52 protein-coding genes and 1 riboswitch are annotated in these 56,929 nt (G+C 72.3%); of the genes, 24 read left to right on the top strand and 28 right to left on the bottom strand.

Annotation, left to right across the window (positions count from 1 at the left end; all coding sequences use genetic code 11):
- Positions 1–201 precede the first annotated feature (201 nt).
- Both Pme01_RS13025 and Pme01_RS13020 read left to right on the top strand, forming a co-directional pair.
- Positions 202–2,727 (top strand): hypothetical protein, encoded by a 2,526-nt coding sequence (locus tag Pme01_RS13025; protein ID WP_168117586.1) that lies wholly within the window; start codon positions 202–204, stop codon positions 2,725–2,727.
- A 15-nt stretch (positions 2,728–2,742) separates the two neighbouring features.
- The gene (locus Pme01_RS13020; protein ID WP_168117587.1) at positions 2,743–3,024 is read left to right on the top strand and encodes an acylphosphatase; all 282 of its coding nucleotides are present in this window, start codon (positions 2,743–2,745) and stop codon (positions 3,022–3,024) included.
- Positions 3,025–3,034: 10 nt separating this feature from the next.
- Here the strand turns inward: Pme01_RS13020 and Pme01_RS13015 are convergent, their stop codons facing one another.
- Together Pme01_RS13015 and Pme01_RS13010 are read right to left on the bottom strand one after the other, a co-directional pair.
- The gene (locus tag Pme01_RS13015; RefSeq protein ID WP_168117588.1) at positions 3,035–3,673 is read right to left on the bottom strand and encodes an ATP-dependent Clp protease proteolytic subunit; all 639 of its coding nucleotides are present in this window, start codon (positions 3,671–3,673) and stop codon (positions 3,035–3,037) included.
- Complete coding sequence (locus Pme01_RS13010) at positions 3,670–3,972, bottom strand: helix-turn-helix domain-containing protein (protein WP_203935593.1); 303 nt, start codon at positions 3,970–3,972, stop codon at positions 3,670–3,672. Before Pme01_RS13010 ends, Pme01_RS13015 begins: the two co-directional genes overlap by 4 nt.
- A 186-nt stretch (positions 3,973–4,158) precedes the next feature.
- On the opposite strand from Pme01_RS13010, the gene Pme01_RS13005 reads away from it, so the two are divergent.
- Both Pme01_RS13005 and Pme01_RS13000 read left to right on the top strand, forming a co-directional pair.
- Positions 4,159–5,637, top strand: coding sequence for a glutamate-cysteine ligase family protein (locus tag Pme01_RS13005; protein WP_168117589.1), 1,479 nt, complete (start codon positions 4,159–4,161; stop codon positions 5,635–5,637).
- A 143-nt stretch (positions 5,638–5,780) separates the two neighbouring features.
- Positions 5,781–6,959 carry an acyltransferase family protein gene (locus tag Pme01_RS13000; protein WP_168117590.1) on the top strand — a complete coding sequence of 393 codons (1,179 nt, stop codon included), beginning with the start codon at positions 5,781–5,783 and terminating at the stop codon, positions 6,957–6,959.
- On the opposite strand, the gene Pme01_RS12995 is transcribed toward Pme01_RS13000, so the two are convergent.
- Positions 6,946–9,129, bottom strand: a complete 2,184-nt coding sequence (locus tag Pme01_RS12995) for a putative bifunctional diguanylate cyclase/phosphodiesterase (RefSeq protein ID WP_239088200.1) — start codon at positions 9,127–9,129, stop codon at positions 6,946–6,948. The genes Pme01_RS13000 and Pme01_RS12995 overlap by 14 nt on opposite strands.
- A 340-nt stretch (positions 9,130–9,469) precedes the next feature.
- On the opposite strand from Pme01_RS12995, the gene Pme01_RS12990 reads away from it, so the two are divergent.
- Both Pme01_RS12990 and ligD read left to right on the top strand, forming a co-directional pair.
- A complete protein-coding gene (locus Pme01_RS12990; protein ID WP_168117591.1) occupies positions 9,470–10,861 on the top strand; it encodes an alpha,alpha-trehalose-phosphate synthase (UDP-forming) in 1,392 nt (463 codons plus the stop codon).
- 91 nt (positions 10,862–10,952) lie between these two features.
- The gene (ligD, locus tag Pme01_RS12985) at positions 10,953–11,882 is read left to right on the top strand and encodes a non-homologous end-joining DNA ligase (protein ID WP_168117630.1); all 930 of its coding nucleotides are present in this window, start codon (positions 10,953–10,955) and stop codon (positions 11,880–11,882) included.
- Positions 11,883–11,895: 13 nt separating this feature from the next.
- On the opposite strand, the gene Pme01_RS12980 is transcribed toward ligD, so the two are convergent.
- Positions 11,896–12,159 carry a UBP-type zinc finger domain-containing protein gene (locus Pme01_RS12980; RefSeq protein ID WP_168117592.1) on the bottom strand — a complete coding sequence of 88 codons (264 nt, stop codon included), beginning with the start codon at positions 12,157–12,159 and terminating at the stop codon, positions 11,896–11,898.
- Positions 12,160–13,749 carry a Na+/H+ antiporter gene (locus Pme01_RS12975; RefSeq protein ID WP_168117593.1) on the bottom strand — a complete coding sequence of 530 codons (1,590 nt, stop codon included), beginning with the start codon at positions 13,747–13,749 and terminating at the stop codon, positions 12,160–12,162.
- Between the two features lie 52 nt (positions 13,750–13,801).
- On the opposite strand from Pme01_RS12975, the gene Pme01_RS12970 reads away from it, so the two are divergent.
- The 3 genes from Pme01_RS12970 to Pme01_RS12960 all read left to right on the top strand — a co-directional run bounded on the left by Pme01_RS12970 (position 13,802) and on the right by Pme01_RS12960 (position 17,240).
- Positions 13,802–14,653, top strand: coding sequence for a polyphosphate kinase 2 family protein (locus Pme01_RS12970; protein WP_168117594.1), 852 nt, complete (start codon positions 13,802–13,804; stop codon positions 14,651–14,653).
- Between the two features lie 20 nt (positions 14,654–14,673).
- Positions 14,674–15,693, top strand: a complete 1,020-nt coding sequence (locus tag Pme01_RS12965) for a lactonase family protein (RefSeq protein ID WP_168117595.1) — start codon at positions 14,674–14,676, stop codon at positions 15,691–15,693.
- 74 nt (positions 15,694–15,767) lie between these two features.
- Complete coding sequence (locus Pme01_RS12960) at positions 15,768–17,240, top strand: amino acid permease (protein WP_168117596.1); 1,473 nt, start codon at positions 15,768–15,770, stop codon at positions 17,238–17,240.
- Here Pme01_RS12960 and Pme01_RS12955 read toward each other — a convergent pair.
- The gene (locus Pme01_RS12955) at positions 17,237–18,721 is read right to left on the bottom strand and encodes an amidase (RefSeq protein ID WP_203935592.1); all 1,485 of its coding nucleotides are present in this window, start codon (positions 18,719–18,721) and stop codon (positions 17,237–17,239) included. The two genes, Pme01_RS12960 and Pme01_RS12955, sit on opposite strands and share 4 nt — an antisense overlap.
- A gap of 285 nt (positions 18,722–19,006) precedes the next feature.
- On the opposite strand from Pme01_RS12955, the gene Pme01_RS12950 reads away from it, so the two are divergent.
- Both Pme01_RS12950 and Pme01_RS12945 read left to right on the top strand, forming a co-directional pair.
- Positions 19,007–19,684: a hypothetical protein gene (locus Pme01_RS12950; protein ID WP_168117597.1), complete on the top strand. Its 678-nt coding sequence runs from the start codon at positions 19,007–19,009 to the stop codon at positions 19,682–19,684.
- Between the two features lie 140 nt (positions 19,685–19,824).
- Positions 19,825–20,679, top strand: a complete 855-nt coding sequence (locus Pme01_RS12945) for an NAD(P)-dependent oxidoreductase (protein ID WP_168117598.1) — start codon at positions 19,825–19,827, stop codon at positions 20,677–20,679.
- Between the two features lie 73 nt (positions 20,680–20,752).
- On the opposite strand, the gene Pme01_RS12940 is transcribed toward Pme01_RS12945, so the two are convergent.
- The gene (locus tag Pme01_RS12940) at positions 20,753–21,829 is read right to left on the bottom strand and encodes a hypothetical protein (RefSeq protein WP_168117599.1); all 1,077 of its coding nucleotides are present in this window, start codon (positions 21,827–21,829) and stop codon (positions 20,753–20,755) included.
- A 333-nt stretch (positions 21,830–22,162) separates the two neighbouring features.
- Between Pme01_RS12940 and Pme01_RS12935 the strand changes: the two genes are divergently transcribed.
- The 4 genes from Pme01_RS12935 to Pme01_RS12920 all read left to right on the top strand — a co-directional run bounded on the left by Pme01_RS12935 (position 22,163) and on the right by Pme01_RS12920 (position 26,578).
- Positions 22,163–23,557, top strand: coding sequence for a ferredoxin reductase family protein (locus tag Pme01_RS12935; RefSeq protein ID WP_239088199.1), 1,395 nt, complete (start codon positions 22,163–22,165; stop codon positions 23,555–23,557).
- 25 nt (positions 23,558–23,582) lie between these two features.
- Positions 23,583–24,116, top strand: coding sequence for an FMN-binding protein (locus tag Pme01_RS12930; RefSeq protein WP_168117601.1), 534 nt, complete (start codon positions 23,583–23,585; stop codon positions 24,114–24,116).
- 4 nt (positions 24,117–24,120) lie between these two features.
- On the top strand, positions 24,121–24,855 hold the full coding sequence (locus Pme01_RS12925) for an FAD:protein FMN transferase (protein ID WP_203935591.1): 735 nt from the start codon (positions 24,121–24,123) through the stop codon (positions 24,853–24,855).
- A gap of 79 nt (positions 24,856–24,934) precedes the next feature.
- On the top strand, positions 24,935–26,578 hold the full coding sequence (locus Pme01_RS12920) for a sensor histidine kinase (protein ID WP_373315487.1): 1,644 nt from the start codon (positions 24,935–24,937) through the stop codon (positions 26,576–26,578).
- Here the strand turns inward: Pme01_RS12920 and Pme01_RS12915 are convergent.
- Together Pme01_RS12915 and Pme01_RS12910 are read right to left on the bottom strand one after the other, a co-directional pair.
- Positions 26,562–26,960: a response regulator gene (locus tag Pme01_RS12915; RefSeq protein WP_239088198.1), complete on the bottom strand. Its 399-nt coding sequence runs from the start codon at positions 26,958–26,960 to the stop codon at positions 26,562–26,564. The two genes, Pme01_RS12920 and Pme01_RS12915, sit on opposite strands and share 17 nt — an antisense overlap.
- A gap of 159 nt (positions 26,961–27,119) precedes the next feature.
- Positions 27,120–27,503: a hypothetical protein gene (locus Pme01_RS12910; RefSeq protein ID WP_168117603.1), complete on the bottom strand. Its 384-nt coding sequence runs from the start codon at positions 27,501–27,503 to the stop codon at positions 27,120–27,122.
- Positions 27,504–28,066: 563 nt separating this feature from the next.
- Here Pme01_RS12910 and Pme01_RS12905 point away from each other — a divergent pair.
- The gene (locus Pme01_RS12905) at positions 28,067–28,483 is read left to right on the top strand and encodes an Imm1 family immunity protein (RefSeq protein WP_168117604.1); all 417 of its coding nucleotides are present in this window, start codon (positions 28,067–28,069) and stop codon (positions 28,481–28,483) included.
- A gap of 63 nt (positions 28,484–28,546) precedes the next feature.
- On the opposite strand, the gene Pme01_RS12900 is transcribed toward Pme01_RS12905, so the two are convergent.
- Both Pme01_RS12900 and Pme01_RS12895 read right to left on the bottom strand, forming a co-directional pair.
- Positions 28,547–30,181, bottom strand: coding sequence for a methyl-accepting chemotaxis protein (locus Pme01_RS12900; RefSeq protein ID WP_239088197.1), 1,635 nt, complete (start codon positions 30,179–30,181; stop codon positions 28,547–28,549).
- Between the two features lie 185 nt (positions 30,182–30,366).
- Positions 30,367–31,650, bottom strand: a complete 1,284-nt coding sequence (locus Pme01_RS12895; RefSeq protein ID WP_168117605.1) for a citrate synthase — start codon at positions 31,648–31,650, stop codon at positions 30,367–30,369.
- Positions 31,651–31,942: 292 nt separating this feature from the next.
- On the opposite strand from Pme01_RS12895, the gene Pme01_RS12890 reads away from it, so the two are divergent.
- Positions 31,943–33,160 (top strand): carboxylate-amine ligase, encoded by a 1,218-nt coding sequence (locus Pme01_RS12890; RefSeq protein WP_168117606.1) that lies wholly within the window; start codon positions 31,943–31,945, stop codon positions 33,158–33,160.
- 92 nt (positions 33,161–33,252) lie between these two features.
- Positions 33,253–33,741 carry a hypothetical protein gene (locus Pme01_RS12885; RefSeq protein ID WP_168117607.1) on the top strand — a complete coding sequence of 163 codons (489 nt, stop codon included), beginning with the start codon at positions 33,253–33,255 and terminating at the stop codon, positions 33,739–33,741.
- 56 nt (positions 33,742–33,797) lie between these two features.
- Here Pme01_RS12885 and Pme01_RS12880 read toward each other — a convergent pair whose 3' ends face one another.
- Positions 33,798–34,040: a hypothetical protein gene (locus Pme01_RS12880; RefSeq protein ID WP_168117608.1), complete on the bottom strand. Its 243-nt coding sequence runs from the start codon at positions 34,038–34,040 to the stop codon at positions 33,798–33,800.
- Between the two features lie 149 nt (positions 34,041–34,189).
- Here Pme01_RS12880 and Pme01_RS12875 point away from each other — a divergent pair, with 149 nt between their 5' ends.
- Entirely contained in the window at positions 34,190–35,299 is a 1,110-nt protein-coding gene (locus tag Pme01_RS12875; protein WP_168117609.1) for a mechanosensitive ion channel family protein, read from the top strand.
- A gap of 6 nt (positions 35,300–35,305) precedes the next feature.
- On the opposite strand, the gene Pme01_RS12870 is transcribed toward Pme01_RS12875, so the two are convergent.
- Both Pme01_RS12870 and Pme01_RS12865 read right to left on the bottom strand, forming a co-directional pair.
- Positions 35,306–35,713 (bottom strand): response regulator, encoded by a 408-nt coding sequence (locus tag Pme01_RS12870; protein ID WP_239088196.1) that lies wholly within the window; start codon positions 35,711–35,713, stop codon positions 35,306–35,308.
- A complete protein-coding gene (locus Pme01_RS12865; RefSeq protein ID WP_168117610.1) occupies positions 35,710–38,544 on the bottom strand; it encodes a response regulator in 2,835 nt (944 codons plus the stop codon). The genes Pme01_RS12870 and Pme01_RS12865 overlap by 4 nt, the downstream gene beginning before the upstream one ends.
- Before the next feature lie 256 nt (positions 38,545–38,800).
- On the opposite strand from Pme01_RS12865, the gene Pme01_RS12860 reads away from it, so the two are divergent.
- A complete protein-coding gene (locus Pme01_RS12860; protein ID WP_168117611.1) occupies positions 38,801–39,709 on the top strand; it encodes a cation diffusion facilitator family transporter in 909 nt (302 codons plus the stop codon).
- A 14-nt stretch (positions 39,710–39,723) separates the two neighbouring features.
- Here Pme01_RS12860 and Pme01_RS12855 read toward each other — a convergent pair whose 3' ends face one another.
- Positions 39,724–40,890, bottom strand: a complete 1,167-nt coding sequence (locus tag Pme01_RS12855; protein WP_168117612.1) for a chorismate-binding protein — start codon at positions 40,888–40,890, stop codon at positions 39,724–39,726.
- A 183-nt stretch (positions 40,891–41,073) separates the two neighbouring features.
- Here Pme01_RS12855 and Pme01_RS12850 point away from each other — a divergent pair, with 183 nt between their 5' ends.
- The gene (locus tag Pme01_RS12850) at positions 41,074–41,286 is read left to right on the top strand and encodes a DUF5999 family protein (protein ID WP_168117613.1); all 213 of its coding nucleotides are present in this window, start codon (positions 41,074–41,076) and stop codon (positions 41,284–41,286) included.
- Positions 41,287–41,372: 86 nt separating this feature from the next.
- Here Pme01_RS12850 and gcvP read toward each other — a convergent pair whose 3' ends face one another.
- The 11 genes from gcvP to Pme01_RS12795 form a co-directional block, all read right to left on the bottom strand.
- Positions 41,373–44,207 (bottom strand): aminomethyl-transferring glycine dehydrogenase, encoded by a 2,835-nt coding sequence (gcvP, locus tag Pme01_RS12845; RefSeq protein WP_168117614.1) that lies wholly within the window; start codon positions 44,205–44,207, stop codon positions 41,373–41,375.
- An 86-nt stretch (positions 44,208–44,293) separates the two neighbouring features.
- Positions 44,294–44,389, bottom strand: a riboswitch (glycine riboswitch).
- Between the two features lie 97 nt (positions 44,390–44,486).
- Positions 44,487–45,050 carry a MerR family transcriptional regulator gene (locus Pme01_RS12840; protein ID WP_168117615.1) on the bottom strand — a complete coding sequence of 188 codons (564 nt, stop codon included), beginning with the start codon at positions 45,048–45,050 and terminating at the stop codon, positions 44,487–44,489.
- A gap of 132 nt (positions 45,051–45,182) precedes the next feature.
- Positions 45,183–45,647: a bifunctional nuclease family protein gene (locus tag Pme01_RS12835; protein WP_168117616.1), complete on the bottom strand. Its 465-nt coding sequence runs from the start codon at positions 45,645–45,647 to the stop codon at positions 45,183–45,185.
- A 114-nt stretch (positions 45,648–45,761) separates the two neighbouring features.
- Positions 45,762–46,505 carry a transcriptional regulator FtsR gene (gene ftsR / locus Pme01_RS12830; protein ID WP_168117636.1) on the bottom strand — a complete coding sequence of 248 codons (744 nt, stop codon included), beginning with the start codon at positions 46,503–46,505 and terminating at the stop codon, positions 45,762–45,764.
- A 138-nt stretch (positions 46,506–46,643) separates the two neighbouring features.
- A complete protein-coding gene (gene odhI / locus Pme01_RS12825) occupies positions 46,644–47,084 on the bottom strand; it encodes an oxoglutarate dehydrogenase inhibitor Odhl (protein WP_168117617.1) in 441 nt (146 codons plus the stop codon).
- Positions 47,085–47,294: 210 nt separating this feature from the next.
- Positions 47,295–47,672, bottom strand: a complete 378-nt coding sequence (gcvH, locus tag Pme01_RS12820) for a glycine cleavage system protein GcvH (RefSeq protein WP_168117618.1) — start codon at positions 47,670–47,672, stop codon at positions 47,295–47,297.
- Between the two features lie 50 nt (positions 47,673–47,722).
- A complete protein-coding gene (locus tag Pme01_RS12815; RefSeq protein ID WP_168117637.1) occupies positions 47,723–48,553 on the bottom strand; it encodes a DUF881 domain-containing protein in 831 nt (276 codons plus the stop codon).
- A 2-nt stretch (positions 48,554–48,555) separates the two neighbouring features.
- Positions 48,556–48,888 carry a small basic family protein gene (locus Pme01_RS12810; protein ID WP_168117619.1) on the bottom strand — a complete coding sequence of 111 codons (333 nt, stop codon included), beginning with the start codon at positions 48,886–48,888 and terminating at the stop codon, positions 48,556–48,558.
- Positions 48,885–49,841, bottom strand: coding sequence for a DUF881 domain-containing protein (locus tag Pme01_RS12805; protein WP_168117620.1), 957 nt, complete (start codon positions 49,839–49,841; stop codon positions 48,885–48,887). Before Pme01_RS12805 ends, Pme01_RS12810 begins: the two co-directional genes overlap by 4 nt.
- On the bottom strand, positions 49,838–50,461 hold the full coding sequence (clsA, locus tag Pme01_RS12800) for a cardiolipin synthase ClsA (protein WP_168117621.1): 624 nt from the start codon (positions 50,459–50,461) through the stop codon (positions 49,838–49,840). The genes Pme01_RS12805 and clsA overlap by 4 nt, the downstream gene beginning before the upstream one ends.
- A gap of 134 nt (positions 50,462–50,595) precedes the next feature.
- On the bottom strand, positions 50,596–51,558 hold the full coding sequence (locus Pme01_RS12795) for a patatin-like phospholipase family protein (protein ID WP_168117622.1): 963 nt from the start codon (positions 51,556–51,558) through the stop codon (positions 50,596–50,598).
- Between the two features lie 217 nt (positions 51,559–51,775).
- Between Pme01_RS12795 and Pme01_RS12790 the strand changes: the two genes are divergently transcribed.
- Together Pme01_RS12790 and Pme01_RS12785 are read left to right on the top strand one after the other, a co-directional pair.
- On the top strand, positions 51,776–53,149 hold the full coding sequence (locus Pme01_RS12790; RefSeq protein WP_168117623.1) for a cation:dicarboxylate symporter family transporter: 1,374 nt from the start codon (positions 51,776–51,778) through the stop codon (positions 53,147–53,149).
- A 93-nt stretch (positions 53,150–53,242) separates the two neighbouring features.
- A complete protein-coding gene (locus tag Pme01_RS12785) occupies positions 53,243–54,073 on the top strand; it encodes a patatin-like phospholipase family protein (RefSeq protein WP_168117624.1) in 831 nt (276 codons plus the stop codon).
- Positions 54,074–54,109: 36 nt separating this feature from the next.
- Here Pme01_RS12785 and Pme01_RS12780 read toward each other — a convergent pair whose 3' ends face one another.
- Positions 54,110–55,777, bottom strand: coding sequence for an FAD-dependent oxidoreductase (locus Pme01_RS12780; RefSeq protein ID WP_168117625.1), 1,668 nt, complete (start codon positions 55,775–55,777; stop codon positions 54,110–54,112).
- 63 nt (positions 55,778–55,840) lie between these two features.
- On the bottom strand, positions 55,841–56,194 hold the full coding sequence (locus Pme01_RS12775; RefSeq protein WP_168117626.1) for a winged helix-turn-helix transcriptional regulator: 354 nt from the start codon (positions 56,192–56,194) through the stop codon (positions 55,841–55,843).
- Positions 56,195–56,295: 101 nt separating this feature from the next.
- On the opposite strand from Pme01_RS12775, the gene Pme01_RS12770 reads away from it, so the two are divergent.
- The gene (locus tag Pme01_RS12770; RefSeq protein ID WP_239088195.1) at positions 56,296–56,925 is read left to right on the top strand and encodes a malonic semialdehyde reductase; all 630 of its coding nucleotides are present in this window, start codon (positions 56,296–56,298) and stop codon (positions 56,923–56,925) included.
- The last annotated feature ends 4 nt before the right edge of the window (positions 56,926–56,929 follow it).

Below are 56,929 nucleotides of genomic sequence, written 5' to 3'. Positions count from 1 at the left end.
CGAGAGGCGAATTGTGCTTGGCGGCAGTTAAACGTTCGGTCTCGGAATTTGAGGTACGATCACCGACGCGCCACCGCCGGAATATCCTCACGGAGGGTGACCTTTTCAGTGCAGCTCAGTCTCAGGCACTGGCCTGACATGCGCCTCACATGGGTGTCCGGATGTGCCATGGTGCACTCCGGGCCCGAGCCGGGCGCAGGCATGACGTCGCTGGTCGCGAAGGCATCCGGCTCCACCGAATTCCCCGTGGTTGTCACCTCGCACACCCTTCGCCTTCTTCCGGCGATGATGAACGAACTCGCCGACGCGCTGGCCGACCAGTTCCCGGCGCGCTGCAACCGGGTTCGGCTCGTCGCCTGGAACAGCGGATGCCTGCACGACGACCGGCCCGCCCCGGCCTACCAGCTCGCCACCCGCCTCGGGGTCGAGGTCATCGCACCGGCCGGCCCCTTGCTCGGCGTCCCCGGTGGCTCGCTCTTCGCGGCCGCCGGGCGCGGCGCGCAGCGCCCCGGTGGCTGGTGGCGGTTCGCCCCCGGCAGCGCCCCGTCGCGGGTCGGCTGGCGCTACCCTGCGCCGCACTGGGACCCCGACCTCGGTGAGGTCGGCGACCTGGGCAACGACCTGGTGGTCGAGCAGGTGCCGGCCGGCCTGTGGCTGCACCGCTCCGGGTACCGCAGCATGACCGACCTGGTCTACTCGGTGCCGGTCGATCCGGACGATCCGGCCCTCATCGTGTCGCACCCCGACGAGAAGCCGTTGCAGCGCGACGAACTCGCCCGCGCGCTGGCCATCCTGCCCCGCCGGACGGCGGAGCGCCTCATCTTCACGCCGTACGGGCCGGAGCCGGTGGCCGACGGCCGGCTCGGCGAGGTCGCGGCGTCCCTGCTCGGGGCTCCCACCCGCGCCCGCACGGGCCTGCCGCTGTACGGGTCCGGCGGTCAGCGCGCGCTCGTCACCATCGACGCCGACGGACGTCCGCGGTGGCGGCCGTTCGTCCATGAGCAGCGCTTCGATCCACGGGCGTCGTCGGTCGAGCCGACCGACTGGGTCAACCCCGTGACCGACCTGCTGTCCCAGCCCGTCGCGCCGGCCACCTTCGCGCTCGGCGGCGGCTGGGTCGCCGAGATGATCGAGGCGGGTATCTGGATCCGCCCGGCCCAGGCGACGGAGTCCGCCGACTGGGCGCGCACGCTGCCGCTCGACGTCGACGAGTGCACCGTCGTCGTGGGGGCGCCGACCGGCGGGTACCTGCCGCCACCGGCCGACCTGGTCACCACGCTGCTGGAGCACCTGCCCGCCGACGCGCGACCCCGCGTCCGGTTCGCGGTCCCGCGCGGTGCCGGCGACGACGTGATGCGGCTCGCCACCGTGCTGACCGAGCAACTCCCCGCTGTGGCCGAGATCCGGGTCATCCCCTCCGGCGGTCGCCGCCGGGCTCACGCGGCCCCCGAGGCGCCGTCCCGCGCGTCGCACGCCCTCCGGGAGCCGACGCCGTACCCGCCGCAGCCGGTCTACCAGCCGACCCCGACTCCGGCGCCGTCGCACGCCGCGCGCCAGCTCACCCCGCCGGTGCAGCAGCCGACGCCGTACCCGCCGCAGCCGCTCTACCAGCCAACGCCCACGCCGCCGCCGTCCCACGCAGCGCGTGAGTTGACCCCGCCGTCCCGCGCCGCCCGCGAGCTGACGACACCGTCCCACGCCGCCCGCGAGCTCACGCCGTCGGCGTCCGCCGTTCGCGAGCTGACGCCGCCGCCGTCGCACGCGGCGCGGGAGCTGACCCCACCGCCGTCGCATGCGGCGCGGGAGCTGACCCCACCGCCGTCGCACGCGGCGCGGGAGCTGACCCCACCGCCGTCGCACGCGGTCCGCGAGGTGCCGTCGCCGGCGCTCCGGCAGCCGACGCCGTACCCGCCGCAGCCGGTGTACCAGCCGACTCCGACGCCGCCGTCGGGTCCGCCCGCGCCGTCGGGCCGCCAGCTCACTCCCCCGGTTCCCGCACCCGCGTCCTACCCGGCGCCGCAGCCGGCACCCGCGGCCAACGGATACCCGGTGCAGCCAGCCGACGAGCCGGCCCGGCAGGCGTCGTACGCCGTCCGCGAGCCGCTCTCGGCACCGACGCGGCCCCGCCGCAAGCCCGGCCCGCCGATGGGGCCGCCGTCGATGGGTCCTCCCTCGCCGCCGATGGCGCCGCCGCGTGGCGGCCGCCAGCCGGGGTACGGCGCGTACCAGCCGGCCGGCCCGCAGGCGACCCGGCCGCCGCTCCAGCAGCCCTCGGCACCGTCGGGCCGCCCGGCCCGCCAGCCGAACGGACAGCCGGTACCCGGTGCCCACCAGCCCAACGGGCAGCCGCGTGGTGCGCGGCAGCCCAACCCTGCACCGATATCGCCGATGCCGACGTCGCCGATGCCGCACCCGGTCCACCAGCCGATGGCGCAACCGGTCCACCAGCCGACCCCGCCACCCATGCCGGCCGTCCACCAGCCGACCCCGCCGCCGATGCCCGCCCTCCGCGAGCCGGCCCGGGAGCAGGCGGAGGACCCGCAGGAGCTGCTGCAGCGCACCGAGATCCGCTCCCACCGCACCTCGGGGACCAAGAGCGCGAAGGCGGCACGCGAGGAGGGCAAGGCCGACACGTCGGAGCTCAACCGACTGCTGGGCTTCTTCGACGAGATCCGCAAGGCCCGCGCCTGGGACGAGCAGCCGGCCGGCACGCGACCCGGCGCGTAAACGCCCGAGCTGGCCGTGGTCCGCAAGCGGGTGGTCGTCTCGGGTCGCGTCCAGGGCGTGTACTTCCGCGACACCTGCCGACGCGTCGCGGCCACGCACGGGGTCGCCGGCTGGGTGCGCAACCTGCCGGACCGTCGGGTGGAGGCGGTCTTCGAGGGCGCGGCGGACCCGGTACAGCGGCTCGTGGACTGGGCGCGGCGCGGACCGCAGGGCGCGACGGTGACGCGGGTCGACGTCCATGACGAGCTGCCGGAGGGGCTGTCCGGATTCACGATCCGGGAGACCCCCCTGGCGTGACGCGGGCGCTCTACCGGGGCGTCGGAGGCACGATCTCGTCGACCAGCCCGTACTCGCGGGCCTCCGCCGCGCTCAGCACGAGGCCGGCGCCGAAGTCGTCCTCCACCCGGTTGCGGGGCCGGCCGGTCACCTCGACCACCCGTACCACCAGGTCCTCGAGCGCCCGCAGGTAGCGGCCCGCGGCGGCGGTCACCTCGTCGGCGGTCCCCTTCACGCCTTCGGCGCCGGGCTCGGCGAGCCTGAACCGGGCGTGCGAGTAGGCCAGACGCCGGCGCGCGGCGGCGTACACCCCGATGACCGCTCCGCCCACCTCGCCGATCGCCGTGGCGTGGACCGGTGCCCGCATCACCTCGAGCGCGTCGACCAGCGCGAAGACGGCGGAGAGCTCACCCTGCGGGGCGTTGACGTGCAGCCGGACCGGCTCGGTGCCGAGCGCGTCCAGCGTGAGCAGCGTGGCGGCCACCCGGTTGGCCGTCTGCGGCCCGACCGGGCCCTGAAGCAGCACGATGCGCTGGGCGAACATCCGCTCCTCCAACCAGGGGGCCACGCCGGCGTCGGCCGCGGCCGCCGGTGGGGACAGCGGTACGTCCCAGCGGCCCGGCGGCACGCTCCGGCGGCCCGGCGGATCGTCGTGCATCCGTACGTTCATGCCTCACGCTCCTGGTCTCGGGAGGCACCGACCTCGCCTGGCGCGAGCCGGACCTCGAGTTGACGACCGACCGCCGCCGCGTACCGCTGGAGGGTGGAGAGCCGGACGTCCACGGCACCCGCCTCAACCCGCGCGACCGCCGGCTGCGACGTACCCATCCGCACAGCCACCTCGGCCTGCGACAGCCCCTGCGCCCGGCGCTCCGCCACCAGGCCCGCCAGCAGGTCCCGGTGGCCGCGGGCGGACCGGGCCATCTCGCGGAATCCGGGGAGGACCGGAAGGTCGTCGTCATCGGACATATCAAGAACGATATACCCGCGGGCGGACGGTTCGGCCGACGCATCGGTACACGATGGTCAACCTGGCTGGCGACGGCTGCCTAGCAAGGCCGCCGCGGCCGGGGCAGCGACCATCGGGCGCGCTGCGTTTGTGGCTCCCACCTGCGCGGGTATGACTCTGTCGCCAATTGCGAAGGGTGGTGCTCGGTGGGCCAGGAGGTCGAGCAGCGGGAATTCACCCGCCAGGACAGGCAGCGGCACCGTCAGAAGGTGCGGCGCTGCCTGGACGTGTTCGCCCGGATGCTGCGAGAGGCGCGCTTCGAGGCGGAGCGGCCGATGTCCGGGCTGGAGATCGAGCTGAATCTGGTCGACGACCGGCGCGAACCGGCGATGCGCAACGCCGAGGTACTGCGGGCGATCGCCGACCCCGACTTCCAGACCGAGCTGGCGCAGTTCAACGTCGAGGTCAACGTGGAGCCGCGCCCGCTCGCCGGCGACGGCCTGCGCGGGTTCGAGCAGCAGGTACGGGCGAGCCTCAACGCCGCCGAGGACCGGGCCCAGCGGGTCGGCGCGCACATGGTCATGGTCGGCATCCTGCCCACGCTGCGGCCCGCGCATGTGACCCGCGAGTCGCTGTCGAACAACCCGCGGTACGCGCTGCTCAACGACCAGATCTTCGCCGCCCGTGGCGAGGACCTGTACATCTCGATCGAGGGCGTCGAGCGGCTGCAGACCTCGGCGGACACCGTCGCGCCGGAGGCGGCCTGCACCAGCGCGCAGTTCCACCTCCAGGTCAGCCCGGAGCAGTTCCCGGCGTACTGGAACGCCGCGCAGGCGATCGCCGGCGCGCAGGTGGCCGTCGGGGCCAACTCCCCGTTCCTGTTCGGCAAGGAGCTGTGGCGCGAGACCCGGATACCCCTGTTCGAGCAGGCCACCGACACCCGGTCCGAGGAGCTCAAGGAGCAGGGCGTACGCCCGCGGGTGTGGTTCGGCGAGCGCTGGATCACCTCGATCTTCGACCTGTTCGAGGAGAACGTGCGCTACTTCCCCGCCCTGCTGCCGGTCTGCGAGGACGAGGACCCGGTCGAGGTGCTCGACCGCGGCGACACGCCGAGCCTCGCCGAACTGCGGCTGCACAACGGCACGGTGTACCGCTGGAACCGCCCCGTGTACGACGTGGTGCGGGGCCGGCCGCACGTACGGGTGGAGAACCGTGTCCTGCCCGCCGGCCCCACCGTGGTGGACACCCTGGCCAACGCCGCCTTCTACTTCGGGCTGGTCCGGGCGCTCGCCGAGGCGGAGCGGCCGGTCTGGACCCAGATGTCGTTCGCGTCCGCGTCCGAGGACTTCCACTCGGCCGCCCGCCACGGCCTGGACGCCAACCTGTACTGGCCGGGCATGGGCACGGTACCCGCCACCGAACTGGTGGTTCGCCGGCTGCTGCCGCTGGCGTACGAGGGGCTCGACAAGTGGGGCGTCGACCCGGTCGAGCGCGACCGGCTGCTCGGCGTCATCGAGCGGCGCTGCGTCACCGGCCGTAACGGGGCCCGCTGGCAGGTGGACACCGCGCGCCACCTGGAACGGGAGCGCAACCTCGACCGCCATGAGGCGCTGCGCGGCATGCTGGACCGCTACGTGGAGTGCATGCACAGCAACACGCCGGTCCATGAGTGGCGCGTGCCGTAACCGCTCCGCCCCCTCCCAGCGTCTTCACAGGTTCTGCTGAGGCTGTACGCAGAACCGTCGGAGACAGTGGGAGCACGACTGAAAGCCGCGAAACGCTCTTTCGCGGCGTGCCCGGCTAACGACGAACGAGGGGACGTGGGCCTGTGTCGCCCTCCCGCGATGGAGGCCTGATCTCATCCGGTACGTCGGGTACCGCCACCCTCGGCGTACCGGATGCGCCCGAGCCCTCACGCGGCGAGCCGTCACCGGCCCGCGCACCGGCCCGCAGCGTGTACTTCGACGTGCTGCGGGTCCTCGCGATCCTGCGCGTGGTCGCGTACCACAGTCTCGGCCTCGCCTGGTTGACGATCGTCTTCCCGGCCGTCGGGGTGATGTTCGCGCTGGCCGGCTCGTTGATGGCGGCGTCGCTGGACCGCGCCGGCCCGGTCGCGGTCGGCCGGCGGCTGCGCCGCCTGCTCCCCCCGCTCTGGATGCTCGCCGCGGTCTGCGTACCGGTCATGGTCGTCGGTGGCATGCGGCTGGACTGGTCAGCCCTGCTGTGGCTGTTCCCGGTGGACAACCCGCCCGCCAACTCCTGGGGTGCGGCGACGCTCGGCATGATCTGGTACCTCCGGCAGTACCTGTGGTTCGTGCTGCTCTCGCCGCTCGCCCTGGTGGCGTTCCGCCGCTGGCCGGCGATCACCCTGGCGGTGCCGCTGGCGCTGCTGGTCGGCCTCACCCTGACCGGCGTCAAGGCGCCGGCCCCGATCGCCGACCTGGCCCTGTACGGCGACTGCTGGCTGCTCGGCTTCGCCCAGCACGACGGGCTGCTGCGCCGGCTGCGCCGCTCCACGCTGCTGCTCACGGTCGGCGGCCTGGCCACCGCCGGCGCCGCCTGGTTCCTGACCCACCCGGGCGGCCGCGGCTACGACCTCAACGACATCCCGCTCGGCAACGCGCTCTGGTCGACGGCGTTCCTGCTGGTCCTGCTCGGCCTCGCGCCGACGAACGGGTGGCGGGTGCGCCCCCGGGCGGCCGGGCTGCTGGCTGCGTTCAACAGCCGGGTGATGACGGTGTACCTGTGGCACCAGACGGCGATCGGGGTCGTCGTGCTCGTCGCGGGCCGCTGGCGGTTCGACCTGACCGGCGTCAGCGGCCGGCTGCTCCTGCTCAGTGGCGTGGTCACGCTGGTCGTGGTGGCCGTCGGGTGCTTCGGCTGGGTGGAGGACGTGGCCGCCCGGCGCCGCCCGGCCCTGCTGCCCGACGGACTCCGGCGCCCGGTCCGCCGGTGCGCCGGACCTGCCCCGGCGATGGCCGAGGCCTCGTACGCTACCCGCGGGTGATCATCGCGGTTATCTGCTCCGGCGGCCCGGGGTGGGCGTAGAAGAAGCCCTGCCCGGAGTCGCAGTCCACCGCCCGCAGCCGGTCCGCCTGCATCCTGGTCTCCACGCCTTCGGCGGTCACCGTCAGATCGAGCGCGTGCGCGAGCTGTACCAGCGTCGCGACCATCCGCTCGCCGGCCCGGTCGACCCGACCGGGGTCGCGGCCGGAGGTGCGCAGCCCGTCGACGAACGAGCCGGCGAGCTTGATCGCCTGTACCGGCAGGGTACGCAGGTAGGTCAGGTTGGAGTAGCCGGTACCGAAGTCGTCGATCGCGATCCGCACGCCCATCTCGGCCAGCTTGGTCAACGCGGCGAGCGGCTCGTGGCCGGGCCCGATCAGCGCGCTCTCGGTCAGCTCGAGCTGGAGGCACTCCGGTTCGAGGCGGGTGCGCGCCAGGATGGCGGCGACGTCGTCGACCAGGCTCGGCTCCTGCGCCTGCCGTACGGCGAGGTTGACGCTGATCAGCGGTGCCGCGTCGCCGGCGAGGTCGAGCCAGCGGCGGCCCTGCCGGCAGGCCTCCTCCAGGACCCACAGGCCGAGCGGGACGATCATCCCCGTCTCCTCGGCCAGGCTCACGAACCGGTCCGGCCCGAGCAGGCCGAGCCGGGGATGCCGCCACCGCACCAGCGCCTCGGCGCCGACGACCGTCTCGCCGCCGCACAGCACCAGCGGCTGGTACTCCAGCAGGAACTCGCCGCGCTCCAGCGCGCCGGGCATCGACGCGGAGAGCTCGTACCTGGCCACCTCGCGGTCGGTACGGTCGGCGTCGAACAGCGCCCACTTACCCTTGCCGTCGGCCTTGGCCCAGTACAGCGTGATGTCGGCGGCCCGCATCAACTCGGACGGCGTGGTGGAGGCGCAGGCCCGGTCGACGATGCCGATGCTCGCCGAGATCGCCAGCCGGTGCCCGCCGGCGCCGACCGGCTCGGTCAGCGCCGCCAGCACCGCCTCGGCGAGCGCGACGACGTCCTGGGTCGACGGGTGGTCGTGCACCAGGATCACGAACTCGTCGCCGCCCATCCGGGCGACGAGGTGGCCGGCCCGGGACACGCACTCGTGCAGCCGGTGCGCCACGGCCACCAGCAGCTCGTCGCCGATGTCGTGGCCGAAGCTGTCGTTGACCGCCTTGAACCCGTCGAGGTCGATGTAGCACACCGCGACCCGCTGCCGGCTGTCCGCCGAGGCGAACAGCTCGTAGAGGCGGTCGAAGAGCAGGGTGCGGTTGGGCAGCCCGGTGAGCGGGTCGTGGGTGGCCTGGTGGCGGAGCCGGGTCTGCAGGTGGTGCCGGTCCGTCACGTCCTCGACCATGATCGTCTGGAACCGCGGCTCGCCGCGCTCGTCGCGGATGAGGGAGGCCGCCAGGTGCGCCCAGAGCACCTGACCGTCCCGGCGGTACAGCCGCTGGTCGGTGCGGACACGATCGTGCTCGGAGCGGCCGAGCTGCGCGAACAGGTCGGCGACGCCGGCCACGTCGGTACCGGGCACGAAGTCAACGATCGCCCGACCGCACAGCTCGTCCCGGCTGTATCCGATCATCTCGGCCAGGGTCGCGTTGGCGTCGACCAGGCGGCCGTCCAGGTCGGCGATGCCGATACCGAAGGCGGAGCCGGCGAACACCGCCCGGAAGCGCGCCTCGGCGGCCCGCAGCGCCGCCTCGGTGTCGGACCGGGCGACCGCCGCCGCGGCCCTGATCTCCTCCTGCGCGTCGAGTGTGCGCTCGCACAGCGCCTCGGTGAACCCCTCGGCGAGCGCGCCGAGCAGTCGCAGATGCCGGCCGTCGGCCGGCTGTGCCAGCCCACTGCCCAGCACCTCGACGGTGCAGCCGAGCGCTCCGCCCCCGGTGATGCCGGCCAGCACCAGGTCGGCCCCGACGCGTCGGCCCGGCCCGGGGTCGAACGGCTCCGCCGCCAGCGCGCCTGCCATCCGCTTGACGAGATCGTGCAGTACCTCGCGCAGCCGCACCGGGCTCATGGGCACGTAGCCGGCATCATTGATCGCCTGCGCCCAGCGATGGGTGACGGCGTCGAGATCCACCCGCTCCCCGGCGACCGCGACCGCCCCGTCCGACCGTTCCAGCCATACGCCGTCACGCGACCCACCCGGGCGCCCCATAGACCGACGGCTCGTCACGCGAGAAGCGTAGGGGGTGCGTGGTCGTCGGCGGTACCCGCTAGTTCGTCCAATCCCGCCGACGGGTCAGGCGTAGCGGTGCGAAGTGGACGTTACCCCGGAGTTGTGCACGGCGGAACCCGCTCCCCCGCCGGATTGCGCCAATGTGAGATTCTCTCACGCGTACTCCACGTAAGCGTTTGCTCGCCGTATGGTGTCCAGGTACCCGCACTCAGCGACGCCCGCGATCGTTTCATGATCGCGACCCGACCGCGCCTACGGTCAACGCCGACCGGCGATCCAGATCACGTTTGGTGAACACCGGTCGCGGAAATAGACCGGGGAAAACGGAGAGGCAGCCGTGAGCGAGCAGTACCGGTTCGTCGTCGTAGCCAATCGCCTGCCGGTCGATGAGATCGTCGACGACGACGGTAAGCGGGCGTGGACCCGGAGTCCAGGGGGTCTGGTCAGCGCCCTCCAGCCGACCGTACGGGCCCGGCGGGGCGCGTGGATCGGCTGGGCGGGCGGGACCGGCGAGGCGCCGGAGCCGTTCGCGCTCGACGGCATGTGGCTGCACCCGATCGCCCTGACCCAGCAGGAGCTGGACCACTACTACGAGGGCGAGTCCAACGCCACGATCTGGCCGCTCTACCACGACGCGGTCGAGACGCCCGCGTTCCACCGGCACTGGCGCGAGGCGTACCGGCGGGTGAACCAGCGCTTCGCCGAGGCCGCCGCCGAGCTGGCCGCGCCCGGCGCGGTGGTCTGGGTACACGACTACCAGCTGCAGCTCGTACCGGCGATGCTCCGCGAGCTACGCCCCGACCTGCGGATCGGCTTCTTCCTGCACATCCCGTTCCCGCCGGTCGAGCTCTTCATGCAGCTGCCGTGGCGGACCCAGATCCTCAAGGGACTGCTCGGCGCCGATCTCGTCGGCTTCCAGCGCCCCGGCGGCGCCGAGAACTTCCTGCGGCTGACCCACAACCTCGGGCTGGAGCCCGAGGGCGACCGCGTCGTCGTCGACGGGCGCACGGTCACCGCCCGGGCCTTCCCGATCTCGATCGACGTGGACGAGATGGAGAAGCTCGCGGCCGACCCGCACATCCGGCAGCGGGCCAAGCAGCTCAGCGAGGAGCTGGGCGGCCACCGGCGGCTGCTGCTCGGCGTGGACCGGCTCGACTACACCAAGGGCATCGAGCACCGGCTCAAGGCGTACCGCGAACTGCTGGCGGAGGGGCGACTGTCCAATCAGGACGTCGCGCTGGTACAGGTGGCGACGCCGAGCCGGCTGCGGGTCGCCCAGTACCGCCAGCTGCGCGAGCGCGTCGAGCGCGAGGTGGGCCGCATCAACGGCGAGTTCGGCGAGGTGGGCCTGGCGCCGGTGCACTACCTCTTCCGCTCCTACGACCGGGAAGAACTGCTCGCGCTGTACCTGGCCGCCGACGTGATGGTGGTGACCCCGCTGCGGGACGGCATGAACCTGGTGGCCAAGGAGTACGTCGCCGCGCGTACCGACAACTCGGGCGCGCTGGTGCTCAGCGAGTTCACCGGGGCCGCCGCCGAGCTGCCCGAGGCGTTCGGAGTGAACCCGCACGACGTGGACGGGCTCAAGGAGGCGTTCGTGGCGGCGCTCGAGACCCCGGCGGAGGAGCTGGGTGAGCGGATGCGGCGGATGCGCGAGCACGTGTGCGCCCACGACGTCGGCCGGTGGGCCAGGGAGTTCCTGGACGCGCTGGGCGAGCCGCCGGGCTAGCGAGGCGCCGGACGACCCCGCGAACTAGCGTGATTTGACCGTTTCAACCTCATAGTCCCGGTTTCTTGTTCATGATCGGGACGTGCAGCCGATGCTGGCCACCGCCGGACCGGTACCGACCGGGCCGGAGTGGGCCTTCGAGTTCAAGTGGGACGGCGTCCGCGCCCTGGTGGAGGCGCGCGGCACGGGCGTCCGCGCGTACAGCCGCAACGGGCGCGACATCACCGCCGGCTACCCGGAGCTCGCCGCGGTGGCCGACGCCCTCGCGGGCCGCGACGCGGTGATCGACGGGGAGCTCGTCGCCGCCGGCCCGACCGGCGTACCCGACTTCTCCACCCTGCAGCAGCGCATGCACGTCCGGAACCCGTCGGCCCGCCTGGTCACGGGCGTACCGGTCGGACTGTACGTGTTCGACGTGCTGGCCCTCGACGGCGAGCCGACCGTCGACCTGCCGTACCGGCAGCGCCGCGACCTGCTGGCCGACCTGAACCTCGCCGGGCCGGTGGTCCACGCCCCGCCGCACTTCACCGGCGACGGCGAGGACGTGCTGGCCGCCGCCCGCGAGACCGGGCTGGAGGGCGTCGTCGCCAAACGGCTGGAGTCGCCGTACCGGCCGGGTGCGCGATCCCGCGACTGGATCAAGACGCCGATCACGCCGACCATGGAGGTCGTCGTGGTGGGCTGGAAACCGGGCGCGGGACGGCGTGCCGGCACGATCGGCTCGCTGCTGATGGGCGCCCACGACGGCGACGGGCGGCTGGTCTACCTCGGGCACGTCGGCACCGGCCTCACCCAGGCCGCCCTCGGCCTGCTGCTCGAGCGGCTCCGCCCACTGGCCCGCGACACCTCCCCGGTGGACGGCGCGGTGCCGCGCGAGTACACCCGCGAAGCCCGGTGGGTGTGGCCGGTGCTGGTCGGCGAGGTCGCCTACCGCACCGTCACACCCGACGGCCGGCTGCGCCACCCATCCTGGCGCGGGCTGCGTCCGGACCGCGACCCCGGCGAGGTCCGCCGGAACTGACCGCCGGGACTGATCAACCGGCCACCTCGTCCACGAAACACCAGCGCCAGTACTCCCCCGGCTCGAACGAGCGCACCACGGGGTGCCCGGTCGCGTCGAAGTGCCCGCCGGCGTGCTTGCGCGGCGACGAGTCGCAGCAGCCCACATACCCGCAGTCCAGGCAGAGCCGCAGGTGGACCCAGTCGGTGCGGCCCTCGGACAGGCAGCCGGCGCAGCCCTCGGCGGTGACGGGCGTCGGCTCGGAGGTGCCGAGCGCCTCGATGTGCGTACAGGTCATTCAGTCCTCCCGTTGCAGCAACGACTCCTCGAGGTCCATGTCGCGCTGCGCCCGGCGCAGCACCTCCTCGGGGATTCTCCCCTCGTCGCGGGCCAGCCGGAACACGTCGCGCTCCGCGTCGATCATGGCGAGCCGCAACCGGCTGTACGCCTCGGACGGCGTCTCCCGGCGCCGGCCGCCCAGCCGTTCCCAGGCCAGGTTGGAGCGGTCGGTGAGCATCGTCCGCAGCCGGTCGAGCACGGCCTCGGGTACCTCACCGTCCCGGTCGGCCTCCTTGTCCAGCCGCTCGTGGGCCGCCCGGGTCGCCGCCTGCTGCACCGTCGCCTCGGCGAGCGCGTCCCGCTTCGGGTCGTCGCGCGGGATGCGCAGCCACCGGACAATGGCCGGCAGGGTCACGCCCTGGAGCACGAGGGTGCCGACGATCACCGAGAAGGCCAGCCAGACGAACAGGTCACGAGGGTACGGCCTGCCGCCGGCGAGGGTCGGCGGCAGCGCGAGCGCCGCCGCGAGGGTGACCACCCCGCGCATCCCGGTCCAGGCGAGGATCGTCGGGTACTCCATCGGCGGCGCCGGGTCGCGCCGGCGGACCCGCGGCACGAGCCGGGTCAGGTAGGTCGCGGGGTACATCCAGACGAAGCGGGCCGCCACGACGACCGCGAGCACCGCCAGGGTGGCGTTGACGACCAGGCCGAGCCGGATGTCCGGGTTGGTCGCCAGGTCGTGCACGATGAACCGCAACTGCAGGCCGACCAGCAGGAAGACGATGCCTTCCAGCAGGAACTTGAGCATCCGCCAGAACGCCTCCATCTGCAGCCGGGAGGCGGCCGACATCAGCGTCGGGTACCGGTGGCCGAGGTACAGCCCGGTGACCACCACCGCGACGACGCCGGAGGCGTGCACCTGCTCGGCCGGCAGGTAGACCAGCCACGGCGCGAGCAGCGACACCGCGTTGTCGATCAGCGGCTCGTGGACCCGGCGGTGGACCCAGGCGAGGACGACCGCGCCGGTCCCACCGATCGCGACGCCACCGACGGCGGCGATCAGCGCGTCGCCCGTGACGCCGAGCGGCGTGAGGATGTGGCCGGTGGCGGCGGCGACCGCGACGCGGAACAGCACCAGCGCGGTCGCGTCGTTGACCAGGCTCTCGCCCTCGAGGATCGCGACGACGCGCCGGGGCAGGCCGATGCGGCGGGCCACCGCGGTCGCGGCGACCGCGTCGGGCGGGGCCACGATCGCGCCCAGTGCCATCGTGGCCGCGAGCGGGACGTCCGGCAGCAGCAGGTGGAGGGAGTACCCGACGGCCGCGGTGGTGAAGATCACGAGCCCGACCGCCAGCAGCAGGATGGGCCGCAGGTTGTACCGGAACGCCGGCACCGACGTCTCGACGGCCGCCACGTACAGCAGCGGCGGCAGCACGCCGATCAGCACGATCTCCGGATCGAGGCGCACCTGCGGGACGGCCGCGACGAACGAGAAGGCCAGGCCCACGACGACCAGCAGGATCGGCGCGAGCGCCCCGAGCCGGCGAGCCACGACCGAGACAGCCACGACGGTGGTTACCAGACCGACGATGACCAGCAGCAATGTCACCCGTTGAATCTACGTCCCGGACGGTGGCCGCACACTACGGCATGATCGGGGCATGGCGACCATCCGGGAACTTCTGCGGGTGCCGCACGGCGACACCGTCGACCTCGCGTCGGTGGACCCCCGGTCCACCCCGGGCCTGCCCGACATCCGCCGCCCGAAGGCGAAGGCGCGCGAGCAGCTCAGCCGCGTCGGCGACGAGCTTGCCGGGTACCAGGAGCGGCTGTACGCCCAGGCCAAGGCCGGTGGCACCGGCCGGCGGCTGCTGCTGGTCCTGCAGGCCATGGACTGCGGTGGCAAGGACGGCACGATCCGCAAGGTCATCGGCCGGCTCAACCCGCAGGGCGTCCACATCGTCAGCTTCGGGCCGCCGACGCCCGCCGAGCGCCGCCACCACTTCCTGTGGCGGGTGCGCCGGGAGGTGCCGCGGCCGGGGTACGTCGGGGTGTTCAACCGCTCGCACTACGAAGACGTCCTGGTCGCGCGGGTACGCGGGGCGGTGCCGGAGCGGATCTGGTCACGCCGCTACGACGAGATCAACTCGTTCGAGCGGGAGCTCGTCGACGAGCAGGTCACGATCATCAAGGTGATGCTGCACATCTCCCCCGATGAGCAGCGCAGGCGGCTGCGCGCCCGGTTGGAGGATCCGACGAAGTACTGGAAGTACGACCCGGCCGATCTGGAGGAGCGGCGGCACTGGGCGGACTACCAGGCCGCCTACGGCGACGCGCTCGGCCGTTGCTCGACCGACGAGGCACCCTGGTACGTCGTGCCGGCCGACCGCAAGTGGTACCGCGACTGGGCCGTGGCGCACCTGCTGCGCGAGACCCTCGCCGAGCTGGACCCGCACTACCCACCGCCCTCGGTCGACCTCGCGCGTGAGAAGGCGCGGCTCGCGGGCACCTGACTGCCGGGAGGTTGTCGCTCATGCTGATCTACGTCGGGTCGTACACGCCGGAGGCCGACGGCAAGGGCACCGGGATCTCGGTGTGGGACGCCCAGCTACGGCCGGCCGCGCCGACGGTCGCCCTGGCGGCCCCGTCCTGGCTGGTCGCGCACCCGACCGCGGCGGTGCTGTACGCGGTGAGTGAGCTCGAGATCGGCACGGTGACGGCGCTGTCGATCGCCCCCGACGGGACGCTGACGCCCCAGGCGCGGCAGCCCACCGACGGCGCCGCCCCGTGCCACCTCGACATCACCCCGGACGGGCGGTACCTGCTGTGCGCCAACTACGGCAGCGGCAGTGTCACCGTCCTCGCCGTCGACGACGACGGTACGCTCGCCGCCCCCACCGACCTGGTGCACCACCACGGCTGCGGGCCGGACCCGGAGCGGCAGGACGGCCCGCACGCCCACCAGGTGGTCACCTCCGGCGCCCCCGGCACCGACGTGACCGCCGTCGACCTCGGTACCGACACGCTGTACGGGTACCGGCTGGGCGCCGACGGGCGGCTGGCGCCGTCCTGGGAGACCGGCGCCGGCGCCGGGATCGGGCCCCGCCACCTCGTCACCGCCCCGACCGGTCGCCTGTACGTCACCGACGAGCTCTCCTCGACGGTCTCCGTCTACGACCCGGACCCGGCCACCGGAGGACTGCGACTGGTACAGCGCCGGCCGGCGACGCTGACGCCGCCCACCGAGCGCAACTACCCGGCGGAGATCGCGCTGTCGGCCGACGGACGATTCGTCTACGTCGGCAACCGCGGCAACGACACCGTGACCACGTTCGCGGTCGACGGCGAGGGGCTGACCGGCGTCGACGAGACGCCCTGCGGCGGGCGCTGGCCGCGCCATCTCGTGCTCGACGGCGACCTGATGTACGTGGCCAACCAGAACTCGCACACCGTGGCCGTGCTGCGCATCGACCCCGGTACCGGCGTGCCGAGCCTGACCGGTGCACGGATCGACGTACCCAGTCCGGCCTGCATCCTCATCCATCGGCCGTAATCTTTACGATCCGCGTTTCAACCCCCCTACCGCCCGGGCATGAACGGTGGCAATCGAGACAGGGTAGGTGGGCGGTGTCCATTTTCCGTACGAAACCGGTAGAGCAGTCGATCCGGGAGACCGACGATCCCGAGCGCAAGCTACGCCGCGATCTGTCCGCGGTGGATCTCGCCGCGTTCGGCATCGGGGTCATCGTCGGTACCGGCATCTTCGTACTGACCGGTCAGCAGGCGGCGATCAACGCCGGCCCGGCCATCGTCATCTCGTTCGTGATCGCCGGCATCGTCTGCGCCCTGGCCGCGATGTGCTACGCCGAGTTCGCCTCCACCGTGCCGGTGGCGGGGTCGGCGTACACGTTCGCGTACGCCACCCTCGGCGAGTTCATCGCCTGGATCATCGGCTGGGACCTGTGCCTGGAGCTGGCGCTCGGCGCCTCGGTCGTGTCGCGCGGCTGGTCGGCGTACCTCCAGCGACTGTTCGACCTGCCGACCTGGCTGGCCGGGGACAAGGCCATACCGGACTGGGGCGCGATCGGCATCGTCGCGCTCCTCGGCATCGTCATGATCGTCGGCGTGAAGGTGTCGAGCCGGCTCACCAACATCCTGGTCGCGGTCAAGCTCGCGGTGGTCCTGTTCGTGATCGGCCTGGGCGTGTTCTTCATCAAGGCCGCCAACTACCACCCGTTCATCCCGCCGGCCAGGCCGGCCGAGAAGGTCAGTGGCGGCGAAGAACCGCTGCTCCAGGTGATCGCCGGGGTGACGCCGCAGCACTTCGGCTGGTTCGGCATCCTGGCCGCGGCGGCGATCGTCTTCTTCGCCTACATCGGCTTCGACGTGGTCGCCACGACGGCCGAGGAGACCCGCAACCCGCAGCGGGACATGCCGCGCGGCATCATCGGCTCGCTCGCCGTCTGCGCCCTGCTGTACGTCGCCGTGTCGGCGGTCGTCACCGGCATGACCAAGTACACCAACCTGAACACCGGCGCGCCGCTGGCCAGAGCGTTCGACGAGGTGGGCCAGGGCTGGGCGGCCAATCTGATCTCGCTGGGCGCCATCTGCGGCATCACGACCGTGATCCTGGTGCTGATGCTGGGTCAGACCCGGGTGTTCTTCGCGATGTCGCGGGACGGCCTGCTGCCGCCCGTCGTGGGCAAGGTGCACCCCCGGTTCGGGACGCCCTGGGTCATCACGATCATCACCTGCGCGGTGGTCGCGGCCCTCGCCGGGTTCATCCCGCTGTCCGAGCTCTCCGAACTGACCAGCATCGGCACGCTCTTCGCGTTCGTGGTGGTCTCGATCGGAGTGGTCGTCCTGCGCCGTACCCGGCCGGACCTGCCGCGGGCGTTCCGGGCCCCCGGGGTGCCGTGGCTGCCCGCGCTGAGCGTCGCCGCGAGCGTCTGGCTGATGCTGAACCTGCCGGTGCAGACCTGGATCCGGTTCGTGGTCTGGATGGCCGTCGGGCTGGTGATCTACTTCCTGTACAGCCGCCGCAGCAGCCGGCTGCGCCACACCCGGGAGACGCCGGAGCCGGTCACCAGCTCCTCCTAGATCCTGGAAAGTTCGGCAGGTTCTCCGAGATCGGCAAGGTAGCGGGTCTTCGGCGGCGTCCAGCCGCCGAAGACCCGCTCCAGTTCCAGGGCGACCGCGATCGACACGTGGTCACGGCCGTGCCCGGCCACCACCTGTACGCCCAGTGGAAGCCCGTCGCGGTCCAGCCCCAGCGGGGTCTGGGTGACCGGCAGCCCGGCCAGGTTGAACGGCACCACATGGGCCAGCCACCACGGCCGCCCCACCGTACGGCCGTGACGGGGGGCGGCCGTCGCCAGCGGCGGCTCGAGCAGTACGCCGTCGCCGATCGCCTCCCTGAGCTCGACGGCGATCGTCTCGCCGGCCCTGATCAACTGCTCCGCCAGCCGGCGCGGTACCCGGGCCTGCGCCCGCTCGGCGACCAGCAGCAGCCGGGTCGCGACGGTGTGCGGACCACCCCGGCGCAGCAGCGCGCTCAGGCCGACCTCGCCGGCGCCGGCCGCGAACAGGAAGTCGCGGGCCCCGATGCCGGAACTGCGGGCCAGGGTCGTCAGGTACGCGTCGACGGCGCGGCGCAGCGCGGGCATCCGCCGGCGGCGTACCCGGGCCCCGGCGGCGGCGAGCGCACCGGCGGCCCGTTCCCGGGCCCACAGCATGTCGTCGCTGGCGACCAGCGGCCAGGACTCGTCGATGAGCAGGACCGGCAGGTCGCGCAGGGAGACGTCGGCGGGGTCGCCGAGGGCTGCCACGCCGGCGATCGGGTCCACCCCGTCGGGGCCGGCGATGACGCGCAGCAGCGGCATCAGGTCCTCGGCGCGGCGCGCGAGCGGCCCGTGCGCGAACAGCGGGCGGTTGCCGTCGTCACACGGCGGCCACGAGCCGGTGGCCGGCGACAGGCCGCGCGACGGCTTGTGGCCGAACACCCCGCAGCAGAACGACGGGATCCGGATGGAGCCGCCGATGTCCGAGCCGAGGCCGAACGGGGACGCGCCGCTGCCGACCACCGCGCCCTCTCCCCCGGACGAGCCGCCGGCGGTCCTCGACGGGTCGTACGGGTTGCGGGTACGCCCGTAGAGCCGGTTCTCGGTCTCCACCCATAAGCACAGCTCGGACGTGTTGGTCACGCCGAGCACGATCGCCCCGGCGTCGATGAGGCGCTGCGCGACCGGAGCGGAGGTCGCGGCCGGTACCCCGGCGCGCGCGACGACCCCGGCGGTGTTGGGCAGGCCGGCGACCGCCACCGACTCCTTGATCGTGCACGGCACGCCCAGCAGGGGCGGCAGCGGCTCGTCGGGCGCGGCCGCGGCGACCCGCGCGTCGGCGGCCGTCGCGGCCGCCCGGGCGGCGTCGAAGCGGTCCGCGACCAGGGCGTTGAGCGCCGGGTTGACCCGTCGGAGGGTGGCGATGTGCGCCTCCACCACCTCGACGGCGCTCGCGCGCCGATGCCGGATCGCGGTGGCCAGTTCGGAGGCTGACATGTCGGTGAAGACGCGCGTGCTCAAACCGACCTCCCGGGTCATTCGGTACGCAGACCAGCAAGGTACCGGCCGGTAACTTGCCTGCCAAGTACCGACTCTCCGAGGTCAGAAGGTCGAAATAATTAAGTTTCGATTAGTTCTCGACACCCCGTGAACCGGCCGCTGCCACCCCGCGTACTCCCCGACGTAAACGGATCGATCGGCGGGGACCGAGGCGCCCGGACCCCGACGACCGCGTTCACCGGACGTGGGTCGCGCAATCGCCCCACCGGACAGCTGACACACCCGTGTGAGTACCAAGGAGGAGACGTGATCCGAGCCAGCCGCGCTGCATACCTCGTCTGCGGGGTGTTGACCGCGCTCGCACTGGCGGGGTGGGCCGTCCGGGCGGCCGGGACGCCAAGCAACCAGGTCGCCCGCACCACCTCGGTCCCGTTGGCCGCCCCCGCCGGTACCCCGGCGGCCGGTGACCCAGCGGCCGGCGGCTACGGCTCAGGCGGCGGTACCGGCGGAGCCGCCGAAGCCACCCCGGTCGGTTCCAAGACCACCAAGCTCACCGCGAAGTCGCTGCCCCGCATGGGCCAGGTCGTGGTCGACGACGGCGGCTGGGTGCTGTACCGGTTCGACAAGGACACCGCCAACCCGCCCGCCTCCAACTGCAAGGACAAGTGCGCGCAGGTCTGGCCGCCGCTGCTGTCCAGCGACGGCAACGCCCCGCAACTCGAGGGTGTGAACCAGGACCTGGTCGGCACCATCAAGCGCGCCGACGGCGGCACCCAGATCACGCTCGGGGGCTGGCCGCTGTACCGGTACGTGGGCGACAAGACCCCGGGCAAGTGGACCGGCCAGATGGTCGGCGGTACCTGGTTCGTGTCGACCCCGACCGGTAAGAAGAACCTGACCTGCCTGCCGACCTCCACCCCGACCCCGGCGGAGCCCCCGGCCGCTGGCGGCGCCGGTACCGGCGGGGACAGCGGCGGCTACTGAGCAGACACCCACCCACCACGCGAACCGAGGCGCCGCTGCCGAACACCGGCAGCGGCGCCTCGGTTCGCGTCTGGCAGGTTGGTGTGGATCAGGCGATGCCCGGGTACGCGGGCGTGGAACGTCGAACGAGGGGGCACAGCATGACGATCGCGGTACTCGGCACCGGCATCATGGGCTCGGCGATGGCCCGCAACTGGCTGAAGGCGGGCGAGACGGTGCGGGTGTGGAACCGGACCCGCGCCAAGGCCGAGCCGCTGGCCGAGGCGGGCGCACAGGTGGCCGACGACCCCGGCAGCGCCGTCGAGGGCGCCGACGTGATTGTGACGATGCTCTACGACGCCGATGCGGTGGCGCAGGCGATGGAGGCGGCCGCCGGCCGGATCGGGCCGGGCGCGCTGTGGCTGCAGATGAGCACCGTCGGTATCGAGGGGGCGCAGCGACTGGCGGACCTCGCCACCCAGCGGCGGCTCACGTATGTGGACTCCCCCGTCGTCGGTACGAAGGAGCCGGCCGAGCAGGGCAAGCTGACCGCGCTCGCGTCCGGCCCGGACGAGGTACGCGACCGCGTCGAGACCGTGCTGCGGCCGGTCGCCGCGAAGGTGCTGTGGGTGGGGCCGGCGGGCCAGGGCAGCCGGCTGAAGCTCGTGGCCAACACGTGGGTCCTCACCGCGACGGAGGGCGTCGCCAACGCGTTCGCCCTCGCCGACGCGCTCGGACTCGACGGCAACGACTTCCTCAAGGTGATCGAGGGCGGCCCGCTCGACCTCACGTACGCGCACGTCAAGGGCGCGCTGATGATGCGCCGGGAGTTTCCGCCGTCGTTCCCGGTCAGCGGCGCGGTCAAGGACGCGAACCTGATCCTGGCCGCCGGCGAGTCGGCCGGGGTGGACCTGGCGGCCGTCGAGGCGGCCCGGCGGCACCTCGACGAGGTGGCCCGCGGCAGCCATCGCGACGAGGACATGGCGGCGATGTACCTGGCGGCGCGCCGGGCCTGAGCAGGGCACGAGCTGGGCCGGTACGACGCGGCCGCGGAAGCCCGCGACGCGGTCGCCCCGGCTCGCGGGCGCGTCAGGCGGCCGCGTCGCCGGTCACGACACCGGAGTCGCCGGTCATGACGGGGGCGGCGTCGGCCGGCGCGACTGTGGGGTCGGCCGGCGCGGCCGCCGCCCTTGCCGCCTCGCGCCGCCGCTGGCGGGGCAGCCGCCGGCGAGCGCCCGGTGCCCCGTACGCGCGTGCCAGCCGCCGCCGGACGCCCGCCGTGCGCAGGCAGTGGGCGAGGTAGGCGCGCGCCAGGCGGGCGTCCTCCGCCGCGTCCATCGCCTCGTCGGCCCAGGCCCTCGCCGCCGCGTCGGCGACGTCGACGGCCTGGTACGCGCTGCGCTCGGCCAGGGCGGCGGCCGTGTACCGGCGGTGCGCCGCCCGTTCGGCCGCGCGCCGCAGCAGTACCTCGCGCTCGTGGCGGGCGTGAACGTGGGTCCAGCCGTCGGTGTGCCGCAGCACCGCCCGCAACTGCTCCACCGAGATGCCACCGCGCCGGTACGCGGCGAGCGCCGCGCGCGCCACCTCGTCCCGCAGTTCCGGCTCGGGCTCCACCGGCGGCTGCCCCACCGGCGGCTGCTCTACGGCCGGCTGCTCCTCGGGCGACGGCGACGGCCCGGTGGGCGGTTGACCGGCCGGCTCGGCACCCCCGGCCACCAGTACCGGCCACGCGCCGCTCGTACTCGCCGCCGGCCACACCTCCTCGTCGTCGGCGCCGGCCCGCAGCGCCGCGACGTACTCACGCTGGGCGGTGTCGTACTCGTTCCAGGCCCGCTCGCGCCGCCACTCGGCCGCCCGGCACCGGGCCCGGGCCCGCACCGCCGCCGACTCCGCGTCGGCGGCGGCGATGCCGGCACTGACCGCGTGCACGTTCAACGCCTCGACCTCGGCCACCAGGCGGACCAGGTCCTCGCGTCGGGGCCGGCCGCCGCGTAGCCGCGTCACCGGCAGCGCCGGGATCGAGCCGTCCCGGCGGCGCTGCCACCACGCCAGGGAGCCGGTCGCCAGGAGCACCACGGCGGCCACGGCGAGCAGACCCAGCCACAGGGCGATGGCGAGGGCGGGCACGAAACCCGCCGGCGCGGCAAGGGTCGCTGGCGCGGTCACGACAACGCTGCCCCCCACATCTGGTCACCGGCTCAGAAGAGCGAACGGCCGCACCTCCCGGGGGTCGGGTGGTGCGGTATTCACGATTTTAACTATGCATTGCCCCGGTTGGCATCCGTCATCTTCAGGAAGAAGGCCGCTCCCGCCGTACCCGTGCGCCGGCGGCGACCACGGACCCGGGTGGGATACCAGCCCCCGCCTCGACGAGGACGACATCCGATGTGGATCGAGATCCTCGCACACGTTTTCCCGATCACCGAACTCCCAGGTCGCGGACAGCATCCCCACAGGTTCGTCGGTAATAGTTGCCCCGACAACAACTCAGGAGGTGCCGTGACGGCGGTGACGACCCGGACGGCCAGGCCACCGGTGGACGTGGTGACCGGTTCGACGAGGTCACTCCGGCCGGACGTCCTCGGCGCCGCCGCCGCGTTCAGCCTGCTCTTCGTCGTCGCGCTGTGGGTACGCGGCCGCGGCCTCCAGGATCTCACCGGCTGGTGGACCGGCGTCACCTCCATCGGCCGGTTGACCGGCCTCGTCTCGGCCGAGCTGCTGCTGATACAGGTTCTGCTGATGGCCCGGGTGCCGTGGATCGAGCGGACCTACGGCCAGGACCGGCTCGCCCACTGGCACCGGCTGGTCGGGTTCACCTCCTTCAACCTGATGCTCGCCCACATCGTGCTGATCACGCTCGGGTACGCGGGAACCGCCTCCGTGCCGGTCCTGCGCGAGGCGTGGGACCTGGTCACCACGTATCCGGGGATGTTGCTGGCGACAGCAGGCTCGGCGGCGCTGGTGATGGTCGCCGTGACCTCGGTTCGCGCGGCCCGGCGGCGACTGCGCTACGAGTCCTGGCACCTGCTGCACCTGTACGCCTATCTCGGCGCCGGGCTGGCGCTGCCCCACCAACTGTGGACCGGTGCCGACTTCACCGCTTCGCCGCTGGCCGCGGCGTACTGGTGGACCGCGTACGGCGTCTGCGCCGCCGCCGTGGTGGTCTTCCGGCTCGGGGTGCCCGTGTGGCGCACGGTCCGGCACCGGCTCGAGGTCGCCGCCGTCGTACCCGAGGCGCCCGGCGTCCACTCGATCTACCTGCGCGGCCGTGACCTGCACCGGCTGCCGGTGCGCGCCGGCCAGTTCCTCCAGTGGCGGTTCCTGGCCGGGCCGGGCTGGAGCCGGGCCCACCCGTACTCGCTGTCGGCCGCGCCCCGGCCTGGCTCGCTGCGGATCACGGTGAAGTCACTCGGCGACGACAGCCGACGGGTGTCCACGCTGCGGCCGGGGACGAAGGTGCTCATCGAGGGCCCGTACGGGCGGCTGACCGCCGACCGGCGCACCGCCCGTCGGGTCACGATGATCGCGTCGGGGGTCGGCATCACCCCGCTGCGCGCGCTGCTGGAGGAGCTTGCGTACTCCCCCGGCGACGTCACCCTGCTCTACCGCACCCGCTCCGACGCGGACCTGGTGTTCCGGCGCGAACTGGAGCACCTGGCGGCGGTCCGCGGCGTACGGGTGCTGTACCTGCTCGGACCGCGGGGCCGGGACGGGTCGTGGCTGCCGGCGGGCTGGGGCGACGACGCGCAGTCCCTGCGCCATCTAGTCCCCGACATCGCACGCCACGACGTGTTCGTCTGCGGGCCGGACCCGTGGATGGAGTCGGTGGTACGCGCGGCTCGCCGGGCGACGGTGCCCGCCGACCGCATCCACCTCGAACGGTTCACCTGGTAGGCCACGTCGAAAGGGGCTGGCGCCCATGCGCAGGATCACGATGTGGCTGGTGGCCACGGTCGCCGTGGTCGTCCTGCTGTTCAGCTACCGGACCTCGACCATGGGTCCGGCCGGTCCGGCGTCGGCCGCGGAGGGCGGCACCGCCGAGGGCGGCACCGCGCCGGGCATCGTGTCCGGCTCACCGGGTGCGGCCGCCGACCCGCCGGGCAGCGGCGCCGGGGACACCGCCCCGCCGACCGCGCCCGGCACGCCCGGGAACACCGCCAAGGCAGGGACGGACCTGGTCGTCAACGGCACGGTGGTACAGACCCGGTGGGGGCCGGTGCAGGTCCAGGTGCACATCATCAGCGGCAGGATCACCGACGTGACGGCGCTCCAGGTCCCGAACGGGAACCGCCGCGACATCGAGATCAACTCGTTCGCCGTACCGCACCTGCGCTCGGAGGTACTGACCGCACAGAGCGCCGACATCGACGTCGTGTCCGGGGCGACCGTGACCAGCGAGGGCTACCTCGGGTCGCTCCAGGCGGCGCTCGACAGCGCGCACTTCAAGGGCTGACGCGTTGACGAGACGGGCGTTCGTCGAGCAGATCATGGGCCTGCCGGTCAGCGTGCACGTGCGCGGCCCGCACGCGGACAGCACCGGTGTGGGGGACGCGGTCGCCGCGGTCTTCGCCGAGTTACGCATGATCGACGCGCTGTTCAGCCCGTACCGCCCGGACAGCCGGGTCAGCGCGCTGAACCGGGGCGAGCGGGTCACCGGCCCGCTGGTGGAGACCGTACTGGAGCTCTGCGAGCAGGCGCGCGATCGCACCGGCGGGTACTTCGACGCGTACCTGCGCAGGGCCGCCAGCCGGCCGGCGTTCGACCCGTCGGGCCTGGTCAAGGGCTGGGCCGTGGAGCGCGCCGCGGCCCACCTGCGGGGAATCGACCACTACGTGAGTGCCGGCGGGGACCTGGTGACCCGCGGCTCTTGGCGGATCGGCGTGGAGGATCCGGCGCAGCCGGACCGGCTGCTCACCGTCCTGGAGGTCACCGATCACGCGGTCGCCACCTCGGGCGGCGCGCACCGCGGCGCCCACATCCTCGACCCGCACACCGGCGCACCGGCGCGCGGGCTCCGCTCTGTGACCGTGACGGGACCGTCCCTGACCTGGGCGGACGTGTACGCCACGGCGGCCGTGGCCCGCGGCCCGGAGGCGGTGAGATGGCTGGACGGGCTGCCCGGCTACGAGGCGCTCCTGGTACGCGACGACGGCACCCTGCTGGCCACCCCCGGGTGGCCGGCGGCCGGTTGACACCCGGCTCGGCGAATTTCCCAGAGACCTCACAGCCCGGTATCGGCAGCCGTCCAGCACGGTGACGCACAGTAGGGAAGTGCCCAGCCGTGACACGTTGGACCGGACCGCGCGCTCGCTCGCCGCGGCCCGGCGTCCGGCCGTGGCCGGCTGGCACGCCGTCCGCGGCCGGGCCCGGGGGTCCGCCCGCCGGGTCGGCGCGTTCGTCGACCGGGTGCCGCTGCGGGTACGCCTGGTCGTCGCCATGCTGGTGACGGTGGCCGTCGCGCAGGTCGTGACCGGCGCGGTCGCGCTCGAGGCGCTGGACCGGTACCTGACCGCCCGACTGGACGGCCAGCTCACCTCGTCGGCGCGGACCACCGCGGCGCAGCTTCGGCACGGGGTACCGCCCGGCGGCGGCGACCTGGCCCGGTTCAACCTGCCCGGCGCCGTCTACCTGCGGGTCGACGACGGGAACGGGGACAGCGTCTTCGACCTGCCGCCGCCCGGCGGCCAGGTGCCGGCGGTCCCCGCCGATCCCACCACCGTCGCCTTCGACGCCCCGAGGACCGTGCCGGGTACCGGTGGCGGCGGCTCCTGGCGCCTGGTGGTGGAGCCGGTACCCGCCTCGAACGCGACCCTGGTCATGGCCGTGAGCCTGAGCGAGCAGTCGGCGATCGTGACGGGCCTGGCCCTGATCGACTTCGTGGTCGGTGCCGTCGTGCTCGTCCTGCTCGGCGGCGTGGGGTTCCTGCTGGTACGCGCCAGCCTCCGCCCGCTGCGGCAGGTGGAGACCGTCGCGGCCGCCATCGCGGACGGCCAGCTCGACCAGCGGGTACCCCAGCGGGACCCGCGCACCGAGGTCGGGCGCCTGACCGAGGCGCTCAACGCGATGCTGGCCCGGATCGAGGGCGCCTTCCGCGACCGGGAGGCCTCGGAGGCGCAGGCCCGCGCGTCCGAGGCGCGGATGCGCCGGTTCGTCGCCGACGCCAGCCACGAGCTCCGCACGCCGCTGACGTCGATCCGCGGCTTCGCCGAGCTGTACCGGCAGGGCGCCGCCGCCGACACGGCCGACGTGTCCCGGTACATGCGCCGCATCGAGGCCGAGTCGTCCCGGATGGGGCTGCTGGTCGAGGACCTGCTGCTGCTCGCCCGGCTGGACCAGCAGCGACCGCTCCAGCGCCGGCCGGTCGACCTGGCGGTCCTCGCCGCCGACGCGGTGCACGACGCCCGGGTGATCGCCACCGACCGGCGCATCGAGCTGCGTACGAGCGGCGCCTGCGTGGTCAACGGCGACGAGCCACGACTGCGGCAGGTCCTGGGCAACCTGGTCACCAACGCCCTGACGCACACGGCACCGGGCGTACCGGTGGCGGTCACCGTCGCGCGGGACGGCGAGACAGGGGTACTCCTGGAGGTCGCCGACCGGGGTCCGGGCCTGGCGCCGGAGCACGCCGCGCGGGTCTTCGAACGGTTCTACCGGGCCGATCCGTCACGGGCCCGGCACACCGGCGGCAGTGGCCTTGGCCTGGCGATCGTCGCCGCCATCGTGGCCGCCCACGACGGCACCGTCGAGGTGCGCACCGCGCCGGGCTCCGGCGCGACCTTCCGGGTCCACCTGCGGGCAGCGTCAGCGGCGATACCGAAGACGGGGGCGACCCACCAGTGCCGGGTCGGCCACCCGGCGCACGAGGCACAGCCGGCCCGCGCGAGCGAGCCGACGGCGGTCAGGCCGCCGCGGTAGCCGCCGCCTCGCTCGGTACGAGGCCGAGCAGGACGAGCTTCTCGATGATCGCCACGGGCGGGAACGGCTTGATCACGTACTCGTGGGCCCCCGCCGCGAGCGCGCGTACCACCTGGTGGTTCTCGCTCTCGGTGGTGACCATCATGATCGACATGTTCCGCCAGCGGCGGTCGGCGCGCACCGCCTTGATGAAGTCGTACCCGTTCATCTCGGGCATGTTCCAGTCCACCAGCGCGAGGTCGGGCACCTCGTCGGCGGCGATGAGGTGATCGAGCGCCTCTCGGCCGTTGGTTGCCTCGTGCACCTCGAAGCCCAGCGGCACCACGATGCGCTTCAGGATCGACCGCATCGCACGGGCATCGTCGATGATCAGAGCACGCACGCCGTCACCTCTCGTCGTCGGCATACACAGGGAGACAGCCGAGTGCTGTCCTCATCGACCCGGCGGGGCGCTTCCTGAGGATTTCAGTCCGGCGACCTCACTCAGGAGCGGCCCCGCCGACGGTCGACGCCGCCCCCGGGCCCCCACCGACGGCCCCGGCTACACCGCGCCGACCCGGTCGCGCGGTGCGACCTCGCTGTCCTCCTCGTCCGCGGCGTCGGCTGCGCGCTGCGGCGTGATCTCCGGCGGGTTCTCACCCGGGGCGTCGTCCGGCACCCGCTCCACGTCCGCGTCGGGCAGGCGCAGCGGCGCACTGGCATCGAAGCCGGCGGCGGTGACGACCATCCGGGCATGGACTGCGGGCGGGCATGGGAAGTAGAGCCCGCAGTATCCACACACGCCCGACTCCCCCGCGGCGACGTGCGCCGCCGAGATGTCGATCGCCGTACGTGCCAGCGCGCTCTCCGGCTTGACGAACGGCCGTGCGGCCACCCGGGTCACCTGTTGCGTACCGGCCGCCCCCGCTTCCTGCATCTCATTCACGTGTCCCCCCTTTGGTATCTGGATCCCGTCACATGGATCGCGCGCCGTCCCCACGACGCGGCCGACACGGGGCGTCCCCCATCCACCCGCCGGTAAACGACCGATGAATCACGATTCGATGACGGCTCCGGACGGTCGGCGACGTGACCCGCGCGCCGGCGTGCCCCCACCCGGCGCGGTCCCCCGGCCGCGGACCCGAACGTCGCGGCTCATCGCTGCCACGGATTTTTGTTGTTGTGGCCGATCGCCGGCCACGGATCGAGTGTCGCACCATTTCGCACCGCCGTTGCGCAAACTCACGTGTTCGACCCCGGCAGGTCTCACCCCGTCCATGACGGAGGGTGTCCGCCAGTCGACCACAAAGTAAGAATTTCGCGTCGGCAGTTGCGGACCGACCCGGACTGCGGCATGGTGACTGATGCCGCTGAGCGGCGTGACTACGAGTCATGTCGATCGGTCGAGGGGGAGCGCGGCGAAGCAAGCCATGGGTCCGACGGTCAGCTCAGCACGGTCGGCGGCCGCGGTCCCATGCCGGCCAACAACGACCGGAAGGAGCGACGGCGGTGCGATACACGCTGCACTGGGGCCGCGACAACGCCCGGCGAATCGCCACGGTTGCCGAACTCGATGGCCTGCTCTCGTTTCTCACCACCGTCCGCGGCCGGGACGGCGCACCGCACGGAGTTGACCTGCTCCCCGCCGGCGCCACCGAGGGCGGCCTGCAACTCGGACTCGGCCACCCGCAGCGTGCCTTCGCGATCTGGCTCGACGGCGCCGCCGGCGCCGGGCGTGGCAGTTACGGCATCGACGACGACCTCGAGGCGTGGCCGGAGCCGATCGGCTTCGACTGCGGCATCGAGGTGGTCGACTTCAAGCCGGCCTGGACCCGGGTGACGCCCGAGCAGGCCATCCGGGCCGCCACCGAGTACATGGTGACCGGCGCCAAGCCCACCTGCCTACGGTTCGACGCGAACGTCTGAACCAACGACCGTGGCACCCGGTACTGCCCGCGAGGAGCCGTACCGGGTGCCACGGTCGTCCGGTCAGTAGCGGAACGCCCCCACCAGCGTCTGCAGGGCCGTCGCCATCGCGGCCAGCTCCGCGGCCGACCGCTGGGTCGTCGCCGCGTCGCCGCTCGTGGCCGCGACGGTGCCCGCGACGCCGGTGATGTTGCCGGCGATCTGCTGCGAGCCGTTGGCCAGGTCACTGACGTTGCGATTGATCTCGCTGGTCGTCGCGGACTGCTGCTCGACGGCGGCGGCGACGGTCTGCTGGATCTCCGCGATCCGGTTCACCACGTCGGCGATCTGGCCGATCGCCTCGCCGGCGCGCTGGGTCGTCACCTGGATTGCGTCGATCTTGCCGATGATGTCCTCCGACGCCCGTGCGGTCTCCTGGGCGAGATCCTTGACCTCGCTGGCCACCACGGCGAATCCCTTGCCGGCGTCGCCGGCGCGGGCCGCCTCGATCGTCGCGTTGAGCGCGAGCAGGTTGGTCTGCTCGGCGATCGAGGTGATGGTCTTGACGATCTGGCCGATCTCCAGGCTCGCGGCGCTCAGCTCACCCACGGCCGCCCTGGTCGCCTCGGTGCTGGTGACCGCGTCGGCGGCGACCGCCACGGCCGACGCCGTGCTGCGGGCGATCTCGGAGATCGAGGCGGCCATCTCCTCGGCGGCCGACGCCACGGTACTGACCTGGCCCGACATCTCATCGGCCGCGCCCGCGGCCGCGGTGGCCTGGTCACTGGCCGTGGCCGCCTGCCCGTCCAGCCGCCCCGAGACCGCCGACAGCTCTGTCGACGCGCCGGCCAGCGTACCGGCCCGCTCGCCCACGCCTCCCAGTGCGTCGCGCATGGTGGCGGTGGCGGCGTTGTACGCGTGCGCCATCTCGGCCAGCTCGTCGGCGCCTGCGTCGTCGAGAGTCGAGGTGAGATCCCGGCCGGCGAGCGTACGCAGTCCCTCGGCGACCTTCCGGACCGGCTCCACGATGCTGGCCGTGATGAGCAGCGCGAGCAGCAGCGCCAGGACCAGCGCGACCGCGAAACCGGCGATCATCATGATGCGCGCGTGCTTGGCCTCCGAGGTCGCCTGCGCCTGGGCGTCGTCGCTGCGCTTGGCCACCGAGTCGGTCAGCTTGGTCGTCGCGTCGACCACCTTGAAGTAGACGTCGTACCCGGGGCCGATGACGAGGTCGTTGCCCTGCTTGAGGGCGGCCGGGGTGTCCTGCCGGTAGAGCTGGACGATCTGCTTGTCGGTCTCCATGAACCTGGCGAGCTCGGACTTGATCGTGGCGAACAGGGTCCGCTCGGCGGGGCTCAGGTCGCCGACCGGCACGGCGGCGATCTCCTTGTCCTGGGAGGCGGCGGACTCGAGGAAGCCCTTGCGGTTGGGCGACTGGTCCTCGGTGGCCGCCCGCCCGCCGATCAGGGTCGCGTCCCACGCGTACGCGATCTGCCATCCGCTGAGGTCGGTGTTGCGGAACTTCAACTGCATGACGGTGCGGTTCAGCGCGGCGAGCCGGGCGACCTCGCCGGTGATCTCCTGCTGCTGACCGGACTGGGAGACCCCGATCCAGGTGACACCGGCGAGCAGGACACACAGCGCGCCGAACGCGCCGAGCAGTCGGTTGCGCAGCCGGAGCCGTCGCAGCAGGTGAAACATGGGGTGCTCCCTCGTCATGACGTGGTTCCTTACACGTCACGATCGGCCGAGGGCGCCGATGAACAAACAAATCAAGGGATATGTACCGGTGCGGTAGTGGTTCCGATCGGGTGCGGGGGACGCCGGACTTCAAGAGAGGAAAAAGCGATCGGCACAGCTTCGACGAAGCTGTGCCGATCGCTCAAGACGGTTCAGGGTACGGGTCAGCGCTGCTCGATCGGGACGAACTCGCGCTCGGTCTCGCCGGTGTACACCTGACGCGGCCGGCCGATCTTCGTGTCCGGGTCCTCGATCATCTCGCGCCACTGGGCGATCCAGCCGGGCAGGCGGCCGAGCGCGAACAGGACCGTGAACATCTTGGTCGGGAAGCCCATCGCCTTGTAGATGAGACCGGTGTAGAAGTCCACGTTCGGGTACAGCTTCCGCGAGACGAAGAAGTCGTCCTGGAGTGCGACCTCCTCGAGCCGCATCGCGATGTCCAGCAGCGGGTCCGGCTTCTCCATCCGGCCGAGGACCTCCTGCGCCGCCTTCTTCACGATCGCCGCGCGCGGGTCGTAGTTCTTGTAGACCCGGTGGCCGAAGCCCATGAGCTTGATGCCGTCCTCGCGGTTCTTCACCTTGCGGACGAAGGTGTCGACGTCGTCGCCGCTGGCGTGGATGGCCTCGAGCATCTCCAGTACGGCCTGGTTGGCGCCGCCGTGCAGCGGCCCGAACAGCGCGTTGACGCCCGCCGAGACGGACGCGAAGAGGTTGGCCTGGCTGGAGCCGACCAGGCGCACCGTCGACGTCGAACAGTTCTGTTCGTGGTCGGCGTGCAGCACGAACAGCATGTCGAGCACCCGCGCGAAGACCGGGTCCACCTCGTACGGTGCGGCCGGCACGCCGAACGTCATCCGCAGGAAGTTCTCCACGTACCCGAGGGAGTTGTCCGGGTACAGCAGCGGCTGGCCGATCGACTTCTTGTACGCGTACGACGCGATCGTGGGGACCTTGGCCAGCAGCCGGACCGTCGACAGGTCGACCTGCTCGCGGTCGAACGGGTTGAGGTTGTCCTGGTAGAAGGTCGACAGCGCGCTCACCGCGGACGAGAGCACCGGCATCGGGTGCGCGTCGCGGGGGAAGCCGTCGAAGAAGCGCCGCATCTCCTCGTGCAGGAGGGTGTGGTTGCGTACCCGGTCCGCGAACTGGTCGAGCTGCGTCTGCGTGGGCAGCTCACCGTAGATCAGCAGGTAGGACACCTCGAGGAAGGAGACCTTGCCGGCGAGCTGGTCGATCGGGTAGCCCCGGTATCGCAGGATGCCGGCGTCGCCGTCGATGAACGTGATGGCGGACGTGCAGGACGCGGTATTGACGAAACCGACATCGAGGGTGACGTGGTCGGTCTCCTTGAGGAGCTTGCTGATATCGAGCCCGGCGGGCCCCTCGGTCGCCTCATGCGCCGTCAGCGGTAGCTGGCCGTTGGCGTGGTCCAGCTTAAATTCCGTCATGCCTGCTCCTCAACCGCTCCGCTTTTTCCTACTCGCCGTGGCTGTGCCGATAAATCCTGCACCTTCCCCAGTCTGCCGCAGCGAGCCGGATCATCAACTGTAAGGGGGAACACTCGATTACTCAACGGAGCCACGCTGCTACCCGATGAGCAGGCGTCGGGGCGGATTTCCGCACCTCGACGCGGCCGGTCCGATCACGCTATCGCACCCGCCCGCCGCCCGTACCGTCCCGGTTTGCCGAGCGCCGCACCGGGGCACGATCCAGATGCACGGTTGACGTTTGGGGGCATGCATGACTGTAGGGCGGACGGACGCGCGGGTTGTCACCGCGCCGGCCACCGGGGGGTCCGGATCCCGGCCGGTGGTGTCCGGTGACTCCGGTGACTCCGGCAACTTCGGTGACCCGGCGGCTCCGCTGACCCTCGGCGTCGAGGAGGAGTACCTCCTCGTCGACCTGGACAGCGCCACCGCCGTGGCCCGCGTCGACGAGGTCGAGGCGGCCCTGGAGCCCGACGTGCGGTCCCGGGTGAGTCGCGAGTTCCACGCCAGCCAGATCGAGGTGGCGACCACGGTCCACACCGACCTGGCCGCGCTGCGCGCGGAACTGGTCGACCTGCGGCGCTCGCTGACGACCGCCGCGGTCAGCGTCGGGTGCCGGATCCTCGCCGTGGGTACCGCCGTGATCGACGGGCCACCGCCGCCGGTGACCGACGATTCCCGGTACGCGCGGATGGCGGAGCGGTTCGGCGCGATCGCCGACACCCCCGGCCTGTGCGGCTGCCACGTCCACGTCGGCGTGCCCGACCGGGAGCTGGCGGTACAGGTCTGCAACCACCTACGACCGTGGCTGCCGACCCTGCAGGCGATGACCGCCAACTCACCGTTCTACGCCGGACGCGACACCGGCCACGCCAGTTGGCGGTCCATCCTGTGGACGCGCTGGCCGAGCACCGGGCCGACCCCGCACTTCCGGGACCTGGCCGAGTACCGCGCCGCCGTCGAGTGCCTGGTCCCGACGGGCGTCATGCTCGACGAGGGAATGATCTACTGGTACGCGCGGCCGTCGGCCAACTACCCCACCGTCGAGGTGCGCATCGGTGACGTCTGCGCCACCCCCGACGACACCGTCCTGGTCGCGGCGCTCGTCCGGGCCCTGGTGGCATCGATCATCGCCGATATCGAGGACGGCCGCGACGCGCCGCGGGTGCCCGACGAGCTGCTGAAGGCCGCCCACTGGCGCGCCGCGCACGACGGGCTGGAGGGTGGCGGCGTCGACGCCCGTACCGGCACCGTGCACCGCGCCTGGGACCTGCTCGACCGGCTGATCGGGTACGTCGAGCCGGCCCTGGTCCGGCACGGCGACCTGGGCACGGTCACCCGTCTGGTGGAGCTGTTGCGCCAGCACGGCAGCGGCGCGGCACGGCAGCATCGGGCGCGCCACGACGACGGGCTGGGCGGAGTCCTCGCCCTCCTGGCCCGGCAGACCACCGACGGGCTCCCCGGCCGGTGACGGGTGGCGCACCCCTCGGTGAACGGTGCCGAGCGCGGCCGCCCGGACAGGGTTACCCTCGTGTCGAATTCGATCGACAGAAGGCAGGTGCGATGACAAGCCAGCGCGTGTACTCGGACGAGGAGTGGGGCCTGCTTGTGGGCCTGCCGCAGGCGATCATGATGGCGGCCGTCGCCGCCGAGAGCGACAGTACGAACCGGACGGCGTCCGAGAGCGGCGCGGGCCTGGACGCGATCGCCGCCGGCCGCGACTCCGGCAGCACGCTGGTGCGGGACGTGGCGCTGGAACTGTCCAGCAGGCTCGGCGACCCGGAGACCGGAGATCTGCCGCCGGTGCTCGACCTGGGCAGCCGCGAGGTGGATTTGACCGACGTCCTGGACCGCGCCCGGTCGGCCGCCGACCTGCTCACGGCGAAGGCCGGCCCCGGGGAGGCCGCGGCGTACCGGCACTGGCTCGTGAGCATCGCCGACCAGGTCGTCAACGCCGCCAAGTCCGGGGGCTTCCTCGGCATCGGCGGATCCTGGGTCAGCGAGTCCGAACGCCGCTTCGTCGAAGAGCTCTCCACCGTTCTCAACAACTGACCCGGTCCGGGTTCGACCCGGACCGGGGGGCGGGGGCCGCCGGGTGGACTCCGGCGTCAGCGCTTGCCGACGGGCGTCTTCTCGGTGGCCTCCTGGGTCAGCTTCATGATGAACTCGTGCGAGCGGATCGCGCGCTGGTTGTCCTCCTGCTTGACCTGCTCGATGAACTGGCGTACGTCGTCGTGTTCGGCCGCGTCCCGGATGTACTGGTCGTAGACCTGGGAACCCTTGAGCGCGTGGTACTCGATCGCCACCAGGTCGTAGAAGATGTTGTCGGCCGGGGTGTGGGCGGTACCCATGGCGACTCCTCCGCAGACGGTCGGGGTTCGGTACCGATGTCCCTAACCCGGCACGTGCCGGGTAAACCGGCGCCCGTGCCCGATTCGCTCCCCCGACCCGAACAGGCACACGGACGGTATCGGATCCGTCACAGGGGTACTGGCCGGGAATGGCCCGCTCGGTTCACCAGCTCCTGGTACATCTGCTGGCTCTCTTCGCCGCGGTGGGCGGCGCCCTGGTCGTCGTCGAGGTGGCGCACCACGCCCTGCTCCGGCTGGGCCGGCGCGGCCCGTTCCCGCGCGAGTTCGCCCGCCGGGCACACCAACCCCTGCGGTGGTTCGCGGTCGTCTTCGCCTCGTACGCGACGCTGAACTCGCTGCCGCTGCCCGAGAGCCGATGGAAATCACCGCTGTTGCACCTGCTCGACCTCGCGGTGATCGCCGTGTCGGCGTGGCTGATCGGCGTGCTGCTGCTGATCACCGAGGACCGGGCGCTCCAGCGCTACCGCACCGACGTGCGCGACAACCTGCACGCGCGCCGGGTGCACACGCGGGTCCGGATCATCCGCCGGGTCACCATCGCCGTGATCGCCGTACTCACGGTCGCCGCCATGCTGACCACGTTCCCCAACGCCAGGACCACCGGCAAGAGCCTGCTCCTGTCCGCCGGCGTCGTCGGCGTACTGGCCGCCCTGGCCGCGCAGGCCCTGCTGGCGAGCATGTTGGCGGGCGTGCAGCTCGCGCTCAGCGGCGCCGTCCGGCTCGAGGACGTGGTGATCGTCGAGAAGGAGTGGGGTCACGTCGAGGAGATCACGCTCACCCACGTCGTGGTACGGATCTGGGACGACCGCAGGCTGGTGGTGCCGACCTCGTACTTCGCCAGTCACCCGTTCCAGAACTGGACGCGGACCGAGTCCCGACTGCTCGGCACCGTCGAGCTGGACGTGGACTGGACGGTGCCGCTCCAGCCGATGCGCGAGGAGCTCCAACGCATCGTCAGCGACAGCCCGCTCTGGGACGAGCGGCTGTCACTGTTGCAGGTGACCGACGCGACGGGCGAGCACGTCAGGGTCAGGTGCCTGGTCAGCGCCGCCGACGCGGACACCCTGTGGGACCTCCGCTGCCTGGTACGGGAGCGGCTGGTCGAGTGGCTGCGCGACCAGCAGCCGCAGGCGCTCCCCCGGATCCGCACCGAGATCGAGCGCGGCGTCCTGGCGCTCCCGAGTCGGGACAACGGCCGGAGGCCGGGCAGCGGCGCCCGCGGCGCCCGGACGGCTTGAGGGGTCTCAGCCGGTTGAGCGGCTGGTGATGCTGTCGTTGAGGACGCGTACCAGCTCGGCGGCGACGAACGGCTTCTGCAGGATCGCGTCGCAGCCCGCCGCGAAGGCGGCCGCCCGCTGCTCGGGCATCACGCCACCGGTGACCGCGATGATCGCGGGCCGGCGGACGTCGGCGCGGCCGGCGAAGTCGTCCAGCAGCGACAGCCCGCTGCCGTCCGGGAGCTGGACGTCGAGCAGGACCGCGTCGACCTCCTCGATGGCCAGGACCGCCCGCGCCTGCGTGAGGTTGTGCGCCTCCAGCAGTTGGGCCCCGCGGACCGCCGGGTCGGCGGCCCGGGTCACGATGGCGCGGACCAGGGCCCGGTTGAGCTCGTTGTCCTCGACGAGAAGGATGCGCAGCGGGGAGTCGGTCACGAGGTTGCCTCCGGTCCGGTGTCGCCGCTGTCGCCGGTGCCACCGTTGTCGCGGTTGGTGCCGCCAGTACGGTTGTTGCCGTTAGTACGGTTGCTGCCATTCTGGCCGATACTGCCGGACGGCTGCACCGAGGGCCGGGGCAGCCTCTCCATCCAGCGGTGCAGCGCCGTGAGCACGGCTTCGCCCTTGGGCAGGATGCCGAGCGCCTTCGGGTCCAGCGCGCCGCCGCCGAGGTCACGCCCGGTCACCACGAGGACCGGGATCCGGCTCGTCGCCGGGTCCTGGTCGAGCGCGCGCATCAGACTGACGCCGTCGATGTCGGGCATCGTCAGGTCACTGATGATCAGGTCGAACGGCCGGGTACGGGCCAGTCGCACCGCCTCGCGACCGGTACCGGCGGTCACCACGTCCACCCGCTGCTCGCGCAGCGCCCGGGCCAGCACGTCGAGCGTCGCCGGGTCGTCGTCGACCGCGAGCACGGTCATCGGGTCGGGGTCGGCCTGCGCGTCCAGCAGGTACTCGCCCACCTTCGCCAGCAGGCGCCGCCGGTCGATGGGCTTGAGGAAGAAGTCCGCCGCGCCCAGCGAGAGCCCGGCGTCGCGCTCGTCCACGACGCTGACCACGAAGACGGGTACGTCGTGCAGCCCGGGGTCGTGTTTGAGCGTCCGGAGCACGCCCCAGCCGTCGATGCCGGGTAGCAGCACGTCCAGGATGACCGCGTCCGGACGTTCCCGGCGGGCCGCCGCCAGCCCGTCCTCGCCGCTGCCGGCCACCTGGACGCGGTAGCCGGCGCCCTCGAGGTAGGTACGCAGCAGCCGGGCCGCGCCCGCGTCGTCCTCGATGAGGAGGATGTGCGCCGCCCCGGGAATCGCCGATCCCTCGGCCTCCGCTCCCTCGGCCTCCGCGGCGGGCGCCGTCGAGCCCCCGACCTCCGTACCCTCACCGTCGACCGCGGCCTCGACACCGGCGACTCGGGTGCGGATGGGTACCGTCGGGCCGGCGGTGGCGTCGTCCGGCAGGGTCACCGTGAACCGCGAACCGACCCCGGGCGTGGACTCCAACTCCACCCGGCCGCCGTGCGCCTCGACCAGCCGCCGGGTCAGCGCAAGCCCCAGTCCGGTGCCGGCCTGCCGCATCTCGGGGTCGCCCACCTGCTGGAACTTGTCGAAGACGCGGTCGGCGTCCGCGGCGCTGATGCCGACGCCGGTGTCGAGCACCGCCAGGTACACCTCGCCGTCGGCGCGGCCGGCCTCGACGCTGATCCGCCCGCCCTCGGGGGTGAACTTGATCGCGTTGGACAGCAGGTTGTCCAGGACCTGCCGCAGCCGGACCCGGTCGGCCCACACCTCGACAGGACGGACGTCGGTGCGCAGTTGGAGGTCCTTGCGCTCCAGCAGCGGGCGCAGGGTGTTGACCGCCTCGGAGACGAGTACCGACAGGTCGACCCGGTTCTGGTCCAGCTCCAGCCGGCCCGCCTCCACCTTGGTGAGGTCCAGGACGTCGTTGATGAGGTCGAGCAGGTGACGCCCGCTGGCGTAGATGTGCTCGATCCACTCCTCCGGTACGACCCGGGAGTCCCCGATGCTCTGCTCGCCGCGCATCAGCTCGCTGAAGCCGATGATCGCGTTGAGCGGAGTACGCAGTTCGTGGCTCATGTTCGCCAGGAAGTCATTCTTGGCCTGGTTGGCCGCGCTCAGCGCCCGTACCGACCGGGCCAGTTCCTGCGCGAGCCGCTCCTGCTCGGCGCGGACCGCGCCGCGCTCGGCGATGAGCGCGGCCTGGCTGCCCAGCTCGGCCAGCAGTTGCACGTCGTCCTCGGTGAACAGGCCGCGGCGACGGTTGAGCAGCACCAGGGCGCCGGACGCGCCGAGCGGCGAGCGCAGCGCGGCGGCGGTGGCGAAGCGCGCGCCCGCCTCACCGGCGCACGCGACGACGAACGCCGGCAACTCGTCGAGATGCCGGGGGACGGCCGCCATCTCGGGCAGCCGCAGCAGCCGGCCGACGTCGCCCTCGTCGGCGGTCACCTCCCGCTCGGAGACGCCGGCCGTGATCACGCGCCGCTTCCCGTCGCCGCAGGGCGGCACGACCAGGACCGCGTCCGCGCCGCTGACCTCACGCACGGTACGGGCGTACCGGACCCAGGTCTTCGCCGGCGCGTCGGCGGCGGGGGCCTCCAGCAGTTGCCGGCTGACCCGGTAGGAGGCGGTACCCGACCACATCCGCCGGATCCAGGCCGGCGGCCGGAACGCGACGACGTAGCCGAGCGCGGAGAACAGGCAGAGGGTGTACCCGAAGGTGCCGGCCGCCTCCTGGAGGCCGGCATGGGCGGTGCCGACGGCGACGGACAGGATCCCGAGGCCGAACAGCGCGGTCGACGCGGCAGCGATGCCGAACCTGACCCGCGGCGAACCGGTACGGGCGCCCGCCTCGCGCGCGAACTGGACGGCGGCGGCCATCTGGACCGCGACGAACAGGCCCACCATCGCGAACAGCATCGTCAGCGGCAGCCGCCGGGTCGCGAAGATCGGCACGATGCTGACCACGAACGCGGCCGCCCCCACCACCTGTACCCAGCGGGGCCCGGGGCGGACCCGGTGCACCAGCCGCAGCGTGAGGTACGGCTGGGCGAACAGCAGGATCAGGGCGGTGGTGCGGAGCACCTGAGGCGGCTCGCCGAGGAACCGGCGCGCCAGGTCCAGGACGAACAGCATCGCGGCGGCGGCGAAGACGGCCATCACGTCGCGCTGTATCGGGTCGCGGCGTCGCAGGTACGCCGCCAAGGCCTGCGCGAACACGAGCGCGAACAGCGCCTCGACAAGCAACCTGACCATGTGAATGCGATCCCTACCTCGGTACACCACCGTAACGAGACCGTCGGGAATAGGTGACGATTTCGCTGAACACCGGTAAGAGACGGCGACCGGCGGATCGACCCACCCTGAGCCCGTAGGCTCGACGCATGGCTATCCCGCCAGCCGCCCGCCGACCTTGGCAACCTGTCGTTCACAGGCCGCGAACTGGGCGGGAGTGGGCGGTAGGATTCAAGGATCTAATGCCATTATTCGCATAAGTGGATGGGGAGGCGGCATGAGCCACGGGCACCAGCACGGTGTGGTCGCGCCCGCCAGCGCCCGTCACCGCGGTCGCCTCCTGATCACCATCGGGCTGCTCGCCGCGCTCGCCCTGGTCGAGGTCGCGGTGGGGCTGACCACCGGCTCCCTGGCCCTGCTCTCCGACGCCGGTCACGTCGCCGTCGACGTGTTCGGGCTCGCGATGACGCTCGCCGCGGTCACCGCCGCCACCCGGCCCAGTCGGTCGGCCCACCGCACGTTCGGGCTGTACCGCATCGAGGTCGTCGCCACCCTGGTCAACGCCGCGCTGCTGGCGGGGGTCGCGATCTGGGTCCTGGTGGAGGCCGTCGGGCGCCTGCGCCACCCGGTCGACGTGGCACCCGTACCGCTGACCGTGACCGCCCTGGGCGCCCTGGTCGTCAACGGCGTCGCGTACGCGCTGCTGCACCGCGGCGCCGCCGAGGCACTGTCGCTGCGGGGCGCCTCGACGGAGGTGCTCGCCGACGGCATCGCCGCCCTGGGCGCGCTGGTCGCGGGCGTGGTGATCTGGCTGACCGGATGGCGTACCGCCGACCCCGTGGTGGCGATCGGGGTCGCCGTCCTCATCGTGCCGCGCGCGATCGGCCTCGGTCGGGCCGCGCTGCGGGTCCTCCTGGAGGCCGCACCGCCCGGCATGGACGTCGCCGAGGTGGCGGCGGCGCTCGGCGCGCTGCCGGGCGTCCTCGAGGTCCACGACCTGCACGTGTGGACGCTCACCTCCGGCATGGAGGCGGCCACCGCCCACCTCACGGTGTCCGAGGATGCGAAGACCCCGGCGGTCCTGACCGCCGCCCGCGGCATCCTGTCCGGCCGGGGCGTCGAGCACGCCACGCTCCAACTCGAACCGGCCGACAGTCCGGGCTGCTGCCACGACGCCCGGTGGTGACGACGGCCGATCCGTCAACGCCCCTGGACCTGGCCGGGCCCGCCGTACTCGAAAGGCGGGCCGGCGAGCGCCTCCCGCAGCGGCATCGCCTTCGCGGCCGCCTCGGCCACCTCGGCTTGCGGGTCGCTTCCCCACGTGATGCCGCCGCCGGCCCACACATGCACCCGCTCGGCGTCCACGGCGACGGTACGGATGGTCAGGCCGAGGTCGATCCGCCCACGGGTGACCCAGCCGTACGCGCCCATACTCGGCCCGCGGCCCACCGGTTCGAGCCCGGCGATCACGTCGAGCGCCGCGAGCTTGGGCGCACCGGTGACCGAGCCGCCGGGGCACATCGCCCGCAGTACGTCGGCCAGCCCCACCCCGTCGGCGAGGTCGGCCGACACCAGCGACTCCGCCTGCCACAGGCCGCACCAGCGGCGGATCGCGTACAGCTCGTCCACCCGCACCGAGCCGGTGACGGCGATCCGCGCCAGGTCGTTCCGCTCCAGGTCCACGATCATCACGTGCTCGGCGCGCTCCTTGGTGGAGGTCAGCAGCTCGCGCCGGCCGGCCTCGGTCGCCGGCCGGGTGCCTTTGATCGGCCCCGTCACGATCCGCCCGTCCGCGACGGTGAACAGGGTCTCCGGTGAGGCGCAGGCGAGCGCCCACCCGTCGCCGGTCAGTACCCCGCCGTAGCGGGCGCCGGGCAGCGCGGCGACGCGGTGCAGCGCCGGGAGCGGATCACCGGAGTACGCCGCGCTCTGGTGTCCCACGACGTTGACCTGGTACACGTCACCGCGCGCGATCGCCCGCCGGACCTCCTCGACGGCGCGGGCGTGCGCCTGCGGACTCCAGCTCGGTTCCCATTCGTCGAGCCGCCACGGCCCGGGCCGCCGAGGCCCGGGCGGAGCCGGCGGCCCCGCGCCCGGCGCCTCGACCACGACGACGACGTCGGGGACGACCGGCGCGGGACTCGGCGCCCCGGCGTGGTCGACCATGCGCGCGCAGGCGGCGGCCGACAGGTACAGCGCGGCGCGGTACTCGCCCACGAGACCAGCGGGGCCGGCCTCGCCCAGGCCGTGGGCGTTGAGGAAGTCGGCGACCAGCTCGGCCGGGTCGCCGCCGTCGTCGAGCCGCCATTCGAGGCGCGCCACCTCGTGGCACACCCCTGCACCGGGCGTCACCCTCTCAGGCACCATGTCACGCACCGTAACCAAAAGCTGATCGGCCAACCGGGTCGTTACCCATCGTCCGAACGGCGGAGAATTCCGTGTAGAAGGCGACACGTGCTCGAAACTGCGTCCTTGTGGTTGGTAATGTGCGTGACTGTTCAATGTGAGGTACCACACAAGCCATCGAGAGCGCGGAAGTCGGAGACCCCGATGTATTGCGAGCACCAGCCTTCCTGCCCCAATGCCGAGGCGGTCGACCACGACGCCGCCCGGATCGTGGCGTCCCATCCCGAGCAGGGGTGGAACCTCCTCTGCAACGGCGTCATCGTGTTCGAGGACACCGGTGAACTGCTGCCCGACGGCAGACCGGTCGCGCCGCACCGCGGCCCCGCCCCGCACACGATGATGGCTGAGGCCGCCTGACCCCCACACGGTCACCCGTCACTCGGATCTTGGAATGAGCCGGCCCGGCGGCCGTTCATTCCAAGATCCTCGTTATTTTCAGGGGCTTACTCGTACGCCGCGGGGGACGGGCAGGAACACACCAGGTTCCGGTCCCCGTACGCTCCGTCGATCCGACGGACCGGTGGCCAGTACTTCGCGGACCGGTCGCCGCCGCCCGGGTACGCCGCGAGCGACCGCGGGTACGGGTGCGGCCAGTCGTCCGCCGTCACCATCGACGCCGTGTGCGGCGCGTTGGCGAGCGGGTTGTCCCCCGCCGGCCACTCGCCCGCCGCCACCCGGTCGATCTCGCCCCGGATCGCGATCATCGCGTCGCAGAACCGGTCCAACTCGGCCAGGTCCTCGCTCTCGGTCGGCTCGACCATCAGGGTGCCGGCCACCGGGAACGACATCGTCGGGGCGTGGAAGCCGTAGTCGATCAGCCGCTTCGCCACGTCGTCCACGGTCACGCCGCTGGCCTTGGTGATCGGCCGCAGGTCGAGGATGCACTCGTGGGCCACCAGGCCCTTGTTACCGGCGTAGAGCACCGGGTAGTGGTCGCGCAGTCGCGCCGCCACGTAGTTGGCCGACAGCACGGCAACCCCGGTGGCCTGGGCCAGCCCCTCCGGACCCATCATCCTCAGGTACGCCCACGGGATCGGCAGGATGCCGGCCGAGCCCTGGGGCGCCGCGGCCACCGGGCCCACGCCCTTCTCCGCGTGCAGCGGGTGTCCGGGCAGGAACGGCGCGAGGTGCGAGCGGACCGCGACCGGCCCCACGCCCGGCCCGCCGCCGCCGTGCGGGATGCAGAAGGTCTTGTGCAGGTTCAGGTGCGACACGTCCGCGCCGAACTGACCCGGCTTGGCGAAGCCGAGCAGCGCGTTGAGGTTGGCACCGTCGACGTACACCTGGCCGCCCGCGTCATGCACCTTGGCGCACAGCTCGGCGATGCCCGTCTCGTACACGCCGTGGGTCGACGGGTACGTCACCATGATCGCGGCGAGCCGGTCCCGCTGCTGCTCGATCTTGCGGTCCAGGTCGACCAGGTCGACGTTGCCGTCGCCGTCGCAGGCCACCACCACGACGCGCATGCCGGCCATCACGGCACTGGCCGCGTTGGTGCCGTGGGCGCTCGACGGGATCAGACAGACGTCGCGGTGGTCGTCGCCCCGGTCACGGTGGTACGACCGGATCGCCAGCAGCCCGGCGAACTCACCCTGCGAGCCCGCATTGGGCTGCAGGCTGACCGCGTCGTAGCCGGTGACCTCGGCCAGCCACCGCTCCAGGTCCGCGACGAGCTGCCGGTACCCCTCGGTCTGCTCCGCCGGCGCGAAGGGGTGCAGCTCCGCGAACTCCGACCAGGTGATCGGCTCCATCTCGGTGGTCGCGTTGAGCTTCATGGTGCAGGAGCCGAGCGGGATCATGCCCCGGTCGAGGGCGTAGTCCTTGTCCGACAGGCGGCGCAGGTAGCGCAGCATCGCCGTCTCGGAGTGGTGCGCGGAGAAGACCGGGTTGGTCAGGTAGTCGCTGGTCCGGCCCAGCCCGGCCGGCAGCACCTCGGAGCCGGCCTCGACGCCGGTCACGTCGAACGCGCCCCACACGGCCGCCAGGTGCTCGTCCGTGGTCGTCTCGTCACACGAGATCCCGACCCGGTCGACGTCGATCCGGCGCAGGTTGACGCCCCGCCCGGCGGCGGCCGCGACGACCTCGTCGGCCCGGCCCGGCACCACGGCGGTGAGCGTGTCGAAGAACGCCCCGTGGGCCAGTTCGACCCCGCCGGCGGTCAGCCCGGCGGCCAGCCGGGCCGCCACGTCATGGGTACGCCGCGCGATCGCGCGCAGCCCCTCGGGGCCGTGGTAGACCGCGTACATGCTGGCGATCACGGCCAGCAGCACCTGCGCGGTACAGATGTTGCTGGTCGCCTTCTCCCGGCGGATGTGCTGCTCACGGGTCTGCAGCGCGAGCCGGTAGGCGGCGGAACCGTCGGCGTCCCGGGACACCCCGACCAGCCGCCCGGGCAGCATCCGCTCCAGACCCGCGCGTACCGACATGTAGCCGGCGTGCGGCCCGCCGAACCCCATCGGTACGCCGAACCGCTGCGCGCTGCCCACGGCGATGTCGGCACCGATCGCACCCGGCTCTCGCAGCAGGCAGAGCGCGAGCAGGTCGGCGGCGACCGCCACCAGGGCACCGCGCTCGTGTGCGGCCGCGATCAGGGCGGCGTGGTCGCGTACCGCGCCGGAGGCGCCGGGGTACTGCAGGTGCAGCCCGTAGAACTCGGACGGAAGTTCGTCGCGCTCGACGTCGACGACGCGCACCTCGATGCCGAGCGGCTCGGCCCGGGTGGCGAGGACGGCGATCGTCTGCGGCAGGGTGTCCGCGTCGACGACGTACACGTTGCTCTTGGCCTTGCCCGCGCGGCGGGCCAGGGTCATCGCCTCGGCCGCGGCGGTCGCCTCGTCGAGCAGCGAGGCACCGGCGACCGGCAGACCGGTCAGGTCGGCGATGACGGTCTGGAAGTTGAGCAGCGCCTCGAGGCGGCCCTGGCTGATCTCCGGCTGGTACGGCGTGTACGCGGTGTACCAGGCGGGGCTCTCCAGCACGTTGCGCCGGATCACGGCAGGGGTGTGTGTGCCGTGGTAGCCCAGCCCGATCATCGACACCATCGGGCGGTTGCGCTCCGCGAGGGCCCGTAGTTCGGCGATCGCCTCGGCCTCGGTGGCTGCCGCGGGAAGATCGAGAGTGCCGTGCCAGCGGATCACCTCGGGAATGGCCGCGGTCATCAGCTCGTCGATCGAGCCGTACCCGATCGTCTCCAGCATCCGCCGCTGCTCGTCGGCGGACGCGCCGATGTGCCTACGGGCGAACGCATCGCTGCGGGCCAGCTCGATGGGGTCGGTCATCGTACGCTCCGGGAGGTCGCGGATTGGTAGATATCGCGCCCTCCCCCTCTGTCATGGCCCGGACGTGCCCGGTCGCTCCAGAGGTGCCTGCCTACGCGGTCCTTTTGCCTGAGAGGTTCCGGGGAGGATTTGCCCCTTCGGCGCCGTCCGCAATCAGGGACGGTCTCTCGCGCGTAAACGTGCCAGCGGCTACAACGCTACCAGCGGATCTCGACCCTGGAGATCCCCGGACCGCCGGCCCGCACGTTGCCCGAAGTCAGCCCGCACGGCGGGCGGGAGTCAGCCCGCACGGCGGCGGGCACGGCGGGCGGCCAACTCGTCGCCGGCCAGCCCCTCTCCGGCCCCGCCGAACTCCGCGTGCTCGTCGGCCTCGTCGGCCCCGATGGCCGGCTCCGCCGGCAGGTGCGACAGGGTGCCCTGGATCTCCTTGAAGGCGCCGGCGATGGCGATGCCGAAGACGCCCTGGCCCCCCTGGAGAAGATCCACCACCTCTTCCGGCGAACGGCACTCGTACACGGTCGTGCCGTCGGAGATGAGCGTGATGACCGCGAGGTCGTCGACGCCCCGGGACCGGAGCGTGTCGATCGCCTTGCGGATGTTCTGGAGCGAGACACCGGCGTCGAGGAGGCGCTTGACCACCTTGAGCACGACGATGTCGCGGAACGAGTACAGCCGCTGCGTGCCGGAGCCGGAGGCGTCCCGCACGCTGGGGACGACCAACCCGGTGCGGGCCCAGTAGTCGAGCTGACGGTAGCTGATGCCGGCGGCGGAACAAGCCGTCACTCCGCGGTATCCCACGGCATCCTCGGCGCCCCCGTTACCCGGGTCGGGCGGCTGACTCATACGACCACCTCCAGCGTCGATACCGTCACCCTATAGCGCATATCAGCGCTGTTCGGGGAGGTTTTCCGCGACACGCCGTAACCAAACTGTCAGAGGGCGGTGGCGCGTCGAGGTGGCGGCGCGGCGGCCGCGTCAGCCGGCGAAGTCCTCCGGGCTGACCTGCTCCAGAAACTCCCGGAACTTCTCGACCTCGTCTTCCTGCTCGTCCGGAATGACGATGGCCGCCTCGGTGAGCACCTGGTCGGCGCAGCGGATCGGGGCACCGACCCGGAGCGCCAGCGCGATCGAGTCACTGGGTCGGGCCGAGACGCGCACCCCCTCGCCGATCACCAGTTCGGCGTAGAAGATGTTGTCCCGCATCTCGACGATCTCCACGGCGTGCAGCGGCGCCTTCAACGCCGACAGCACGTCCCGGAGCAGGTCGTGGGTGAGAGGCCGCGCGGGCTTGACACCCTGCTGCTCGTAGGCGATGGCCGTCGCCTCTACCGCACCGATCCAGATCGGCAGGTAGCGGTCACCTTCCACCTCTTTGAGCAGCACGATCGGCTGATTGGTGGGCAGCTCCACCCGAACACCGACCACGCTGAGCTCACGCACCGCCGCCTCCGTGTCGCTTCGTCCCTCTCCCTGCACGGTACACGGCGCATCGGACCAGCGGGCCACGCCTACCGACCGATACCATGCTGTGCCTTACACATTGTCCGTTCTCGCCTACCGGCCCAGTACCTGCCGGAGACCCCCACGGACGAGGGCCGCGCGCAGCCGTTCGGTGCAGGCGGTCAGCTCCCGGACCGTCTCGGCGGCCCGGGTCCGGGCCGCCGGCCCGCTCTGCTTCGCCAGCGGCGCCACCAGCTGCGTGAACAGCCCGATCTCACGGTCCGCCGCCGCCCGGTACGCGCGCAGGTGCCGCGCCTCGATCCCGTACTCGGCCAGCCGGGCCGCCGCGGTGGCGACCTCCAAAGCGTCCGCGTCGTAGCCGCCGCCCGGCCGCTGGCCGATCAGCCCGTACTGCTCCAGGGCCGTGAGCGTCGCGTCCGTCAGGCCGGACCGGGTGAGCAGGTCATCGCGGTGCACGACCACGTCGGCCGGGTCGGGCAACGGTTCGGGCTGCTGGGCCGTTCCGACCGCCACCAGCGCCGGCCGCAGCCGGCCGGTGTCGGCCCGGTCCACGCTCGCGATCGGCGCCTCGGCGGCGGCGATGTCACCGGCGCCGCCGGCTCCGCCGGAGTCGAGCGCGGCCAGCTCGTCCCGGATCACCCGCAGCGGGAGATAATGATCACGCTGGAGGGTCAGGATGTACCGCAGCCGGGCCACGTCCTCCCCGCTGTACTTGCGGTAGCCGGCCGCCGTGCGGCTCGGCTGGACGAGGCCCTCGCTCTCTAGGAAGCGCAGCTTGGAGATGGTGGTGTCGGGAAAGTCGACACGCAGGTGGGCGAGAACCTCACCGATGCTCATCAGACCCCGTTGACGTGCGGTCTCCGCCGCGGCCGCCGACGCCCCGCTCACTCAGCCTCCCCACCCGTCGCGCAGGTCGGGCACCCGACGGGGCCTACGGCGCCAACGGGTGCCCGTGGTCGCAAGACCCGCTGTCGCCTACTGATCCTCGGTGCGCGGACCAGCGATGAAGACCAAGCGGAACTTGCCGATCTGGACCTCGTCACCATTGCTGAGGGTAGCCGACTCAACCCGCTCACGGTTGACATAGGTCCCGTTGAGGCTGCCGACATCGCGAACGGTGAACGTACCGCTCTCGCGGTGGAACTCGGCGTGGCGACGAGACACCGTCACGTCGTCGAGGAAGATGTCGCTGTCGGGGTGGCGACCACTCGTCGTCACGTCATGGTCCAGCAGGAAGCGTGCGCCCGCGTTCGGGCCGCGTCGCACCGCCAGCAGCGCCATCCCGGGAGGGAGTGAACCCGACATCCGGGTCGGTGCCACGTCGGCGTCAGGACCGTCCATCGTCTCGTCAAGGCTGCCGAGATTGAGCGTGGACGTGACGTCGAGCGGGGGGAACTCGTCGTCTGGGCGCGTCATTGAGACCACCTCACGGAATAGCAGTCGGGCGTCGGATGCGACGGGACGCGGCTGAAGCGCTGCCCGTAGCGGAATGCGGCGCTGTCCCCCGGCCATACGACGTATGCCTCACCCGCGACCGTGGATTCACGGTCGACTGAGCGAGCCTAGTCACGGCCGAAATGTGGGGTCAACTGGACGCGCGGAATACGCGACCATGAAGGACAAAGATCACTGTTCGGTGAGTCGACGGTACGACGCCGCGTCAAGCAGTTCGTCGACGCGTGCGGGCTCGGCCGGCTCGATCTCGACCAGCCAACCCTCCCCGTACGGATCCGAGTTGATCAGCTCTGGGGCGTCGCCGAGCTGGTCGTTGCGGGCGACCACCTTGCCGGCGATCGGAGCGTAGATCTCGGACACGCTCTTGGTCGACTCGACCTCACCGAACGAGTCGCCGGCCGCCACTTCGGTACCCGGCTCCGGCAGTTGCACGTAGACGATGTCGCCGAGCGCGTCCTGCGCGTAGTGGGTGATACCGACGCGAACCTTGCTCGCTTCTGGCTGCACCCACTCGTGCTCGGCGGTGTATCGCAGGTCGTCAGGAATCACGTCGCGTTCCTTTGGCCAGCCGGCGGCTGCCGGTGCGTGCGGACTTTGGATCAGGAGACCGGGCGCGCGAACCTGGGGGCACTCACCTCGTGCAGAGCGGTGACGCGCACCGCGTCCGATTCCTGAACGATCACGTTACCGCCGCGCTGATGGACGCTGTCGACCACCCCACCGGGAATGTTGAGCGCGGTGTGCATCGTCTGCGGGTCACCGATGACGACCACGGTATACGGGCCGGTCAGGCGGGTGCCGTCCACGATCAGGCCGCCACCCTTGGCGTCGGTGAAGTAGGTCGAGGCCACGATCCGTACCGGGCGGCCGCCCGAGCCTTCGATCTGCATCGCCTCCGCGCCGGCCCCGCGCAGCTCCTCCACGGCATCGAGCAGCGTACCGGCCGCGATGGCCTCGCCCCCGGCCACGAACTTCAGCTGAAGCCCGCGGCCCTGGGCCGGCAGGGTACCGGCGAGGATGCCCAGCTCGTCCGCGCGGCGGCGGGCCTCCTCCACGGCCGCGCCCCGACCCTGGGCGCCCGAGGCGAGCTGGCGCTGGCTCGCCTCCAGCGAGGCGATCTCCTGACGCAGCCGGTCGGAGCGACTGTCCAGATCGGACAGGATCCGGACGAGGTCCTCCGGCCGGGCCGCGGACAGGCCGGGGTCGGTGGCGTTGCTGCGTAGCTGGACCACCACCGCGAAGCCGAGCAGCCCGAGCAGGACGGCGATGACGGCGTTCGCGGCCGAGATGCGCCGGGGCGCCCGGTCCGCTCGGGCGGCGTCCGCCTCGTACTCCCCGCCGGGCTCGTCGGCGGTCGGCTGTTCGACACCCGGCTGTTCGACACCCGGCTGTTCGGCCACGGGCCTGCGGTCGTCGTCGCCGGTGCTCATCGTCACGCCCGGAACAGGTGTCGGCGGATGGCGGCGACGTTGCCGAAGATGCGCACGCCGAGCACGACGACGACGCCGGTCGACAGCTGGCCGCCCACGCCCAGTTGGTCGCCCAGGTAGACGATCAGGCCGGCGACGAGCACGTTGGACACGAACGAGACGACGAACTGCTTGTCGTCGAAGATCCCGTCGAGCTTGGCCCGGATGCCGCCGAACACGGCGTCGAGCGCCGCGACGACGGCGATCGGCAGGTACGGCTGGAGCGCGACCGGCACCGTCGGCTCCAGGACGACACCGAGCACCACACCGACGATCAGCGCGAGGACCGCGATCATCTTCTACCTCCCGACGCCGAGGGTACGGGGGAAGCGGCCGGACGCCGCGATCCGCTGGGCACGGCTGACGGCCGCGACGACGGTGACGCGGCCGGCGACGACTGGGGCGGCTGCGCGTACCGCAGACCGGGCTGGACGGCGGCGGCCAACGTCATCCCGGTGCGCCGGTCGACCGAGAACCGCATCCGGTAGGTGCTCACGTAGTCCCGGAACCGCCGCGCGGTGGCCGAGCCGTCGAAGGCGTCCCGGAGGTCGCCGGGCCCGATCGCCGCGACCTCGTAGGGCGCGGTGACCGGCTTGAAGTCGACCAGGATCGCACCGCCGGCCGCCCGGATCGTCGAGGTGGCGGTGAGCCGCTCCCCGTTGATCGCGATCGCCTCCGCCCCGAGCCGCCACAGGTCGTTGGAGATGTCCTGCAGGTCCCGGTCGAGCACCCGGCCGGGGTTGGTGGCGGACTGCCGGCCCGTCACCGGGTCGACCGGCGGCGGCGCGTCGACCACGCGGACCACGAGGCCGTCACCGCGTACCGGGGCCAGGCCGGTGGCGGCCTCCAGGTTGCGCAGCCGCGCGCTCTCGTCACTGTCCGCCAGCGCCTCGTCACGCGCCCGTACCACCTGCTCGCGCAGCAGGTCCGCACGCTTCTGCAGGTCGTCGGCTGCGGCGCGGCGGGCGCGGACGTCGGCTACGAGGCCGGCCCGGGCGCGGCTCGTCTCCGGCTGCGCCGCCACGGCGTACCGGTAGGAGACGGCGAGCAGGAACCCGATCGTCACGAGCGCGACCAGCCCGGTGCCGCGCGCCGTCAGCCGCTGCCAGCGGCGCGGCGGCGGCGCTCCGGCGGCGCGTTTGCGCGCGGCGTGCGCGTACCCGGGGTCGAGCGGAGTGCGGAACAGCTCGGTCAGGAAGTCGGCCGGGCGGCCCCGTGGCGGTTCGCCCGTCGGCGCCGGTCCGGTCACGCCGGCACCGCTCGGTCGCTGCGGCGCTGCCGGCGGGCAGCCCGGATGACCACGACGCACTGGGCGACGTAAAGCCCGCCCGCGACCCAGTACAGGACGATCCCCCACCAGGCCAGGCCCCACCCGATCGGGCCGGCGAGCGGCCTGGCGCCGGCGCTGGCGTGCGCCAGCAGCAGTACCGGGAAAGCCGCCAGCAGCAGGAACGTGGCGGTCTTGCCGACGTAATGGACCGGCAGCGGCCCGTACCCGTACCGGCGCAGCGCCGGGATGGTGACGCCGACCATCAGCTCGCGGAGCAGCAGCGCGGCGGTGAACGGCCACGGCACCACGCCGCGGACGGTGAACGCGAGCAGGGTGGCGAGGATGTAGAGCCGGTCGGCGAGCGGGTCCAGCAGCTCGCCGAGGCGGCTGACCTGGCCGAGGCGGCGGGCGAGGTAACCGTCGACCCAGTCGGTGGTGCCACCCAACGCGAGCACGACCACCGCGGCGACGTCCCGGTGGGCCACCAGGAACAGGTACAGGAACAGCGGCACGCCGGCGAGGCGGGCGAAGCTGATCAGATTGGGGACGGTGAGGATCCGACCGGCGGCGGTCGGCGCGTCGGCGCGTGTCGGTTCCACGTGTGCCGCTCCCCCGGGCCAGGTCCGATCGGTGATCCGCTGGTCGGAGCGCCGAGAACGGTTAGCAGGCTAGCAGGGACGGCCCGTCGGCGAATGGATCGGGCGCGGCGGCGGCCGTGCGGGTTCGACCGCCGTCACGGGCTCCAGGCGGCGAGCGCCTTGCCGGTCTGCTCCCGCCCGTACTCGATGACGTGCCTCGCGTGGGCGGCGGTGAAGTTCAGGAACCCGTCGAGCGGGAGGTCGGGGTCGGTCGGCTCGACGAGCAGGATCGGCACGTACCGCTTCACGGTCGCCGCCGGGGCGGCGCCGGCCAGCCGGTTGACCGTACGGGCGTGGTCGACGTCGGCGGCCAGCGCGAAGCGGGCGACGGTACCGGCCAGCAGCGTGATCGCGGCGCCGAGCGAGTCCGGCTCGGCGGGCGGGCGGCCGATCGCCACGCCGGAGACGACAACGACCCGGTCGGGCTCGTACCGCATGACCGGGGCGAGAGGTCGGCTGGCCACCAGGCCCGCGTCGACGAGCCGGGAGCCGCCGTCGGTACCGGGCCGGAACAGCAGCGGCACCGCCACGCTGGCCAGCACGTGGTCGGCGCCCACGTCGACCTCACGGAACCGCGGATCGCGCCGGTGCCGCGGCGGCAGCCGGGAGCAGAACCGGACCGGCTCGCCGGCGGCCTCGTCGACCGCGGACAGGACCACCGTGACGTCGCCGTCGGCTCGGACCCGGGCACCGCCGAGGTGCTTCGCGAGGGTCGCCCGGATCGGCGCCGGGTCGAGCAGCCAGGTCCATCCGATCGCGTCCAGCACGTACTCGGCGAGATTGGTCGTCGGTCGCAGCAGGCGGCCGACGTTGATCGCGTGCCACACGTCGGTCCGGGGCCGGTACAGGTCCCGCCATCCGACGTTGCACCACATCCTGGCCAGCCCCGCCGCGTCCATCCCGGCGCCCACGGCGTACGCGTTGATCGCGCCCGCCGACACCCCGGAGACGATGTCCGGCCGCTCCCCCGCCTCCTCCAGGGCCGCAACGGCGCCGGCACCGAAGTACGCCGCGGGTGCTCCGCCGCCTGCCAGCACCAGCGCGGTGCCACCGCTCATGTCGGTACGCGTCTCATGATGCCTCCGCAGCCGGGAGATCGAGGCGGTCCGCGGCCCCTACCCCGGGTGCGGAGTTTTACCCGACCGTACGAGCCAGCGCACCCTGCCGCGATTTCCCTGTCCACCGGTCTGGCAACCTAGGCTCCGACGAACGGCGCTGACCAACCCCCCGATCCGCCGACATTCGTCGCGTACCCCCACTTGCGGAGGAATTGCCATGTCACAGACCGCAGCGGAGCCGGCACCGCCGGCTCGCCGTGATCGCAGCCATCTCCTGTACCTGGCGGTGATCGTCGCCGTCGTCGCAGGCGTCGCCGTCGGCCTGCTCTTCCCGAAGTTCGCCGTCGAACTCAAGCCGCTGGGCGACGGCTTCGTCAAGCTGATCAAGATGATGATCAGCCCGATCATCTTCTGCACGATCGTGCTCGGCATCGGGTCGGTCCGTAAGGCCGCGAAGGTCGGCAAGGTCGGCGGCCTGGCCCTGGTGTACTTCCTGGTGATGTCGACGGTCGCGCTCGCGATCGGCCTCGTGGTCGGCAACATCATCCGCCCCGGCACCGGACTGCACCTGACGAACGCGGCGAAGGCCGCGGGCGCCAAGGCGGCGGGCGGGGAGTCGGCCGGTACGGTCGATTTCCTCCTCAAGATCATCCCGGACACGCTGTTCTCCGCGCTCACCCAGAGCCAGGTGCTGCAGACCCTGCTCATCGCCCTGCTGGTCGGCTTCGCCCTGCAGACCATGGGCCGCAGCGGTGAGCCGATCCTGCGCGGCATCGGCCACCTGCAGCGGCTGGTGTTCCGCATCCTCGCGATGATCATGTGGGTGGCGCCGATCGGCGCGTTCGGCGCGATGGCGGCGCTGGTGGGCGCGACCGGTTGGAAGGCGCTCATCGGGCTGCTCCAGATCATGGTCGGCTTCTACGTCACCTGCGCGATCTTCGTGTTCGTCGTGCTGGGCGCACTGCTGTGGCTCGTGGCGCGGGTGAACATCTTCTCGCTGCTGCGCTACCTCGCCCGCGAGTTCCTGCTGATCCTGTCGACCTCGTCGTCGGAGTCGGCCCTGCCCCGCCTGATCGCCAAGATGGAGCACTTCGGAGTGTCCCGTTCGGTCGTCGGCATCACGGTGCCGACCGGGTACTCGTTCAACCTCGACGGCACCGCGATCTACCTGACCATGGCGTCGCTGTTCGTGGCCGACGCCCTGGGCAAGCCGCTGTCGATCGGCGAGCAGGTCTCGCTGCTGGTGTTCATGATCATCGCCTCCAAGGGCGCCGCCGGCATCACCGGCGCCGGCCTGGCCACCCTCGCCGGTGGCCTGCAGTCGCACCGCCCGGAACTCGTGGAGGGCGTCGGCCTGATCGTCGGCATCGACCGGTTCATGTCCGAGGCCCGCGCGCTGACCAACTTCGCCGGCAACGCCGTCGCCACCGTGCTGGTGGGCCGGTGGTCCGGCGAGTTCGACCCGGACCGCGCGAGGACGGTACTGCGCGGCGAGGACCCGTTCGACGAGCGGACCATGCTCGACGACCACGCCGCGCCGGAGGACGGTCCGGAGGCCCGGACCGAGGTGGCGACCCCGACGCCGGTCTGAGCCGTCCCTCACGTTCGCGATCTTGGACGCTCGGGGCTACCTACAGGTAGCCCCGAGCGTCCAAGATCGTCAATACGTCATAAGGTGTCGCCCATGACGAGTCGTGCGCTGGTACTGGGCGGGGGCGGGGTCACCGGAGTGGCGTGGGAGCTGGGCCTGCTCGCCGGGCTCGCCGAGGCCGGGGTCGATCTGACGGACGCCGACGTGGTCATCGGCACCTCGGCCGGCTCAGTCGTCGCCGCGCAGGTGACCTCCGGCGTCGACCTGGAGAAACTGTACGAGGCCCAGCTGGTGGGCCCGGGCAGTGAGCTCGCCGCGCGGCTGAGCACGGCGACCGCGCTGCGCTGGGGCTTGGCCGCGCTCAGCAGCAGGGACCCGCAGCGGGTCCGGGCCCGCATCGGCGCGATGGCGCTGGCCGCGCGTACCGTGCCGGAGGCCGAGCGGCGCGCGGTCATCGAGGCGCGCCTGCCCGTGCACGACTGGCCGGGGCGCCGGCTGCTGGTCACCGCCGTCGACGCCGCCAGCGGCGAGTTCGTCGCCTTCGACCGCGACAGCGGGGTGCGCCTGGTCGACGCGGTGGGCGCGAGCTGCGCCGTCCCCGGCGTCTGGCCGCCGGTGACCATCGACGGGCGGCGCTACGTCGACGGTGGGGTGCGCTCCGCGGCCAACGTCGACCTGGCCCAGGGGTACGAGCGGGTCGTGGTGATCGCGCCGCTGGTCCGGGGCGGCGGGGTGATCCCGAGCGTCGCCAAGCAGGTCGCGACGCTGTCCGGGGCGGCCGTCGTGGTCTCACCGGACGAGCCGGCGCGCAAGGCCATCGGCCGCAACGCACTGGACCCGGCCCGACGCGCGCCGGCCGCCCGCGCGGGGCGGGCACAGGCCGCGGCTGTGTCGGCGGCCGTGGCCGAGGTGTGGTCGCGCTGACTCTGCCGGCCTGACTCTGGCGGCCTGACCCGCTCCTCACCGCGCCGCCGACACCACCGTCCGGCCCGTGGTGTGCAGGTACTCCCACACCAGCCGTACCGCCATCGACCCCTCACCCACGGCCGAGGCCACCCGCTTGATCGAACCGTGCCGGACGTCGCCGGCGGCGAAGACACCCGGCTGGCTCGTCTCCAGGAAGAACGCCCGCTGCGCCCCCGCCTCCTCAGCGTCCCGGCCGGTGAGGACGAAGCCGTTGTGGTCGAGCGCGACCGTGCCGGACAGCCAGCCGGTGCACGGCTCCGCGCCGATGAAGACGAACAGCGCCCGGGCGTCGACCAGCTGGCGCTGCCCGGTCTGGTTGTCCTCGACCAGGAGCGCTTCGAGCGAGTCCTTACCCAGGAGCTCGCGCACCTCGGTGTGCAGCATGATCTCCACGTTGGGCAGCCGGACGACCCGGTCGACCAGGTAGCGCGACATGTCCTGGCTCAGGTCGGCACCGCGGACGATGAGCCGCACGTGGTCGGCGTACTTGGACAGGAACAGCGTGGCCTGTCCGGCCGAGTTCCCCGCACCCACGATCGCCACCGGGTCGTTGCGGCACATCAGCGCCTCGGCCGTGGTGGCCGCGTAGTACACGCTGGTCTTCTCGAACTCCTCCAGGCGCGGTACCGGCAGCTTGCGGTAGTGCGCCCCGGTGGCGATCAGGACGGTACGGGTACGCAGTTCGGATCCGTCGGTGAACCCGATGACGTGCCCGTCCTCGCGCGTCTGGAGGGACCGCGCCTCGGCCGGCACGTTGAAGCTCGCGCCGAACTTCTCCGCCTGCAGGACCGCCCGTTCGGCCAGTTCACCGCCGGAGATCCCGGTCGGGAAGCCGAGGTAGTTCTCGATCTTCGACGAGGTACCCGCCTGGCCGCCGGCCGCGATCGCGTCGAGGGCGACCGTGACGAGCCCCTCGGACGCGCCGTACACGGCCGCGGCCAGGCCGGCCGGACCGGCTCCGACGATGGCCAGGTCGCAGGTCGCCTCGGCCAGATGCGGCGCCGGCAGGCCGACGACCCGGGCCAGTTCGGCATTGCTCGGGTTGCGCAGCACCTGCCCGCCCGGACAGATGACCACCGGCGTCTCCTCCGGCCGCACACCCAACTGGCGCAGCAGGTCCTCGGCCGGTTTGTCGAGCTCCAGATCGATCCAGCGGTACGGCAGCCGGTTGCGGGCGGCGAACTCGCGCAGCCGCCGGGTGTCCTGCGAGTACCGGGAGCCGATGATCCGGATGCCGACGCCGAGTCCGATGAGGATGGAGCGGCGGATGAGGTAGGCACGCAGGATCAGGTCACCGAGCGCCGGGTCCTGCGCGACCAGTTCCCGCAGGGCGTCCGCCGGCACGTCGAGGAGCTCGCCCGGCTCGGCCACCACCGAGGTGAAGAAGGCGGCCTGCCCGGTGAACAGGCTCAGCTCCCCGAGGAAGCGGCCCGGGCCGTGGACACTGATCAGGCGTTCGTCCGGGGTGCGGTACGCCTCGTAGTTGGCGACCTTGCCGGCGAGCACGACGAAGAAGTCGTACCCCTCCTCGCCCTCGCGGATCAGCACGGTACCGACGTCGGTCGACCGACGCTGTCCTCTCGCCTCCAGGGTCTCGATCTGCCCCTCGCTGAGCCGGGGGTACGCCCCGTACCGGTCCGGCGTCTCGACCAGCCCGTTCATCTGCACCGAGCTACCCCAGGGTCCGGCCGGTAATCGCCGGCCGTTCCCCCAAGCACAGGTTCCTCAGGCGCAGGCGTCCCCGCGGTCGGGCAGGTTCTCGTGCGCCCAGCGGGCCAGCTGGTCGAGCACCGGTACCAGCGTGGCGCCGCGCTCGGTCACCTGGTAGGTGACGCCGACCGGCGGGCCCTCCCGGACGGTGCGGCTGACCAGGCCCGCCGTGGCCAGCTCGGCCAGGCGGTCGGAGAGCACGGACTCGCTGATGCCGGGGATGGCGCGGACCAGCTCCGCGAAGCCCGCGGGGCCGACGGCGAGGGTGCCGATGATCAGACCGTTCCAACGCTTGCCGAGAAAGGCGAAGGCCCGAGCCAGCCCCTGGTCACAGACCCGGGGATCCTGCGCAGCTCGGTTGTCGGCCATGACCACCAGGGTACGTGTCCTTCGCCACGGAATGGCCCTTTGAAAAAACTAGTTGCTAGGTTCAATACCGCTCCACGGTCCATCGAAGTGAGGATTCTTCCATGACGAGCCTGATGACCGATTCCCCGTCGCCGCTTGACCTCTTCGCGCTGCCGGCCGGGGCCCGGGAGCTGCTGTTCACCGAAGCCCGGACCGCCAACACGTTCAGCGATGAGCCGGTGACAGACGCCCAGCTCGAGGCCATCCACGAGCTGACCAAGTGGGGCCCGACCGCCGCCAACACCCAGCCCATGCGGATCCTCTACGTCCGGACGCCGGAGGCGCGCGAGCGGCTGGTCGGGCACATGTCCGACGGCAACAAGGAGAAGACCCGCACCGCTCCCGTGGTGGCGGTCGTCGCCGCCGACCTGGAGTTCCACGAGTTCGTACCGAAGGTGTTCCCGATCCGGCCGGAGATGAAGGACTTCCTCGCGGGCGACCCGACCGGGCGGGAGCGGATGGCACGGTTCAACGCCGCACTCCAGGCCGGCTACTACCTGCTCGCCGTCCGCGCGGCCGGCCTCGCCGCCGGGCCGATGACCGGCTTCGACGTCGACGGCCTGGACCGGGAGTTCTTCCCCGAGGGGCGCTGGACCTCGCTGATGGTGGTCAACATCGGCAAGCCGGGCCACAACGCCTGGTTCGACCGGCTGCCCCGGTTGGACTACGACGAGGTCACCCGGGTGGTGTGACCCG

The sequence above is a fragment of the Planosporangium mesophilum genome (assembly GCF_016863255.1).
Lineage (GTDB): Bacteria > Actinomycetota > Actinomycetes > Mycobacteriales > Micromonosporaceae > Planosporangium > Planosporangium mesophilum.
Note: the sequence above shows the minus strand (reverse complement) of the source record. Positions and strands in the feature narration are given on the sequence as shown.

Excerpts from the sequence above, each read along its gene's own strand:
- Pme01_RS13025 (WP_168117586.1), top strand. The coding sequence starts at position 202 with ATGACGTCGCTGGTCGCGAAGGCATCCGGCTCCACCGAATTCCCCGTG.
- Pme01_RS13015 (WP_168117588.1), bottom strand. The coding sequence starts at position 3,673 with ATGAACGTACGGATGCACGACGATCCGCCGGGCCGCCGGAGCGTGCCG.
- Pme01_RS13010 (WP_203935593.1), bottom strand. The coding sequence starts at position 3,972 with ATGTCCGATGACGACGACCTTCCGGTCCTCCCCGGATTCCGCGAGATG.
- ligD (WP_168117630.1), top strand. The coding sequence starts at position 10,953 with ATGCTGGCCACCGCCGGACCGGTACCGACCGGGCCGGAGTGGGCCTTC.
- Pme01_RS12980 (WP_168117592.1), bottom strand. The coding sequence starts at position 12,159 with ATGACCTGTACGCACATCGAGGCGCTCGGCACCTCCGAGCCGACGCCC.
- Pme01_RS12970 (WP_168117594.1), top strand. The coding sequence starts at position 13,802 with ATGGCGACCATCCGGGAACTTCTGCGGGTGCCGCACGGCGACACCGTC.
- Pme01_RS12965 (WP_168117595.1), top strand. The coding sequence starts at position 14,674 with ATGCTGATCTACGTCGGGTCGTACACGCCGGAGGCCGACGGCAAGGGC.
- Pme01_RS12945 (WP_168117598.1), top strand. The coding sequence starts at position 19,825 with ATGACGATCGCGGTACTCGGCACCGGCATCATGGGCTCGGCGATGGCC.
- Pme01_RS12930 (WP_168117601.1), top strand. The coding sequence starts at position 23,583 with ATGCGCAGGATCACGATGTGGCTGGTGGCCACGGTCGCCGTGGTCGTC.
- Pme01_RS12900 (WP_239088197.1), bottom strand. The coding sequence starts at position 30,181 with ATGACGAGGGAGCACCCCATGTTTCACCTGCTGCGACGGCTCCGGCTG.
- Pme01_RS12895 (WP_168117605.1), bottom strand. The coding sequence starts at position 31,650 with ATGACGGAATTTAAGCTGGACCACGCCAACGGCCAGCTACCGCTGACG.
- Pme01_RS12890 (WP_168117606.1), top strand. The coding sequence starts at position 31,943 with ATGACTGTAGGGCGGACGGACGCGCGGGTTGTCACCGCGCCGGCCACC.
- Pme01_RS12885 (WP_168117607.1), top strand. The coding sequence starts at position 33,253 with ATGACAAGCCAGCGCGTGTACTCGGACGAGGAGTGGGGCCTGCTTGTG.
- Pme01_RS12880 (WP_168117608.1), bottom strand. The coding sequence starts at position 34,040 with ATGGGTACCGCCCACACCCCGGCCGACAACATCTTCTACGACCTGGTG.
- Pme01_RS12875 (WP_168117609.1), top strand. The coding sequence starts at position 34,190 with ATGGCCCGCTCGGTTCACCAGCTCCTGGTACATCTGCTGGCTCTCTTC.
- Pme01_RS12865 (WP_168117610.1), bottom strand. The coding sequence starts at position 38,544 with ATGGTCAGGTTGCTTGTCGAGGCGCTGTTCGCGCTCGTGTTCGCGCAG.
- Pme01_RS12860 (WP_168117611.1), top strand. The coding sequence starts at position 38,801 with ATGAGCCACGGGCACCAGCACGGTGTGGTCGCGCCCGCCAGCGCCCGT.
- Pme01_RS12855 (WP_168117612.1), bottom strand. The coding sequence starts at position 40,890 with ATGGTGCCTGAGAGGGTGACGCCCGGTGCAGGGGTGTGCCACGAGGTG.
- Pme01_RS12850 (WP_168117613.1), top strand. The coding sequence starts at position 41,074 with ATGTATTGCGAGCACCAGCCTTCCTGCCCCAATGCCGAGGCGGTCGAC.
- gcvP (WP_168117614.1), bottom strand. The coding sequence starts at position 44,207 with ATGACCGACCCCATCGAGCTGGCCCGCAGCGATGCGTTCGCCCGTAGG.
- Pme01_RS12840 (WP_168117615.1), bottom strand. The coding sequence starts at position 45,050 with ATGAGTCAGCCGCCCGACCCGGGTAACGGGGGCGCCGAGGATGCCGTG.
- ftsR (WP_168117636.1), bottom strand. The coding sequence starts at position 46,505 with ATGAGCATCGGTGAGGTTCTCGCCCACCTGCGTGTCGACTTTCCCGAC.
- odhI (WP_168117617.1), bottom strand. The coding sequence starts at position 47,084 with ATGACGCGCCCAGACGACGAGTTCCCCCCGCTCGACGTCACGTCCACG.
- Pme01_RS12815 (WP_168117637.1), bottom strand. The coding sequence starts at position 48,553 with ATGAGCACCGGCGACGACGACCGCAGGCCCGTGGCCGAACAGCCGGGT.
- Pme01_RS12810 (WP_168117619.1), bottom strand. The coding sequence starts at position 48,888 with ATGATCGCGGTCCTCGCGCTGATCGTCGGTGTGGTGCTCGGTGTCGTC.
- Pme01_RS12795 (WP_168117622.1), bottom strand. The coding sequence starts at position 51,558 with ATGAGCGGTGGCACCGCGCTGGTGCTGGCAGGCGGCGGAGCACCCGCG.
- Pme01_RS12790 (WP_168117623.1), top strand. The coding sequence starts at position 51,776 with ATGTCACAGACCGCAGCGGAGCCGGCACCGCCGGCTCGCCGTGATCGC.
- Pme01_RS12785 (WP_168117624.1), top strand. The coding sequence starts at position 53,243 with ATGACGAGTCGTGCGCTGGTACTGGGCGGGGGCGGGGTCACCGGAGTG.
- Pme01_RS12780 (WP_168117625.1), bottom strand. The coding sequence starts at position 55,777 with ATGAACGGGCTGGTCGAGACGCCGGACCGGTACGGGGCGTACCCCCGG.
- Pme01_RS12775 (WP_168117626.1), bottom strand. The coding sequence starts at position 56,194 with ATGGCCGACAACCGAGCTGCGCAGGATCCCCGGGTCTGTGACCAGGGG.
- Pme01_RS12770 (WP_239088195.1), top strand. The coding sequence starts at position 56,296 with ATGACGAGCCTGATGACCGATTCCCCGTCGCCGCTTGACCTCTTCGCG.